General features: G+C 74.2%; 52 protein-coding genes and 2 riboswitches. Of the genes, 23 read left to right on the top strand and 29 right to left on the bottom strand.

Features of this window, described 5'->3' with window-relative positions; all coding sequences use genetic code 11:
• The first annotated feature begins 116 nt into the window (after positions 1-116).
• The 4 genes from ACFWIA_RS17185 (at position 117) to ACFWIA_RS17170 (ending at position 5,487) form a co-directional block, all read left to right on the top strand.
• A complete protein-coding gene (locus ACFWIA_RS17185) occupies positions 117-1,013 on the top strand; it encodes a potassium-transporting ATPase subunit C (RefSeq protein WP_387005419.1) in 897 nt (298 codons plus the stop codon).
• Between the two features lies 1 nt (position 1,014).
• A complete protein-coding gene (gene kdpA, locus ACFWIA_RS17180) occupies positions 1,015-2,664 on the top strand; it encodes a potassium-transporting ATPase subunit KdpA (RefSeq protein WP_387005416.1) in 1,650 nt (549 codons plus the stop codon).
• Positions 2,665-2,779: 115 nt separating this feature from the next.
• Positions 2,780-4,150: a ferric reductase-like transmembrane domain-containing protein gene (locus ACFWIA_RS17175; RefSeq protein ID WP_387005414.1), complete on the top strand. Its 1,371-nt coding sequence runs from the start codon at positions 2,780-2,782 to the stop codon at positions 4,148-4,150.
• A gap of 437 nt (positions 4,151-4,587) precedes the next feature.
• A complete protein-coding gene (locus ACFWIA_RS17170) occupies positions 4,588-5,487 on the top strand; it encodes a glycoside hydrolase family 19 protein (protein ID WP_387005411.1) in 900 nt (299 codons plus the stop codon).
• Positions 5,488-5,589: 102 nt separating this feature from the next.
• On the opposite strand, the gene ACFWIA_RS17165 is transcribed toward ACFWIA_RS17170, so the two are convergent.
• The gene (locus tag ACFWIA_RS17165; RefSeq protein ID WP_387005409.1) at positions 5,590-6,249 is read right to left on the bottom strand and encodes a TetR/AcrR family transcriptional regulator; all 660 of its coding nucleotides are present in this window, start codon (positions 6,247-6,249) and stop codon (positions 5,590-5,592) included.
• Positions 6,250-6,446: 197 nt separating this feature from the next.
• Between ACFWIA_RS17165 and ACFWIA_RS17160 the strand changes: the two genes are divergently transcribed.
• The 3 genes from ACFWIA_RS17160 to ACFWIA_RS17150 all read left to right on the top strand — a co-directional run bounded on the left by ACFWIA_RS17160 (position 6,447) and on the right by ACFWIA_RS17150 (position 9,930).
• Positions 6,447-7,922: an MFS transporter gene (locus tag ACFWIA_RS17160; protein ID WP_387005406.1), complete on the top strand. Its 1,476-nt coding sequence runs from the start codon at positions 6,447-6,449 to the stop codon at positions 7,920-7,922.
• A 231-nt stretch (positions 7,923-8,153) separates the two neighbouring features.
• A complete protein-coding gene (locus tag ACFWIA_RS17155; protein ID WP_387005404.1) occupies positions 8,154-8,912 on the top strand; it encodes a DUF4118 domain-containing protein in 759 nt (252 codons plus the stop codon).
• Positions 8,913-9,042: 130 nt separating this feature from the next.
• Entirely contained in the window at positions 9,043-9,930 is an 888-nt protein-coding gene (locus tag ACFWIA_RS17150) for a GNAT family N-acetyltransferase (protein ID WP_387005401.1), read from the top strand.
• Here the strand turns inward: ACFWIA_RS17150 and ACFWIA_RS17145 are convergent.
• Together ACFWIA_RS17145 and ACFWIA_RS17140 are read right to left on the bottom strand one after the other, a co-directional pair.
• Positions 9,828-10,346 (bottom strand): hypothetical protein, encoded by a 519-nt coding sequence (locus tag ACFWIA_RS17145; protein ID WP_387005398.1) that lies wholly within the window; start codon positions 10,344-10,346, stop codon positions 9,828-9,830. The two genes, ACFWIA_RS17150 and ACFWIA_RS17145, sit on opposite strands and share 103 nt — an antisense overlap.
• Positions 10,347-10,511: 165 nt before the next feature.
• Positions 10,512-11,504: a fibronectin type III domain-containing protein gene (locus ACFWIA_RS17140; RefSeq protein ID WP_387005397.1), complete on the bottom strand. Its 993-nt coding sequence runs from the start codon at positions 11,502-11,504 to the stop codon at positions 10,512-10,514.
• A gap of 218 nt (positions 11,505-11,722) precedes the next feature.
• Here ACFWIA_RS17140 and ACFWIA_RS17135 point away from each other — a divergent pair, with 218 nt between their 5' ends.
• Entirely contained in the window at positions 11,723-12,478 is a 756-nt protein-coding gene (locus tag ACFWIA_RS17135; RefSeq protein WP_387005394.1) for a glycoside hydrolase family 75 protein, read from the top strand.
• A gap of 33 nt (positions 12,479-12,511) precedes the next feature.
• Here ACFWIA_RS17135 and ACFWIA_RS17130 read toward each other — a convergent pair whose 3' ends face one another.
• The 7 genes from ACFWIA_RS17130 to ACFWIA_RS17100 all read right to left on the bottom strand — a co-directional run bounded on the left by ACFWIA_RS17130 (position 12,512) and on the right by ACFWIA_RS17100 (position 18,414).
• Positions 12,512-12,973, bottom strand: coding sequence for a PTS-dependent dihydroxyacetone kinase phosphotransferase subunit DhaM (locus ACFWIA_RS17130; protein ID WP_387005391.1), 462 nt, complete (start codon positions 12,971-12,973; stop codon positions 12,512-12,514).
• Positions 12,966-13,583, bottom strand: coding sequence for a dihydroxyacetone kinase subunit DhaL (gene dhaL / locus ACFWIA_RS17125; protein ID WP_387005388.1), 618 nt, complete (start codon positions 13,581-13,583; stop codon positions 12,966-12,968). The genes ACFWIA_RS17130 and dhaL overlap by 8 nt, the downstream gene beginning before the upstream one ends.
• Before the next feature lie 50 nt (positions 13,584-13,633).
• A complete protein-coding gene (dhaK, locus tag ACFWIA_RS17120) occupies positions 13,634-14,626 on the bottom strand; it encodes a dihydroxyacetone kinase subunit DhaK (RefSeq protein ID WP_385753520.1) in 993 nt (330 codons plus the stop codon).
• 169 nt (positions 14,627-14,795) lie between these two features.
• Positions 14,796-15,692: an alpha/beta fold hydrolase gene (locus ACFWIA_RS17115; protein WP_387005385.1), complete on the bottom strand. Its 897-nt coding sequence runs from the start codon at positions 15,690-15,692 to the stop codon at positions 14,796-14,798.
• Positions 15,693-15,759: 67 nt separating this feature from the next.
• Entirely contained in the window at positions 15,760-17,109 is a 1,350-nt protein-coding gene (locus ACFWIA_RS17110) for an MFS transporter (RefSeq protein WP_387005382.1), read from the bottom strand.
• On the bottom strand, positions 17,106-17,756 hold the full coding sequence (locus ACFWIA_RS17105; RefSeq protein WP_387005380.1) for a helix-turn-helix domain-containing protein: 651 nt from the start codon (positions 17,754-17,756) through the stop codon (positions 17,106-17,108). Before ACFWIA_RS17105 ends, ACFWIA_RS17110 begins: the two co-directional genes overlap by 4 nt.
• Before the next feature lie 88 nt (positions 17,757-17,844).
• Positions 17,845-18,414 carry a TetR/AcrR family transcriptional regulator gene (locus ACFWIA_RS17100; RefSeq protein WP_387005377.1) on the bottom strand — a complete coding sequence of 190 codons (570 nt, stop codon included), beginning with the start codon at positions 18,412-18,414 and terminating at the stop codon, positions 17,845-17,847.
• 90 nt (positions 18,415-18,504) lie between these two features.
• Here ACFWIA_RS17100 and ACFWIA_RS17095 point away from each other — a divergent pair, with 90 nt between their 5' ends.
• On the top strand, positions 18,505-20,385 hold the full coding sequence (locus ACFWIA_RS17095; RefSeq protein WP_387005375.1) for an ABC transporter ATP-binding protein: 1,881 nt from the start codon (positions 18,505-18,507) through the stop codon (positions 20,383-20,385).
• A gap of 74 nt (positions 20,386-20,459) precedes the next feature.
• On the opposite strand, the gene ACFWIA_RS17090 is transcribed toward ACFWIA_RS17095, so the two are convergent.
• The 7 genes from ACFWIA_RS17090 to ACFWIA_RS17060 all read right to left on the bottom strand — a co-directional run bounded on the left by ACFWIA_RS17090 (position 20,460) and on the right by ACFWIA_RS17060 (position 26,299).
• Entirely contained in the window at positions 20,460-21,167 is a 708-nt protein-coding gene (locus ACFWIA_RS17090; protein WP_387005542.1) for a (2Fe-2S)-binding protein, read from the bottom strand.
• Positions 21,168-21,220: 53 nt separating this feature from the next.
• On the bottom strand, positions 21,221-22,069 hold the full coding sequence (locus ACFWIA_RS17085; RefSeq protein WP_387005372.1) for an ABC transporter ATP-binding protein: 849 nt from the start codon (positions 22,067-22,069) through the stop codon (positions 21,221-21,223).
• Positions 22,066-23,067: a FecCD family ABC transporter permease gene (locus ACFWIA_RS17080; RefSeq protein WP_387005540.1), complete on the bottom strand. Its 1,002-nt coding sequence runs from the start codon at positions 23,065-23,067 to the stop codon at positions 22,066-22,068. The genes ACFWIA_RS17085 and ACFWIA_RS17080 overlap by 4 nt, the downstream gene beginning before the upstream one ends.
• A gap of 113 nt (positions 23,068-23,180) precedes the next feature.
• Positions 23,181-24,161: an ABC transporter substrate-binding protein gene (locus tag ACFWIA_RS17075; protein WP_387005369.1), complete on the bottom strand. Its 981-nt coding sequence runs from the start codon at positions 24,159-24,161 to the stop codon at positions 23,181-23,183.
• Positions 24,162-24,220: 59 nt separating this feature from the next.
• Positions 24,221-24,610, bottom strand: a complete 390-nt coding sequence (locus ACFWIA_RS17070) for a (2Fe-2S) ferredoxin domain-containing protein (protein WP_387005366.1) — start codon at positions 24,608-24,610, stop codon at positions 24,221-24,223.
• Between the two features lie 60 nt (positions 24,611-24,670).
• A riboswitch (cobalamin riboswitch) is annotated at positions 24,671-24,798 on the bottom strand.
• A gap of 147 nt (positions 24,799-24,945) precedes the next feature.
• A complete protein-coding gene (locus ACFWIA_RS17065) occupies positions 24,946-25,581 on the bottom strand; it encodes a sigma-70 family RNA polymerase sigma factor (RefSeq protein ID WP_385753506.1) in 636 nt (211 codons plus the stop codon).
• Between the two features lie 61 nt (positions 25,582-25,642).
• Complete coding sequence (locus ACFWIA_RS17060; protein ID WP_387005363.1) at positions 25,643-26,299, bottom strand: hypothetical protein; 657 nt, start codon at positions 26,297-26,299, stop codon at positions 25,643-25,645.
• Between the two features lie 191 nt (positions 26,300-26,490).
• Here ACFWIA_RS17060 and ACFWIA_RS17055 point away from each other — a divergent pair, with 191 nt between their 5' ends.
• A complete protein-coding gene (locus tag ACFWIA_RS17055; RefSeq protein ID WP_387005360.1) occupies positions 26,491-27,519 on the top strand; it encodes a ferric reductase-like transmembrane domain-containing protein in 1,029 nt (342 codons plus the stop codon).
• A 30-nt stretch (positions 27,520-27,549) separates the two neighbouring features.
• Here ACFWIA_RS17055 and ACFWIA_RS17050 read toward each other — a convergent pair whose 3' ends face one another.
• Complete coding sequence (locus tag ACFWIA_RS17050; RefSeq protein WP_387005358.1) at positions 27,550-28,065, bottom strand: DUF4430 domain-containing protein; 516 nt, start codon at positions 28,063-28,065, stop codon at positions 27,550-27,552.
• A 162-nt stretch (positions 28,066-28,227) separates the two neighbouring features.
• Positions 28,228-28,300, bottom strand: a riboswitch (cobalamin riboswitch).
• A gap of 276 nt (positions 28,301-28,576) precedes the next feature.
• Between ACFWIA_RS17050 and ACFWIA_RS17045 the strand changes: the two genes are divergently transcribed.
• The 3 genes from ACFWIA_RS17045 (at position 28,577) to ACFWIA_RS17035 (ending at position 31,712) form a co-directional block, all read left to right on the top strand.
• Positions 28,577-29,374: an alcohol dehydrogenase catalytic domain-containing protein gene (locus ACFWIA_RS17045; RefSeq protein WP_387005355.1), complete on the top strand. Its 798-nt coding sequence runs from the start codon at positions 28,577-28,579 to the stop codon at positions 29,372-29,374.
• 204 nt (positions 29,375-29,578) lie between these two features.
• The gene (locus ACFWIA_RS17040; RefSeq protein ID WP_387005352.1) at positions 29,579-30,964 is read left to right on the top strand and encodes a rhodanese-like domain-containing protein; all 1,386 of its coding nucleotides are present in this window, start codon (positions 29,579-29,581) and stop codon (positions 30,962-30,964) included.
• Entirely contained in the window at positions 30,957-31,712 is a 756-nt protein-coding gene (locus tag ACFWIA_RS17035) for a sulfite exporter TauE/SafE family protein (RefSeq protein ID WP_387005349.1), read from the top strand. The genes ACFWIA_RS17040 and ACFWIA_RS17035 overlap by 8 nt, the downstream gene beginning before the upstream one ends.
• A 44-nt stretch (positions 31,713-31,756) precedes the next feature.
• On the opposite strand, the gene ACFWIA_RS17030 is transcribed toward ACFWIA_RS17035, so the two are convergent.
• Complete coding sequence (locus ACFWIA_RS17030) at positions 31,757-32,038, bottom strand: metal-sensitive transcriptional regulator (RefSeq protein ID WP_385494482.1); 282 nt, start codon at positions 32,036-32,038, stop codon at positions 31,757-31,759.
• A 102-nt stretch (positions 32,039-32,140) separates the two neighbouring features.
• On the opposite strand from ACFWIA_RS17030, the gene ACFWIA_RS17025 reads away from it, so the two are divergent.
• Positions 32,141-32,725, top strand: a complete 585-nt coding sequence (locus ACFWIA_RS17025) for a rhodanese-like domain-containing protein (RefSeq protein WP_387005346.1) — start codon at positions 32,141-32,143, stop codon at positions 32,723-32,725.
• A gap of 475 nt (positions 32,726-33,200) precedes the next feature.
• On the opposite strand, the gene ACFWIA_RS17020 is transcribed toward ACFWIA_RS17025, so the two are convergent.
• From ACFWIA_RS17020 to ACFWIA_RS17010, 3 genes are read right to left on the bottom strand one after another with little or no spacing between them, the layout of a single operon-like run.
• Complete coding sequence (locus ACFWIA_RS17020) at positions 33,201-35,516, bottom strand: FtsX-like permease family protein (RefSeq protein ID WP_387005343.1); 2,316 nt, start codon at positions 35,514-35,516, stop codon at positions 33,201-33,203.
• Positions 35,517-35,520: 4 nt separating this feature from the next.
• Positions 35,521-36,363: an ABC transporter ATP-binding protein gene (locus ACFWIA_RS17015; RefSeq protein ID WP_387005340.1), complete on the bottom strand. Its 843-nt coding sequence runs from the start codon at positions 36,361-36,363 to the stop codon at positions 35,521-35,523.
• Complete coding sequence (locus ACFWIA_RS17010; RefSeq protein WP_387005338.1) at positions 36,360-36,869, bottom strand: PadR family transcriptional regulator; 510 nt, start codon at positions 36,867-36,869, stop codon at positions 36,360-36,362. Before ACFWIA_RS17010 ends, ACFWIA_RS17015 begins: the two co-directional genes overlap by 4 nt.
• 201 nt (positions 36,870-37,070) lie before the next feature.
• Between ACFWIA_RS17010 and ACFWIA_RS17005 the strand changes: the two genes are divergently transcribed.
• On the top strand, positions 37,071-38,360 hold the full coding sequence (locus ACFWIA_RS17005) for an ABC transporter substrate-binding protein (RefSeq protein WP_387005335.1): 1,290 nt from the start codon (positions 37,071-37,073) through the stop codon (positions 38,358-38,360).
• Between the two features lie 266 nt (positions 38,361-38,626).
• The gene (locus ACFWIA_RS17000; RefSeq protein ID WP_387005333.1) at positions 38,627-39,355 is read left to right on the top strand and encodes a hypothetical protein; all 729 of its coding nucleotides are present in this window, start codon (positions 38,627-38,629) and stop codon (positions 39,353-39,355) included.
• Between the two features lie 57 nt (positions 39,356-39,412).
• Here ACFWIA_RS17000 and ACFWIA_RS16995 read toward each other — a convergent pair whose 3' ends face one another.
• The 3 genes from ACFWIA_RS16995 to ACFWIA_RS16985 all read right to left on the bottom strand — a co-directional run bounded on the left by ACFWIA_RS16995 (position 39,413) and on the right by ACFWIA_RS16985 (position 44,162).
• Positions 39,413-40,414, bottom strand: coding sequence for an ABC transporter substrate-binding protein (locus ACFWIA_RS16995; protein ID WP_387005330.1), 1,002 nt, complete (start codon positions 40,412-40,414; stop codon positions 39,413-39,415).
• Between the two features lie 95 nt (positions 40,415-40,509).
• Complete coding sequence (locus ACFWIA_RS16990) at positions 40,510-42,273, bottom strand: ABC transporter ATP-binding protein (protein ID WP_387005327.1); 1,764 nt, start codon at positions 42,271-42,273, stop codon at positions 40,510-40,512.
• Entirely contained in the window at positions 42,270-44,162 is a 1,893-nt protein-coding gene (locus ACFWIA_RS16985; RefSeq protein ID WP_387005325.1) for an ABC transporter ATP-binding protein, read from the bottom strand. Before ACFWIA_RS16985 ends, ACFWIA_RS16990 begins: the two co-directional genes overlap by 4 nt.
• Before the next feature lie 133 nt (positions 44,163-44,295).
• On the opposite strand from ACFWIA_RS16985, the gene ACFWIA_RS16980 reads away from it, so the two are divergent.
• The 3 genes from ACFWIA_RS16980 (at position 44,296) to ACFWIA_RS16970 (ending at position 46,799) form a co-directional block, all read left to right on the top strand.
• Positions 44,296-44,946, top strand: a complete 651-nt coding sequence (locus ACFWIA_RS16980) for a TetR/AcrR family transcriptional regulator (RefSeq protein WP_387005322.1) — start codon at positions 44,296-44,298, stop codon at positions 44,944-44,946.
• A 148-nt stretch (positions 44,947-45,094) separates the two neighbouring features.
• Positions 45,095-45,943 carry a helix-turn-helix transcriptional regulator gene (locus ACFWIA_RS16975; RefSeq protein WP_387005320.1) on the top strand — a complete coding sequence of 283 codons (849 nt, stop codon included), beginning with the start codon at positions 45,095-45,097 and terminating at the stop codon, positions 45,941-45,943.
• A gap of 88 nt (positions 45,944-46,031) precedes the next feature.
• Complete coding sequence (locus ACFWIA_RS16970; RefSeq protein ID WP_387005317.1) at positions 46,032-46,799, top strand: glucose 1-dehydrogenase; 768 nt, start codon at positions 46,032-46,034, stop codon at positions 46,797-46,799.
• A gap of 174 nt (positions 46,800-46,973) precedes the next feature.
• Here the strand turns inward: ACFWIA_RS16970 and ACFWIA_RS16965 are convergent, their stop codons facing one another.
• A complete protein-coding gene (locus ACFWIA_RS16965) occupies positions 46,974-47,360 on the bottom strand; it encodes a VOC family protein (RefSeq protein WP_387005314.1) in 387 nt (128 codons plus the stop codon).
• A 381-nt stretch (positions 47,361-47,741) separates the two neighbouring features.
• On the opposite strand from ACFWIA_RS16965, the gene ACFWIA_RS16960 reads away from it, so the two are divergent.
• Entirely contained in the window at positions 47,742-49,970 is a 2,229-nt protein-coding gene (locus tag ACFWIA_RS16960; protein WP_387005312.1) for a tetratricopeptide repeat protein, read from the top strand.
• Between the two features lie 30 nt (positions 49,971-50,000).
• Here ACFWIA_RS16960 and ACFWIA_RS16955 read toward each other — a convergent pair whose 3' ends face one another.
• The 3 genes from ACFWIA_RS16955 to ACFWIA_RS16945 form a co-directional block, all read right to left on the bottom strand.
• Positions 50,001-51,815 carry a serine hydrolase gene (locus ACFWIA_RS16955; RefSeq protein WP_387005309.1) on the bottom strand — a complete coding sequence of 605 codons (1,815 nt, stop codon included), beginning with the start codon at positions 51,813-51,815 and terminating at the stop codon, positions 50,001-50,003.
• Positions 51,816-52,042: 227 nt separating this feature from the next.
• Positions 52,043-52,219, bottom strand: a complete 177-nt coding sequence (locus ACFWIA_RS16950; protein WP_387005306.1) for a hypothetical protein — start codon at positions 52,217-52,219, stop codon at positions 52,043-52,045.
• Positions 52,220-52,253: 34 nt separating this feature from the next.
• Entirely contained in the window at positions 52,254-53,117 is an 864-nt protein-coding gene (locus tag ACFWIA_RS16945; protein WP_387005303.1) for a methyltransferase domain-containing protein, read from the bottom strand.
• A gap of 28 nt (positions 53,118-53,145) precedes the next feature.
• Here ACFWIA_RS16945 and ACFWIA_RS16940 point away from each other — a divergent pair, with 28 nt between their 5' ends.
• From ACFWIA_RS16940 to ACFWIA_RS16930, 3 genes are all read left to right on the top strand, one after another.
• Positions 53,146-54,639, top strand: coding sequence for a PLP-dependent aminotransferase family protein (locus ACFWIA_RS16940; RefSeq protein ID WP_387005300.1), 1,494 nt, complete (start codon positions 53,146-53,148; stop codon positions 54,637-54,639).
• Between the two features lie 119 nt (positions 54,640-54,758).
• Positions 54,759-55,001, top strand: a complete 243-nt coding sequence (locus ACFWIA_RS16935) for a DUF397 domain-containing protein (RefSeq protein ID WP_387005297.1) — start codon at positions 54,759-54,761, stop codon at positions 54,999-55,001.
• 263 nt (positions 55,002-55,264) lie between these two features.
• The gene (locus tag ACFWIA_RS16930; RefSeq protein WP_387005294.1) at positions 55,265-56,170 is read left to right on the top strand and encodes a universal stress protein; all 906 of its coding nucleotides are present in this window, start codon (positions 55,265-55,267) and stop codon (positions 56,168-56,170) included.
• Positions 56,171-56,291 lie beyond the last annotated feature (121 nt).

Here is a 56,291-nt window from a genome sequence, read left to right as displayed (position 1 = left end):
GCCGACGGCCCGGCCGGAGGGGCCTAGCGTCGGCAGCCGGCCCGCCCACCCGGCCGCCCCCCCGCTCACCCGTTCCGTCGCTCCTGCGCGAGCCGTTGATCCCGAGGCTACCGACCATGAACCGACGCCCCTGGCTGCCCGCCCGGTGGGGTCCCCCGCTCACCGCGATCCGCGTGGTGCTGGCCCTGACCGTGCTCCTCGGACTCGCCTACCCCCTGGGCATGACCGCCGCCGCACAGGTGCCCGGGCTGCGCGACCGCGCCGAGGGCTCGCCGCTCACCGGCCCGGACGGCGAGCGGCTCGGCAGCGAGCTGATCGGCCAGTCCTTCGAGGACGCCGACGGCGAACCGCTGCCCGGCTACTTCCAGCCCCGCCCCTCGCACGCCGGCACCGGCTACGACGCCTCGGCCTCCGCCGCCGGGAACCTGGGCCCCGAGTCCACCGTCGACACCCCGCCCGTCGCCAGCACCCCCGGCGTGCCGAGCCTGCTGACCCTGGTCTGCGCCCGCAGCAGGGCGATCGGGCTGCGGGAGGGCGTCGACGGCGGCCGGCCCTACTGCACCGCGGACGGCGTCGGCGCGGTACTCGGGGTGTACCGAGCGCACGGCACCACCGGTCGGGTCACCCGGGTGGTGAGCCTCAACCAGCCCTGTCCCGCGCGCCCGTTCCGCGCCCGGTACGCCGGCGTCGCCGTCGGGTGCGCCCGGCCCGGCGAGGACCACGCCCGGGCCGTGGTCACACCGGTCCGCGGTGACGCCCCCGCCCGCCCGGCCGTCCCGGGCGACGCGGTCACCGCGAGTGGCAGCGGACTCGACCCGCACATCAGCCCCGCGTACGCCCGGCTCCAGACACCACGGGTGGCCGCCCGGCGGGGCCTGACCGAGGACGCCGTGCGGACCCTGGTGACCGCGCACACCACCGGTCGGGCGCTCGGCGTCCTGGGGGAGCCGGTGGTGAGCGTCGCCCCGCTGAACGCGGCGCTCGACCGGCTCCGGCCCGGCAAGGGGGCCTGAGGTGCACGGCTGGCTCCAGACCACCCTCGTGGTGGCGGTGGTGGTGGGGCTGCACGTGCCCCTCGGCGACCACCTCGCCCGGGTCCTCGACGGCGACCGACACACCCGCGCGGAACGGCTCCTGTACCGGTTCTGCGGCGTGGACCCGCACCGCGAGCAGGACTGGCGGCACTATCTGACCGCCCTGCTCGCGTTCTCCGCGGCGGGCGTCGTCGCCCTGTTCGCCCTCTTCACGCTCCAGGGCCGACTGCCCTGGTCCACCGGACACCCCGGCATGCCGTGGCGGCTCGCCCTGCACACGGCCGTCAGCTTCACCACCAACACCAGCTGGCAGAACTACGTCGCCGAGGACACCACCGGGCACCTGGCCGTGATGGCGGGCCTCGGCACCCAGGCGTTCGCCTCCGCCGCCGTGGGCATCTGCGTCGCCCTGGCGCTGATCCGTGGCCTGGTGCGGCGGGACACCGACCACCTGGGCAACTTCTGGGTCGACCTGATCCGCACCCTGTTCCGGGTGCTGCTGCCGCTCGCCGTCGTCACCGGACTCGTGTTCATCGCGCTCGGCGTCCCGCAGAACCTCGACGCCCCGCAGTCGGTGACCACCGTCACGGGCGGCCCGCAGAGCCTTCCCGGCGGCCCGGTGGGGTCCTGGGAGTCGATCAAACTGATGTCCGGGGACGGCGGGGGCTTCTTCAACGCGAGCAGCGCCCACCCCTTCGAGAACCCCTCGGCGTGGTCACACGCGCTGTCCGTCGTCCTGATGCTGCTGATCCCGACCGCGCTGCTGCGCACCTACGGGCGGCTCGTCGGTTCCACCCGCCAGGGGTGGACCCTCCTGGGCGTCGCCGGCGCCCTGTTCACGCTGCTCGCCGTCGCCGGCTCCGCCGCGCAGGGCACCGCGGGCGGAACGGTGCCGCAGGCGGTCGGCGGCCCGTACGAGGGCACCGAGACCCGGATCGGCGTCGCCGGCTCCACCCTCTTCGCCCTCGCGGCCACCGCCAGCGCGGACGGCGCGTCGGGCGCCTCGTACGACAGCTTCACCGCGTTCGGCGGCGGGGTGCTGCTGAGCGCGATGATGCTCGGTGAGATCGCCCCCGGCGGTACCGGCAGCGGACTGTATGGGCTGCTGGTGGCCGTGCTGGTCGCCGTGTTCATCGGCGGCCTCATGGTCGGCCGCACCCCCGAGTACCTGGGCAAACGGCTCGGGCACCACGAGATCCGGTACGTCGCCCTGTACACGCTCGTCGCCCCCGCCACGATCCTGCTGTCCGCGGCGCTCGCCCTCGCCCTCGGCCACGGCCGCTCCTCCATGGGCGAACCGGGGCCGCACGGACTGACCGAGCTGGTCTACGCCTACACCTCCGGCGTGGTGAGCAACGGCAGCGCGATGGCGGGCTTCAACGGGGCCACCGACTTCCACCACCTGCTGATGAGCGCGGTGATGCTCCTCGGCCGCTACCTCCCGATGGTGTTCCTGCTCGCCCTCGCGGGCCGGTTGGCCCGGGGGCGTTCCACGGCCACCACGGCCGGTACCCTCCGCACGACGGGCGTCACCTTCGTCGCGCTGGCCACCGGGGTGGCCCTGCTGTCGGCCCTGCTCAACCACCTGCCCGTCCTGTCCCTGGGGCCACTGGCCGAAGGGCTGCGGTGAGGGCTCCCGGCGCTGCGATCCGGCCTTTCCCGCCGGGCGTGCCCACCGCGTGAACCGTGCCGGACCCGCTCACGTACCCCTCCTCGCAACGGACTACCGACCGGAGGAGACCCACGTGCCCGAACCCCTGCGCACCTTCCACCCGCCCCCGCTGCACCCCCGCCGTGCGGTGGCCACCGGACCCGCCGTGCGGCCGGCCGTGGTGATCGCCCAGGCGCTGGTCGGGGCGGGGGCCCTGGCCGTGCTCTGCCTGTGGTGGTTCGGCGCCGCGCCCGCGGGGGGCGCGGGGGGCCGGCTCACCGACGCGGGGCGCGCCACCGGGCTGCTCGCCGGCTACGCCGCCGCCGTACTGCTGCTGTTGATGGCCCGGGTGCCGTGGCTGGACCGGACGCTCGGCACCGACCGGCTCGCCCGCTGGCACGCGCGGGGCGGCCGGATCACCGTGTCGCTGATGGTGGCCCACGTCCTGCTGATCCTGAGCGGCAAGTCCGTCACCGAGGAGCGGAACCTCGTGGACGAGACCGCTGCCGTCCTCGGCTACCCGAACATGGTGCAGGCCGCGAGCGCCTTCCTGCTGTTCCTGTGCGTCGCCGCGCTGTCCGCCCGGGCGGCCCGGCGCCGGGTCAGCTACGAGACCTGGCACGTCCTCCACCTCCTCACCTACCTCGCGGTGTACCTCGGCTTCTGGCACCAACTGTCGTCCGGTGCCCACTTCATCGGCGACCGGGCCGCCCGGATCACCTGGTACGCCGGGTACGGGACGGTGGCCGCCCTGTTGGTGTGGTTCCGCGTCCTGGGGCCCGTCCGCAGCGCACGGAGACACCGGTTGCTCGTCTCCGAGGTGCGGCCGGAGGCCCCGGACGTGGTCTCGGTGTACCTGACCGGGCGACGGCTGGACCAACTACGCGCCAGACCTGGCCAGTTCATGCGGTGGCGCTTCCTCGCGCCCGGGCTGTGGCGGACCGCCACCCCCTACTCGTTGTCGGCGCCCCCGGACGGCCGTTCGTTGCGGATCACCGTCAAGGGCGTCGGGGAGCACAGCCGTGCCCTCGCCCGGATCGCGCCGGGCACCCGGGTCTGGGCTGCGGGCCCCTACGGGGGCCTCACCGCGTCCCGGGCGAAGACCGGCAAGTCGCTGCTGCTCGCGGGCGGCGTCGGGATCACCCCGCTGCGGGCGCTGTTCGAGACGCTGCCCGGGGACACGGTCCTCGTCTACTGGGCCCGCAGCGCCACCGATCTGGTGCTGCGCGGGGAGCTCGACCGGATCGCCGCCGAGCGGGGCCTGCGCGTCGTCTACTCGGTCAGCGACCCGGACGGCTACCGGGTGCCGTTGGATGCGCGCAGCCTGCGCCGGTTGGTTCCCGACCTGGCCCGGCGGGACGTCTACGTGTGCGGCCCGCCCCGGCTGACCCGGGCCGCGCTGTCCGCCCTCGCGGAGGCCGGGGTGCCGGGCTCACGGGTGCACCACGAGTCGTTCTCGCTCTGAACGGGGTCGGACCGGTGGCGGCCGGTCCTGACCTGATCGGGTCCCCGACGACGCGGGCGCGGGCAAGCGTGTGCAGTGCGCCCGTTGCACTGCCGCCCCCTGCGTACCGTACTGATGCACCCTCATATCGACGTCTACGGCGGATGGTTGGGGAGGTCAGAGGGTGAACAGGACCCAAGGGGCCGTTTCCGTGCACTGATTGCTTGCGGGAAGGGTCGGGGAAGGACCGAGGAAGGGCTTCCGGGCGGACGGTGCGGCCGGTTCACGCGGGCAGAATGGTCTAAACCCTTGACTGGTACAGACCAAGGCGATTGAGTGGCATCCCGCCCCCCACCGCGGTCCGCCCGTCGCGCACCCGCCGCCCCTACCGGCACGTGCACGGGACGTGCTCCGTCCCGAAGACCCCCGGCGAGGCCGTACGCACGAGGAGTAGACGCATGTCCCAGCGACGCCTCACCGCCGCGCTCGCCTCCCTGGCCATCGCCACCGGCATCACGGTCGCCCTGCCCGCCACCCAGGCCGTGGCCGCGCCCTGTTCGAGTTACCAGGCGTGGACCCCCGGCACCTCCTACGCGGTGGGCGACGTCGTCCGCTACCGCGACGGCAAGGCATACATCGCCGAGCACGCCAACCCCGGCTACGACCCCACCGTCTCCACCTGGTTCTGGGACCCGTACGCGTGCGAGACCGACCCGTCCGGTCCCGAGACCCCCGCCGGCACCTTCGTCGTCACCGAGTCGCAGTTCCACCAGATGTTCCCGGGCCGCAACTCCTTCTACACGTACGCCGGTTTGAAGGAGGCGCTGAGCGCCTACCCCGAGTTCGCGATGACCGGCGGTGAGACGGTCAAGAAGCAGGAGGCCGCGGCCTTCCTCGCCAACATCGGCCACGAGACCGGCGGTCTCGTGCACGTGGTGGAGCAGAACACCGCCAACTACCCGCACTACTGCGACGCGACGCAGCCCTACGGCTGCCCCGCGGGGCGGGCCGCCTACTACGGGCGCGGTCCCATCCAGCTCAGCTGGAACTTCAACTACAAGGCCGCGGGTGACGCGCTCGGCATCGACCTGCTCCGCAATCCCTCGCTGGTGCAGACCGATCCGGCGGTCGCCTGGAAGACCGCCCTGTGGTACTGGAACACCCAGTCCGGCCCCGGCACCATGACGGGCCACCACGCGATGGTGACCGGCGCCGGTTTCGGCCAGACCATCCGCAGCATCAACGGTGCCCTGGAGTGCAACGGCGGCAACCCCGCGCAGGTCCAGAGCCGGATCAACAACTACCAGCGCTTCGCCGCGCTCCTCGGGGTCCCCACGGGAGGCAACCTCTCCTGCTGAGCGCCTTCGCTCAGCGGTCACTGACCAGCGGGCGCCCGGGGTGAATCGCCCCCCGGGCGCTTCTGCTGTTGTCCGGCCCGCCCCGCCCGCCGTGTCGGGGCGTCAGGCGTCGGCGGCCCGCCCGGTCGCGTAGTACGCCAGGAACATGCCCACCCCGGCGTCGAGCAGCTTCTCCGTGGCCTCGTCGTCCAGCGTCGTGCCGTACTGGCCGACGACGAGGTGCGGGAAGACGAAGAGCGCGTAGAGCTGGAGGACGGCCACCTCCACGTCCCCGATGGCGAGACGACCCCGTGCGTGCAGGGTGCGCAGCGCTGCGGCCACCTCGGGATGATGGCCGGTCGGGCCGTGGCGCCGCCAGGCGTCGCCGAGTTCGGGGAAGCGGTGCTGCTCCGCGGCGACGAGGGCGCGCAGGGCGATCACGTCCTCGTTGTCCCTCACCGAGCGCACCCAGGACCTGGCCACCTCGGTCAGCGCTCCGCGGAGGTCCGCTGCTTCGGTGAGCCCGGCGAGCGGAGCGGCGGCGTCCGTCGCGGTCAGCGGTTCGTCGAGGGCCCCGGCCACGACCGCCGTGAACAGGGCTTCCTTGCTGCGGAAGTGGTTGTACACCGTCACCTTGGAGACCCCGGCGGCAGCGGCGATCGCGTCCATGCCGACACCGAAGCCGTCCCGGAGGAACAGGGTGCGCGCCGCCGCGATGATGTCCCGCCGCTTGCGCTCGGCGCGGGGGCCGCTGGGGGCGGGGTGGGGGAGGTCGCCGCTCATGCGGGCAGCCTATCAGCAACTGAACGGTTGAGTTCATGTGAACTGATCTGTACGGTACAGTTCAGTTCGTTCGGTCGAGCCGCCGACCCGGGCCCGGACCTGCCCGATCACCCGGCGCCCCGGGACCCCGTCACGCCCCGGTCGACGCACCCTGCCCCCGCCCGTCGAGGCGCACCCCTGCGCACGGAGGAACCGCCATGCCCTGTTCCCGGCCCCCCGCCGATCCCGATCCCGACGTTGACCCGGCGCACCCGCACGGAGCCCACCCGGACCCGCACGGCAGCGCCCACCACGCGCCCGAGCCGCGCCGCTGGACCGCGCTCGCGGTCATCTGTCTCGCCCAGTTCGTCCTGATCCTCGACGTCACCGTCGTGAACGTCGCGCTGCCCGACCTCGCCGTCGACCTCGACCTCACCCGGTCCGCGCTGACCTGGGCGGTCACCGCCTACACGCTCTGCTTCGGCGGGCTGATGCTGCTCGGCGGGCGCCTCGCCGACGCCTTCGGAGCCCGCCGGATGATGGCCGTCGGGATACTCGTCTTCACCACGGCCTCCCTGCTGACCGGACTCGCCCAGAACGCACCGCAGTTGCTCGGCGGACGCATGGCCCAGGGGGTCGGCGCGGCGCTCCTGTCCCCGGCCGCGCTCTCCCTCGTCACCACGATGTTCCACGGCGCCGAGCGCACCAGGGCCCTCGGGGTGTGGGCGGCCGTCGGAGGCTCCGGCTCCGCGGCCGGCGTGCTCATCGGCGGGGCGCTGGCCGACGGCCCCGGCTGGCGGTGGGCGTTCTACCTCAACGTGCCCGTCGGCATCGCGGTCCTGGCGGTCCTGCCCGCCCTGGTCGCCGCCCGCCCCGCTCGTCCCGCCCGCCTGGACGTACCGGGCGCGCTCCTCGTCACCGCCGGCACCGGCGCCCTGATCTACGGTCTGGTGAGGGCCGGCGACCAGGGGTGGGCCGATGCCGTCACCCTGCTGTGCCTGTTCGGCTCCGTCGCGCTGTACGGGCTCTTCTGGCGCGTCGAACGCGCGAGCCGGGCCCCGCTGATGGACCTGCGGATGTTCACCCGGCGCCCGGTGCTGGCGGGCGCGTTCCTCATGCTGGTCGCCACCGCGCTGCTGCTGTCGTTCTTCTTCCTCGGCAGCGTGTACCTCCAACACGTGCGCGGACACAGCGCGTTCCGCACCGGCCTGCTGTTCCTGCCGGTCGCCGTGGGCACCGCGGCGGGTGCCCATCTGGGGTCCCGGTGGGTCGGACGGATCGGCGCCCAGCCGACCGCGGTCGGGGGTCTGGTGGTCGCGGCCGTGGGATGCCTGCCCCTGGCGGCCCTCGACGGCGGAACCCCGGTGTACACGGTCCTGTTGCCCGGGCTCACCTTCGCCTCGCTGGGGATCGGCGCGGTGTTCGTCACGGCGACGGCGACCGCACTGGCCCTGGTGGAGCCGCAGGAGTCGGGCCTCGCCTCCGGAGTCGTCAACACCTTCCACGAGGTCGGCGGCTCGGTGGGGGTCGCGGTGGTCTCCACCGTGGCCGCCGCCGGCATCGACCGGGCGACCCCCGGCGGCTTCGCCGACGCCTTCACGCTCGGCGCGGTGGTGGCCGCGGTGGGTGCGGTGGTCTCGCTGGCCCTCGTACCGCGCGGCAAACCGCAGCTGAGCGGGGTGCCCGTCCACTGACCGGCCCCGGCCGACGGGCCCGGCCGTCCGCTGGCCCGGTGCCGTCAGGGAGCCGTCAAGGACGGCGGGGGCGGTCGCCGGTCCGCCCGCGGAGTCGGACGCTGGACGTAGCGGGACGTGCCGGCCCCGCCCGGTCCGGGTCCGTGCGGACGAGCACCCGTCCCTCCGCCGGGCCACGACGGCGACGGCCCCGCGCCCCGCCCCGAAACCGACCGCACGAGGGAGGCAGCGATGCGTACCCGGACACCCGTCGCGCGCGACCGGCTGGCCCTGGTCGCCGGCCTGACGCTCCCCCTGCTCACCGCCGTGGCGCTCACCCCGCTGCGGACCCGCACCACCGGCGCGGTGCTGGCCCTCGCCGTCGCCGTGGCCGTCGTCGCGGTGGCGGCGCTCGGCAGCCGACTCGCAGCGGTCCTCGCGGCCCTCTCCGCCACCGTGTGGTTCGACCTCTTCCTGACCCGCCCCTACGGGACCCTGCGCATCGACGCCACCGGTGACCTCGTCGCCGCCCTGCTCCTCCTCGTGATCGGGCTGACCGTGGCGTGGATCGCCACCCGGGCCCGGCAGTTGAAGGCCGTCACGGTCACCGACGGGGCACAGCTCACGGCCCTGCACGGCACCGCGGCCATCGGACGGCGCTCGCCGGACGCGGTCACCGAGACGGCGCGCCGACAACTCGTCGCCGTGCTGGGGTTGCGCGGCTGCCGGTTCGAGTACGGCACCCTGCTCGGTCACCCGCCCCGGCTCGAACAGGACGGCACCGTCACCGTCGACGGCCGCCCCCATGACGTGGACCGCTGCGGCTGGCCCGCCGGGGAGATCGAACTGCGGGCCGCCGCCGGGGGACGGTACGTCGGACGGTTCCTGCTGGACCCGGTGCCCGGGACGACGGCCGCACCGCGCGCCCGGATCGTCGCCGTGACCCTCGCCGACCAGGCCGCCGCGGCCTGGCTGGCGGGGGCGGTGGCGAGCGGCCCGCCGGAGCCCTGACCGGCCGCCGCCGCATTGCGGACGTGTGAACGCTCCACCGCCTCGGGAATACCGGTGGGGCGTTCCTCCTTGGCTCCGGATGACGCGGGTGGCAGTCATCCGCGCGCAGCACCGCAGTGAAAGGGACCCCATGTCACAGGCGCAGTCACAGGCGTACGCGCCCACCGGTGACCGCGGGGCCGGGACCGGGAGGCCCGCGCCCGCCCGCAGCCCGGAGACCGCCCTCACGGGGGTCCCGCACGTCCTCGACAACCCGGCGCACGCCGCGCTCAACGGGACGCACGCGCACCTCGCCGAGCGGCGCGGCCGAGTGGTCCGCTATCCGCTGGACGTCTCCCCGTGGCTGGGGCTCCCGGACGACCCCGGCCCGCAGGACTGGCTGGACCTCGCGGACCTGGTCGGCCCGGACACGGAGGTCCACCTGCCGGGCGTACGGGTGTCGCCGCCCGAGGGGTGGACGGCCACCTCCCAGCACGAGGGCGTGCAACTGGTGGACGACGGGTTGGTGCCCGCCCACGACCCCGAGACGGTCCGGCTCGGTCCCGCCGACGTGCCCGAGATGCTGGAACTGGTCGCCCGCACCCGGCCGGGCCCCTTCCTGCCGCGCACCGTCGAACTCGGCACGTACCTCGGCATCCGGCGGGGCGGGACGCTCATCGCGATGGCGGGGGAACGGCTGCGACCGCCCGGCTGGGCCGAGATCAGCGCGGTGTGCACCGATCCCGCGTACCGGGGTCAGGGCCTCGCCACCCGACTCGTGCGGGCGGTGGCGGCGGGGATCGGGGAGCGGGGCGAGACCTCGTTCATGCACGCCTCGGCCGGGAACACCGGGGCGATCCTGCTGTACCGCAGGCTCGGCTTCGCCCTGCGCAGGACCACGGAGTTCGGCTCCGTACGCACGCCCGCCCGCGGCGTTCAGCGCCGGTGCGGGCGTGCCCGGCGCCGCAGGTACAGCGCCGCGGCGACGACACCGACGGTGACCAGGGCACCACCGCCCATCAGGGTCACGCTCCGGTAGTCGCTGGAACTGCCGCCCAGTCCGCCCCGGACCCCGGCCGGCGCGGTGGTCGCCGACACGGTGGGGGTCGTGTTGACGGTCACCGACTGGGTGCCGGCCGTGGTGCCGTCCGCGCACACCACCGCCACGGTGTACGTGCCGGAGCCGACGTCCGTCCAGCTCGCGGACCGGGTGGCGCCCGTGCCGAGGGTGACCTGCCGTCCCTGCGCGAAGGCCGCCTGGGTGCCCGTCATCAGCGAGGCCGTGCCGCCCTGGCCGCAGGCCGCGGTGCTGACCCGCACCGTCGACCCGCTGGCCACGACGCTGATTCCGGACACTCCGGTGCCTCCGGCGAAGGCGGGCGCCGCGAGCCCCAGCGGGAGCACGGCGGCGGCCACGGTCAGTCCGGCACGGCCGGCTATCAGGGTGGTGCGCATGTGTCTGCCCTCCGGCCGCACGGTTGGCGGAACGTCCCGTGCGCCGCCGAAATGGGGAGTCGTCCGTGCTGCCTGAGCCGAGCCAACGGCCAAAACCCCCGGTCCGCATGCGGGCACGGACCGGGCAGGTGACGCACTCCCACGTCCGGCGGAACGCCGGCCCCGTCAGCCGCCCGTCACCACGGTCCGCTCCTGCGAGTACGCCCCGTACGTTCCGTCCGGCAGCATCGCCTGGATGCGCACCCGGTACGTCACCCCCTTCTTCTGGTCCACGTAGAAGCTGTGCTTCGCGCGCCCGGTCGGTGGCTCGCCGCCCCAGATCAGGGAGGTGGTCTGCTCGCGGTTGAGCTGGATGCGGTACTGCATCACGACCGCGTCGGTCTCGGGCGGGTCCCAGGACAGTTCGAGGTGGTACGCCCCGGCCTTCGCCACGGACGCCGCCCGGAAGTCGGTGGGCGCCGTGTCCCGCCCGTCGTCCGCGCCCTCGGCGGTGGTGAGCCGCACGGTCCGGGACGCCTCCGACGAGTTGTCCGCCGCGTCCCGGGCCTTCACGGTGAAGACGTACGCGGTGCCGGGCCGCAGGCCAGTCACGACGGTACGGGCGTCCCGCGGGCCCGCACTGTGGATCTTCGTGCCCGACTGGTAGATGTCGTAGGAGACCACGCCCTGGTCGTCCGTGGACTTCTTCCAGGTCAGCAGGGCGCTGCGGCTGCCCTGGGCGCGGCCGGCGAGCGCGCCGGGCGCGGTGGGCGCCTTCTTGTCCGCCTTCGTGACCTTGGGGGTGGTCGCGGTGGCGGTGCGGCTCTCGGGGCTGAGGGTTCCCCGGTCGTCCCGGGCGCGGACGGTGAACGCGTACGAGGACGAGGGCTTGAGTCCGGAGATGTCGACCATGTACTGCTCGCCGGGCAGGTCCTTGACCTTCTTGCCGCCCTGGTAGATCTCGTACCCGGTGACCTTGGCGCCCGGTCCGGGTCGGTTCCACATCAGGTGGACGGTGCTGGAGCTACCGGCCTGCGCGGTGACCCCGATGGGCGCGGCGGGCGGGGCGACCGCCTGTTTCTCGCCGGTCAGCCCGCAGCCGGCGGTGAGGAGGAGCGCCGCGGCGGCCAGCGGGAGGGCGCGGGCGGCGGAGGTACGGAGTGGGGGGATGGGACGCACCGTGGTGCCTTCCGGTTGATGGCATTGGTACAGACCTATATGGCACGGATGGTGAGTCCACATCAAGAGGTTGACGGTTGTTCCTCTCGCGGAGGAGGGGGCCGTACGGGTCACGACACGCCGCTCCCGCCCCGACCGGCCGGTCCGTCCGGCCGTGTCGCGGTGGACACCGTCCGGCGAACGGCAACGGTTCTGTGGTGGTTCGTCACGATTCGTCTATGGAGGGTCTGTTCCTCGTGCTCATGCGAACGGTGGTCCCGACCGCCGCCCTCGGTGCCGTCCTGCTGGTCCCCGGAACGCTGTCCGCCGACGCCCTTCCCCCCGCCCCGGGGGCAGCGGGAAGCGAACGGGCCCCCCGTGCGGACCCGGTCACCGCCGCCGAACTGCTCGCGGCGGTGGGCGGCTGCGTCCAGGTGTCACGGGGCACGTACCGCACCGACGCCTCGGCGGCCCGGGAGACGGTCCCGGTGTGCGGGAAGACCGGGGTCGTCCACTGGAAGGCCGATCTGGACATCGACTGCGACGGACGCCGGGGCACCCACTGCAACGAACGGACCGACCCCTACTTCTCACCGATGACGGCCTTCACCCAGTCCGACGGCCGCTACCTCAGCGCCGAGCAACTGCCGTTCGTCGTGGTGCCCGCCCCCAGCAGCCGCTGGCGCTACGCGGACCACGGGGTCAAGGGCGGCAGCGTCGTCGCCGTCGTGTACCGCGAGCAGGTGCTCTACGCGGTCGTCGGTGACAGCGGCCCGGCCGGGGTGATCGGCGAGGCGTCGTACGCGGCGGCCGAGGCCCTGGGCATCCCGCCCGACCCCCGCACCGGTGGTGTCGCGTCCGGCGTGACCTACATCGTCTTCACCGGCACCAGGGTCCAGCCGATCGAGAGCCACCGGGCCGCCGTCATCGAGGGCGAACGGCAGGCCCGGGCGTTCGTGGCCCGCCGGGGCGCCGCCCCGGACCCCCGGGGGTGACGGGGGACCACGCACGCCCCGGCGCACGCCCGTTCACTGCTTGCGGTAGCCGTACGCCTCGGTGGCCGCCGCCGCGACCGCGTCCAGGTCCGCGCCGGTGGACGCGGTGACCACCGCCCCCACCGCACCCTCCAGGAACGGCGCGTCCACCAGCCGGGTGCCGTCCGGGAGTTCGTCCCCCTCCAGGAGCAGCGCCTTCACGGTGAGGACCGCGCTGCCGAGGTCGGTGAGCACCGCCACGCCGGCGCCCCGATCGACCCGGGCCGCCGCCGCGGAGATCAGCTCCGCGCTGGTCCCGAAACCCCCGTCCGCGGTGCCGCCCGCCGCGGCCACCGGGGCGGGCGCACCGCCGCCCGCCAGGCCCACCGCCAGCGCCGCCACGGCTTCGGCGACCGCCGCGCTGTGCGACACCAGCACGATCCCGACCACCGGTTCACCGCGTCGGGCGTCCGCCGATGAGCCCCAGCCGTTCCCCCCGCCCACCGTGTCACTCACCCGCGCCGCCCCCCTGGGCGATGCCGAGCGCGGCGATCAGCAGCGCGGACGAGGTCGCGCCCGGGTCCTGGTGGCCGATGCTGCGTTCGCCGAGGTAGCTCGCCCGCCCCTTGCGCGCCAGCATCGGGATCGTGGCCTGCGCCCCGGTGTCGGCGGCGGCCCGCGCCGCGGCGAACGTACCGCCCTGCGTCAGCGCTTCGACCGCCGGCACCAACGCGTCCAGCATCGTCTTGTCCCCGGGTGCCGCCCCGCCGAGCGTCGCCACCGCGTCGACCCCGGTGCGCAGCGCGTGCGCGAAGTCGGCGTCGGACACCTCGGGGGCGCCGCCCAACGCCTTGCCGGTGCGACGCAGCAGGGTTCCGTACAGCGGGCCCGAAGCTCCGCCCACGGTCGAGATCAGCCGACTGCCGGCGAGGACCAGCACGGCGCCGGGGGTTTCGGGTGCCTCCGCCGCCAGGGCGTCCTGCACCGCGAGGAACCCCCGTTGCAGGTTGCTGCCGTGGTCGGCGTCTCCGATCGGGGAGTCGAGGGCGGTGAGCCGGTCCGCCTCACGGTCCACGGCCGTGGCGGTGGCCCGCATCCAGCGGAGGAAGAACTCGGTGTCCAACACGGGAACTCCTGGTGGGGGATGGTGGGGGAGCGGCTGAGGGGGCGGCGCGGTCATCTGCCCCAACGCAGCGCGGGCGTACTCACCGGCGCGTCCCACAGCCGCAGCAACTCCCCGTCCACCTGGCAGAGGGTGACGGAGGCCCCCGCCATGTCCAGCGAGGTGACGTAGTTGCCGACCAGGGTCCGGGCGACGGTGATCCGCCGCTCCCCGAGGACGCGCTGCACTTCGGCGCTGAACCCGTAGAGCTCCAACAGGGGGGTCGCGCCCATGCCGTTGACCAGCACCAGGACGGGGTTCCTCGGGGTGAGGTCGTCGAGGACCGTGTGCACCGCGAAGTCCGCGATCTCCCGGGAGGTCATCATCGGCCGGCGCTCCCGCCCGGGCTCCCCGTGGATGCCGATGCCCAGTTCCAGTTCCCCGGACGGCAGGTCGAAGGTGGGACTGCCCTTCGCCGGGGTGGTCACCGAACTGAGGGCCACCCCGAAGCTGCGGGAGTTCTCGTTCACCTGCCGGGCCAGGGCCTCGACCCGTTCGAGCGGCAGGCCCTCCTCGGCCGCCGCGCCCGCGATCTTCTCCACGAAGAGGGTGGCGCCCGTCCCGCGCCGCCCGGCGGTGTACAGGCTGTCGGTGACCGCCACGTCGTCGTTGACGAGGACCTTGGCGACCCGGATGCCCTCGTCCTCGGCCAACTCGGCGGCCATGTCGAAGTTGAGCACGTCGCCGGTGTAGTTCTTGACGACGAAGAGCACTCCGGCGCCGCTGTCCACGGCCGCCGCCGCCCGCAGCATCTGGTCGGGCACGGGCGAGGTGAACACCTCGCCGGGGCAGGCCGCCGACAGCATGCCCGGACCCACGAAACCGCCGTGCAGCGGTTCGTGTCCGGAGCCCCCGCCCGAGACGATTCCGACCTGGCCGGCGACCGGTGCGTCACGGCGCACGATCACCCGGTTCGCCACGTCGACGGTCAGATCCGGGTGGGCCGCGGCGATGCCCCGCAGGGCGTCGGCCACCACGGTCTCGGCCACGTTGATCAGCATGCGCAAGGGGTTCCTCCCGGGAGGCGGTCCGGCGGACGTACGAGCGGCTTACCCGATGAGATGGGTCGTCTCCAGTATCGAAGACGACGGGGTGATCGTGCAGCACCGCCCCGCCGGCGGAGGCGCCGAACCCGCCCGGTCGGGGTCGCGGCGCCGGTGCCGGCTCCGGCCTCCGTCACCCGAGCAGACGCCGTATCTCCTCAGCGATGACCTGCGGCTCGCCCACGGGGACCATGTGGCCGGAGCGCAGGGCGTAGACGTGACGCCCCCGGCTGGACTCCGCGGCGCGGTGCGCATGGGCCGCGTCGAGGGCCGCCCGCAACTCGGGCGTCATCCCGGGGGTCTCCAGCGCCGCCGAGACCACCGTCACCGGCACGTCCCCCAACTGCGGGGGCCGCTCCCGCAGGGACCGCAGACCGTCCGTCACCGCCGCGAGTTCGGCGCCACGGGTGCGCATGGCCCGCGGGGTGAAGCCCTCCCGGCGCATGTCCGCCCCGGCATCGGGCGGGAGCGCGTCGGTGAGCGGACGGAAGGCGGGGCCGAGCTGACCCGTACGGGCGAGCTCGGCGCTCTTGCGCTGGGCCGTGCGCTCCAGCGCGCGCGACGCCGGGTCGAACAGCGGCTCGCACGCCTCGTCCGTGGCGTCGATCAGGACGACCCCCGCGATCCGCCCGACGGCCGCCGCGGCGGCCACCCGGACCACCGGACCGCCCCAGCTGTGCCCCGCCAGGACGAAGGGCCCCGGCCCCAGGTGGTCCAGCAGGTCGCCCAGGTCGCGGGCCAGCCGTTCGAGGGTGCGCGGTGCCCGGCCGCGCGGGCTGCGGCCGAGGCCGCTGCGGTCGTACACCACGGTGTCGGCGGCGTCCGCGAGCTCCTCCTGGACGAGCGCCCAGTACGAGCGGCTCGCGGCGAGTCCCCCTTCGAACACCACCGTCGCCGCGGCGCCCGGCGGCGTGGCGGTCCGCCGCTGGTAGTAGAGGGTGCGGCCGTCACGGGTGCGGGCCCGGCCCACGCCCCCCTGGGTGTGCCCCGCCGTGTGCTCCGCTCCGGTCGCCGTCCGGTCCTGCCGCATCCGTTCGTCCTCCACGCATCAGTGCCCCGGGACCGCATGACCCCGCGTCAGGTTTGGTGAGGCAACCCTAACTTGCCGTCGGGGTGGTCTCCGGCACCGGAGCGGAGGAGGTCGGCGCGGAGTCCCGTTCCGGTGCCCGACACCACAGCAGGGCCGCCGCGAGCAGCAGGGCCGTGGCGAGCAGCCAGGGCAACGGGCCCACCCCGAGGGAAGCGACGAGCAGGCCGGTGACCGCGCCGGTCAGCTGGAGGGCCAGGGACTGGACGGACAGGGCGGTGGCCCGGCCCGACGAGGTCACCGCGCGGTGCAGCAGTGCGTTCTCGTTGGGGCCCGCCGCCCCGAGCCCCAGGTACAACAGCCCGTAGCCGAGGGTGCCGAGTGCCCAGACGAGTGGACCTGAGGCCGCGGCGGTCACACCGAGCAACAACAGGCCGACCGCTGCGGTGACCAGGGACACCAGGACCGCGTGCTGCCCGCTGCCGGCGCGTCGGGCGACCAGCGGGGCCAGGTGACTGCCGAGGGCCGAGCACGCGAAGCCGGCACAGGAGAGCGCGCCGAACACCAGCGTGCCCGACTCCGGGGCGCCCGTCAGCGCCGCCACCCGCCCCGGGGTGAGCAGTTCCGTGGTGGCAAGCGCGCCACCGATCGCCGCCGTGCTCCACAGCACCCGTCGGACCAGGGCGCTGCGCCCGCCGAGCCGTAGTCCTTCGACCACGGTCGTGGGCACGCCCCGCAACACGCCGGGCAGGGTCACCGGGGCGCGCGGGGGTTCCCGTAGCGCGGTCAGTACGTATCCGGTGAAGCACAGGACGACGACGGTGCCCAGCAGCAGGGGCGCGGACAGCGGCAGCACCAGGTCCGAGGTGGCCGAGGCGATCCGGTTGCCCGGGCCGAGGTCCAGCAGCCAGGGCAGTGCGCCCCCGATCAGGGTGCCGAGGGCGAGGGCCGCGGAGGTCGCTGCGCCACCGCGCGCCAGACCGGTGCGCAGCTCGGCGTCGGGACCTCGGGACGCGTGGACGGCGTCGACGTACCAGGCCTCGGCGGGGCCGCTGGACAGGGCGCGTCCCGCACCCATCAGCGCCATGCCCAGGGTGAGTGCCCAGGCCGTGGTGGACAGCGCCTGGAGGGTGAAGGCCACGGCGTTCAGCAGTCCGGCGGCGGCGAGCACGGCCCGGCGGCCGATGACGTCCGAGAGCCCGCCGGTGGGCAGTTCGAGCACGGCGGCGGTGAGGGAGTGCGCGAGGAAGAAGCCCGCGACGGCGGTGAGGGCCATGCCGCGTTCGGTGAAGAGGAGGACGAGCGGTGCGATCGTCAGCCCCATGGGCAGCCAGAAGAGCGCGCAGGTCGTGACGTAGCGGCGGCGGGCCGACCGGGGGTCGGTACGCGGCCCGGCGGCCGTGCTGCCGGGGGCGCTCACCGGTGCTCCTCGGCGTCCGGTTCCGTGGCGCCTTCCGTCGCCCCCGTCGTGGGCGGGGCGGGCGGCTCGGGGGCCAGCGGGAGTCCGGCGGTGAGGAGGACGACCTGTTGGGCGCGCGGGTCCTCGGCGTCCCGGGCGGTCAGCTCGGCGAGCCGTTCCTCGAAGGCCCGCCACAGCTCGGTCACGGACTCGGGGGTCAGCCGGGGGAGCAGGTCGGTGATCCCGGAGGGTTCGCGCCACTCCTCCCCGAGCCGGCCCGCCTCCATGTCCGCCTCGTGCCGGGTCAGCGAGGTGGCGAGGTGCTCCAGCTGGCGCTGGCGCAGTGCGCTGACGGCGGCGCGGCCCCCGGGTGAGGCGCCCATGGCGGAGTTGCTCCAGGAGGTGACCGCATGGACCGCGCGCCACCGGCGTTCCCGTCCGTCCCGGTGCTCGGCCTCGGTGACGAAGGCGTACTTCGCCAGCACCCTCAGGTGGTAGCTGGTGGACGCCGAGGACTCCCCGGTGCGCACGGCCAGCTCGCTCGCGGTGGCGGGCCCGTACTGGCGCAGCAGGCCGAGCAGGCGCGTCCGCAAGGGGTGGGTCAGCGCCTTGAGGGCGGCGGCGTCCGTCTCGGGATCCAGGACGCGGTGGTGCTCTCGACTGGTCACTCATCGAGCGTAGGACACTTCCGACAGTTTCCCAAAGTATTTTTGCAGAATTTCTTTGGCAGAATTTCGGCGCCCGGCCCGGGTGGGCCTACTCGGCGCGGACCGCCTTGGTGAGCGTGGTCAGGCAGGCGGTCAGGGAGTCGTGCTTGGTGGCGCCGTGGTCGCGGACGTAGGTCCAGGCCGTGTACAGGGTCGCCCACAGCAACTGCTCGATCCAGGCGTCGGTGAGCCGGTCGTCCAGGGCCTTCTCCGCCCGGCCGCGCGCGAGCAGTGCACGCAGGGCCACGTCCGTCGCCGACTCCGGCTCCCCGTCCTGCTCGTCCTCCCAGCCCGGGCTCACCAGCATCACGATGTCCCCGAGGGCGAACAGTTCGTGGACGAAGCGACGCAGGGCGTCCAGCGGAGGGCCCTCGCCGGTCCGCGCCTGCCGGGTGGCCTCGTCGATCTGCTCGGACGCGTAGGCGGAGAGCGCGGCGAGGAGGGCGGCGCGGTCCGCGAAGTAGCGCTGGAGCGTGCTGCGGGCCACTCCGGCGGCTTCGGCCACCTGGCTCAACGGTGCGGAGCGGTCCTCGCTGAGGACGGTGACGGCGGCATCGAGGATCGCCCGGCGAGTTCGTGACCGGGTGCGGGACTCCTCCGGAGGCATCTGTTTCAGCACGGGGTCAGTGTATCGGTGTAGGTAATCAGTTGCCGGATATCGCTATGCCGTGCTCTTATCTGGGGCATGGATGACCGATTTAATGAACCGGTGACCTCCCCGGCCACCTCCCCGACCACGGAAGGACCCGCACCCGCCCGGGCAGTCCCGAAGGGCGCGGGCTTCGCCCGGCTACGGATCCTGGGGAGCTTCGCCCGCCCGCACCGCCGCCGTCTCGCCCTCGGGCTGCTCCTCGCTCTGCTGGGCTCGGCGATGGAACTCGCCACCCCGATGACCACCAAACTGGTGCTCGACTCGCTGGGCGGCGACATCCGACTCGCCTGGCCGATCACCGTGCTGCTCGGCCTCCTCGTCCTGGGCGCGGTCGTGGGGTTGTGGCAGACGATCCTGCTCGGCACCGTCGCCGAACGGATCGTGCTGGACGCCCGCGAGTCCGTCGTCCGCCGCTACTTCCGCGCCGCCCTGCTCCCGCTCAGCGCGCGCCCCACCGGGGAACTCACCACCCGCGTCACCTCCGACACCGTGCTGCTGCGCGAGGCCGCCTCCTCCAGCATCGTCGGCCTGATCAACGGCGCGGTGCTCATGGTGGGCACCCTCGTGCTGATGGGCGTGCTCGACCTGGTGCTGCTCTCGGTCACGGTCGGTGCCGTCGTCCTGATCGCCGTCGTCTTCCTGCTGCTGATGCCGAAGATCGCCACCGAGCAGGAGAAGGCGCAGGCGGCCCTCGGCAGCATGGGCGGGGCGCTCGAAGGCGCGTTGCGCGCCCTGCGGACCGTCAAGGCGGCCCGCGCCGAGGACCGCGTCGCCGAACGCATCCTCGGCCACGCCCGGACGGCCGCCGCACACGGCGTCAACTCCGTGCGGCGCGAGGCGGTCGCCTGGTCCGTCGCCTACGGCGGCATCCAACTCGCGCTGATCGGCATCCTCGGCTTCGGCGCCTGGCGGGTCTCCAACGGGAGCCTGGAGGTCTCCAGCCTGATCGCCTTCCTCCTCTACACCTTCGGACTCATGGGACCGGTCACCGAACTCTCCGGCCACGTGACCGCGCTCCAGTCGGGCATCGCCGCCGCCGCGCGCATCCGCGAGGTCGAGGACGTCCCCCTCGAACGCCGTGCGGACCGGGTGCCCGACACGCGCCGCCCGGACGCCACCGCCGGCGCGGCGGTCCCCGTACGCCCGGAGGGAGACGGCGAGCGCCCGCTGATCGAACTCCGCGGGATCACCGCCCGCTACGCGCCCGGCGCGCAACCCGCCGTGCGCGAGGTGGACCTCGACATCCCGGCCCGCGGCCACACCGCGATCGTCGGCCCCTCCGGCGCCGGCAAGACGACCCTGCTCTCGTTGCTGCTGCGCTTCGTCCACCCCGAACACGGCCGACTCCGGCTCGACGGCACCGACTACGCGGACCTGCCGGTGGCCGACATCCGCCGCCGCTTCGCCTACGTGGAGCAGGACACCCCGCTCGTTCCCGGTTCGGTGCGCGACAACATGCTGCTCGCCCACCCGGACGCCACGGAGGACGAGTTGTACCGCGCCCTGGACGAGGTGCGGCTCGGTGACCACGTCCGCGCGCTGCCCGAAGGGCTCGACACCGAGCTGAGTCCGACCTCGCTCTCCGGCGGCCAGCGCCAACGCGTCGCCCTCGCCCGGGCCCTGCTGCACGCGCCGGACGTCCTGCTCCTGGACGAGGCCACCGCCCAGATCGACGCCCTGACGGAGGCCGCCATCACCGAACACGTCCGTGCCCACGCGGACCGCGCGGCCGTGCTGTCCATAGCCCACCGGCTGTCCACGGTGGTCGGCGCCGACCGGATCGTCGTGATGGAGGAGGGCGGGGTCCGCGCGGTCGGCACCCATCGGGAACTCCTGCGCAGCGACCGCCTCTACCGGGACCTCGTCGAGGCGCTGCACATGTCCGGGCCCGCAACCGCCGAGCCGTCCGTGGAGTACGCGGGCCGCGCCGGGCAGTGACCCCGGCGGGCCGCCCGCGGGCCGAACGGCGACCGGGAGCGGTCAGACCGAGGGGGAGGGCGGGCGCCTCGGGGTCAGGGCTGTTCCGCCAGACCGCAGTCCCCGCACTTCGCCCCTGTCGGGGCCCGGTAGTACAGACAACAACTGCGTCGCCGGAACGTCAGGTCCGGGCCGGTGACCGAGCCCGTACCGGCGAGGCGGCCCGTGCCCAGCAGCCGGTCCACCAGGGGCTCCACCCGCCCGCGGGCATCCGGCCGGGCGGCCAGGACGGCCCGCCCCGCCTCGACCAGCGCGGAGGCGGTGTTCCCGTCCAGGAGCCGGGGGGACACCTTGACGGGGAGCCCGGCGCGCAACGCGTCCAGCCGCCGGGTCACCACCGTGTCGTACAGCTCGTCCACGAGTCGGGGGACCCGGGCCGCGTACCGCCCGCTGGCCCGCGGCAGCCGCAGCGCCGGTCCTTCGTCGGCGCGTTGCAGACGGCACAGGTCGGGGACGACGCCGTGCAGGACCGTGCACGCGAGGAGCGGTGACCACAGCCGGGCCGCCTGGCCGAGCTGGGTGATCGACGCGGCGACCCGCGGCTCCTCGCTGCGGTGGCGGGCCGTGGTCGCCGCGATCAGATCGGGCACGCCGCGCGCGTACGCCTCCCCGAGGGAGTGCCAGCCGGTGTCGGGCCCGCCCACCCGCACCGAGAAGAAGCCGCCGAGTTCCGCCACGTCGCGCAGGGCCGCGGCGACCTCGGCCGGCGGGGCGGTCGCGTCGCTCGGGTCGACGGGGTCCACGGCGTCCGGGTGGGCGTCCGCGCGGTGGTGCCCGACCGGGTGCCGGGGGTCCGTCACGGGCACAACGCCCGCGTCGGACCGTCGTCCCCGGTCACCAGGGTGATGTGCGGGACCCCGGTGACCGGATGCGCGTCGACCTCGGCCTCCACCCGGTACACCTCGGACAGCAACTCACGGGTGAGGACCTCCGCCGGCGGGCCGAGCGCCACGACCCGACCGGCCGCGAGCACGCAGAGCCGGTCGCAGAAGGCGGCGGCGAGGTTCAGGTCGTGCAGGGCGACGACCGTGGTGACGCCGAGTTGCCGCACCAGCCGCAGCACGTCCAGCTGGTGGCGCAGGTCCAGGTGGTTGGTCGGCTCGTCCAGCACCATCGTGCCGGCCTGCTGGGCGAGGGCGCGGGCGATCAGGACGCGCTGCTTCTCCCCACCGGACAGCCGGTTGAAGGGGGCCGCCGCGAGCCCGTCCACGTCGAGGCGGGCCAGTGCCGAGGCGATCACGGCCCGGTCGTCGGCGTCATCGCCGGCGAAGGCCCGTTTGTGCGGGGTGCGCCCCATCGCCACCACGTCGTACACGGTGAGTTCGAAGTCCCCCGCGCTCTCCTGGAGCACGGCGGCCAGCTGCCTCGCCAGTCGCTTGCCGGGCAGTCGCCACACGTCCTCGCCGTCCAGCAGCACCCGCCCCGAGGTGGGCCGCAGCGTGCGGTACACCGTGCGCAACAGGGTGGACTTCCCCGCGCCGTTGGGCCCCGCGAGTCCGACCACCTCACCCGGCGCCACCTGGAGGGACACCCCGGTGACCAGGGCCCGGCCGCCCACGGCGACCGTCACCTCCTCGATGTCCAGTGCGCCGGGCGCGGCCGTGCCGGGCAGCTGCGCCCCGTCCTTCGTCAGCGGCGCCGTCATGACGTCCTCCGTCGCATCAGCCACAGGAAGAAGGGGCCGCCGACCAGCGCGGTGAGGATGCCGACCGGGACCTCCTCGGGGCTCATCAGGGTCCGTGCCGCGAGGTCCGCGGCGATGAGGAACGCCGCGCCCAGCAGCGCGGCGGCGGGCAGCGCCCGACGGTGGTCGGCGCCCACCAGCAGCCGCACGACGTGCGGCATGATGAGGCCGACGAAGCCGATCTGTCCGCTGACCGCGACGATGGTGCCGATCATCAGGGCGACGACGGTGAACATGGCCGCGCGGAAGCGGTGCACGTCGAGCCCGAGCGCGGTCGCCGCCTCCTCGCCGGCCAGCAGCAGGTTCAACGGGCGGCTCACCCCGAGCAGCACCGCCGTGCCGGCGAGCACCACCACGGCCGGTATCCACAGCATCGACCAGGTGGTCCCGGCGAGCCCGCCGAGCATCCAGCGCAGCGCCGACTGCGTCTTGTGCGGATCGTTGGAGGTGACGATCAGGAAGCTGGCGAGCGCCGACAGCACCTCGGCCGTGGCGACGCCCGCGAGCACCAGGCGGATGGTGGTCATCCGACCGCCCGACCGGGCGAGGAAGTACACGGCGATCAGCGCGGCGAGCGCCCCGCAGAACGCCGCCAGCGGCAGGGTCACCAGGCCGAACGCCGTCAGGTTGAACACCAGGACGCTCACCGCGCCGACCGAGGCGCCCGAGGAGACCCCGAGCAGCATCGGATCGGCCAGCGGGTTGCGGACCAGGGCCTGGAGCGCGGTTCCGGCGACGGCGAGTCCGGCGCCGACCACCGCGCACAGCAGGACGCGCGGCAGCCGCACGTCCATGACGATCGTCTCCCGCACCGGGGTCCAGGTCATCTCGGCGAGTCCCGGGTGCACCCGGTGCAGCAGGATGCTCCACACCTGGCCCGCGGGGACGTTGACCGAGCCGACGGCGATGCCCGCCGTCCCCGCCACCGCCACCAGGGCGGCCAGCAGGACGAGGACCAGCGCGTACGGCGGTTTGGCCCGACCCGTCCGGACCTCCCGGGGGTCGGGCGACGGGGCCGGGTCCCGTGGGGTGGTGTGCAGCGCACCGGCCCCGGCCGCCCGGGGCGCGCCGGTCACTGGAAGCGGTCCGGGTGCAGCTGACGGGCGAGGTCCGACACCCCGGCCGGCACCCGGACGCCGAGCACCGTCGAGGACAGCGGCAGCACCGCGAACCGCTTGTTCTTGATCGCCGGGACGTCCTTCAACGCGGGGTGCGCGAGCAGGAACTTCTTCTTGTCGGCGACGGTCTTGTCCCCGTAGTCGTAGATGACGATGGCCTCCGGTGCCCGCTCGGCGACCTGCTCGAACGAGACGTCGCCGAACTGCTTGTCCAGGTCGTCGAACTGGTTCCGGCCGCCCGCCTCCTTGATCATCTCGTTGCCGATGCCGGCACCACCCGCGGTGAACGCCGTCTTGTCGCCGCTGTCGTAGACGAACACCTCGACCGGGTCGACGCCCTTCAGTTGGCCCTCGACACCGCTCAGCTTCGTGCGGACCTTCTTGACCTCGCGTTCGGCGCGGTCCTTCACCCCGAAGATCTTTCCGATCGAGCGGAGTTCCGTCTCGATCTGATCCATCGTCACCGGTCCCTCGGGGCACTCCTCCACATTCAGGTAGGAGTTGACGCCCGCCTTGGTCAGCGCGGCGCGGCTGCGGCCCTCCTGCTCGTCGAAGGTGCTCGCGAACCCCGCGTAGGCGAAGTCGGGTTCGGCGGCGAGCAGCGCCTCGAAGGACGGGTACTCGTCCGCGAGGACCTTGATGCCCCGGTAGGCGTCCGCGTACTCGGGCAGGATCTTGTCGTCCAAGTAGGCGGTGCCCACCATGGACTTCTCCAGCCCGAGCGCCAACAGCACCTCGGTGGCGTGCTGGTTCAGGGAGACCGCCCGCTGCGGGGGACGCTGGTACGTCGTCTTCACCCCGCAGTTGGTGACGGTGACCGGGAAGCCCTCGGGCGCGGAGGCCGCGCCGTCGGTCTTCTCGTCGGTGCCACCGCCACCGCAGCCCGCTATCAGGAAGGCGGCTGCGGCGAACAGGGCGACGGAGCGTCTGGCCATGGTGTGGTCGGTCCTCTCACCACGGACGGCACGGCGCCGCCCGCGGTCGGTTCGTTGGTTCAGCCCGTCGTGTCGGACTGCGCGGTACGGACCCGCCGCGGCGGGGTGAAGACGTAGAGGTCGAGGACGTCCGGCGGTGCGGCGACGCCCGGGCCGCCGGCGCGGACCCAGGAGACGATGTCCTCGGTGGCGGCGGAGTCATTGACGAGGCCGAGCCAGACGGGGCGAGCCCCGGCCGCGCGGCCGGCGGCCGACGGGCGGACGACGATCACATTGGCTTGATCGCAGACGTCCAGGCATGCGGCGATCGTCACCGAGGTCGCCTCGCGCAGCCGCGCCACCTGCGCGGAGTGATCGACTCCGATCACCTTCGCGCTGCCGCAGCAGCAGTCCCGGCACACCACGACCCGGCACGGCACCGGATCGTCGGCCAGCGGCCCTTCGGGCATCCCGACTCACGCTCCCCTCTGGGGAGATCCGCCCCAGTTCTGTCGAGGAGGCGACCGCGTGAGTCTCCTGGCTCTCGGGTCACCGCTCGCCCCGCCCTTCCCACCCGCATAGGGGCAGTGGGCCGTTCGGGGTTCGCTCGCCGATCACAGTGGCGGGACCGCACCGGATTCGCACCGGTTTCCTCGTTCCGCCGTCGCCTTTCCGCGTCATCATGACAGACCCGGTGCCCGGAACCCATGCCTGGGGCACGGTTGCTGCGCAGGTCACACGGCCGGAACGGGGAACGGGCCGGTCCCGGTGCGCGCGGCGGGTACCGCCCGCACCGGGAGGACGGTCAGGCCGCCACGAGGGCGGGGGCCCCGCTCGGCTGCTCCAGCCAGCTGGCGGCCAGGTCCCGACGGGCACGTGCCACCCGGGAGCGGATGGTGCCCACCGGGCAGTCGAGGGCCTCCGCCGCCTCCGCGTAGGACAGGCCGAGGAGCCGGGTCAGGGCGAACGCCTGGCGCCGTCCGGGTTCCAGCGAGTCGAGCGCGTCCATGAAGGCCACCGACTCCTCGAAGCCGGGGAGGTGCCGGGGCTGCGCGCGCTCCGCGGCGGTCAGCCAGTCGGCGCTGTCGGCGATCCTGGGCCGTGCGGAGGCCCGGCGCAGCCGGTCCACGACGACCCGGCGGGCGATCGCCAGCAACCAGGTGCGTGCACAGGACCGTCCGGCGAATCCGCTGAGGCTGGTCAGCGCGCGCAGAAAGGTTTCCTGGGCCAGATCCTCCGAACCCGGTACATCGGTGGTCAGATGGGCGACGAACCGCCGTACGTCGTCATAGGTGGCGTGGACGAAGAGTTCGGCGGCGCGTTGGTCGCCGAGGCCGGCGGCCAGTGCCCAGGTGGTGATCTCCGCGTCGCGGTGTGCGTGCCGGGCGGCGGCAGCGCCGCTGCGGGTGGATCGTGCGCCTTCTCCAGGTGAATAAGGCATGACAAATCGCCCTTCGCGTCCGGGACTTAACCCGTCAAAGGTGAAATAAGTGGACAAAACCTCAGGACGCGAAAGGAGGGGGCCCTCGTCGGGGAGCCGCGCGCAACAGGGCGAGCGGAGACGGCAGGCGGTCGGACGCGCGACGCTCGACCGGGGCGGGAGTCGCTGCCGGCAGGACCTGTGCCCCGCACAGGGCGGCCACGGCGAACCGCAGCAGACCCCCGAGGAACAGCGCGAGCGCCCGGCCGAGTTGGGCGAGCGAGCGCTCCCCCCGCCAGAGCCACCAGCCGCACACCGCACCCGCGAGCACGTGCGCGCTGGCCATGCCCGAGGTGACCGAGGAGAGGTCGAATAGGCCGCGCAGGGAACGGAAGAGGGCGAGCGCGGCGCTCCCGGCCAGGCCGGTGCCGTCCACGGTGACGGGGCGCGGATGGGCCGTGTGGACCCCGTGCGCCGTGCCGCCCGGTCCGTGGGTCAGGCCGAACAGCGCGTGCAGCATGATCTGGGCCCCGGCGCTCGCCCCGATCACCGCACCCGCGGACCGTTCCCGGCGGGTCAGTCGCCAGGCGAGCAGTGACACCGGGGGAATCGCGACCAGGTAGCCCTGGAACGAGGGCGAGACCCCCGACGCCAGGGCGTGGCCGAGCCCGGACACCACGACGCACACGGCGACGAGGATCGTCGTGTGCGTGAGGCGGAGTGCGGTTCCGGCTCCCATGAGAGTCATGGTGCCAGTGGGATACGGGTCCCGGGTAAGGGCTTTGACCGGACAGTTGGCGCGATCGCCCCCGTTTGTGGACACCGTGTGTCGTGACCCATGTCACTACGTCCTCCGGGGAACTTTCCGCCCTCCGCGTCCGACTACGTGTGCGACCGGCCCCACCCGGTCCTGCACGACCTCATTGACACGTGACAGAAGCGGAGCCGCCCGCCGTGAACCCCACAAACGACCGTGCTGTGCCCGGTTCCGAGTCCTCGCCCGCCGTAGGCACGCCCCCCGGACCTCCGGGCGTGTCGACGGCGCCGCCGCGCCCCCGGGTGACCCTCCGCGGTGACCTGCGGGCGGGTGTCCTCGACGGCTCCCTCGCCCTCCTCGTCACCGGCGCCGTCTTCGTGCTGCTCTACGTCCGGATCGAGGCCGAAACCTCGTCCACGCTCACCGTGATGCCGTTCATGGCCGACGCGGGTGCCTTCTGGATGTACTTCCTCAGTCAGGCGTTCGGCTGGTCCGCGCTGCTGTGGGCCTGGGGCACGGTGGTCCTCGGGCTGCTGCTGTCCGGTCCCCGCCCGAGCTGGCTGCCCCTGTCCGGCCCCCGCCTCGAACGGCTCCACCGCACCACGAGCATCAACACCATCGCGCTGATCACCGCTCACGCACTGCTGTTCGCCGCGGAGTTGATCCGGCACGACACCGATTCCTGGTACGCCAGCACCGCCACGGCCTTCGTCGAGGCGTTCGTCCCCGGCGGTTACGCATCGGGAACCGGCCGGATCGCGATCCCCGTCGGTCAGGCCGCGCTCTACCTCGCGATCCCCCTCGGCCTGCTCTTCTACTTCCGTCACCGCATCGGCGCCAGGACCTGGCGGGTCATGCACCGCTTCGTCCTCGTGGTGTACGTCCTCAGCGTCTGGCACACCCTGCTGTACGGCACGAACGTGTGGTACGACGGCTGGTTCCGCACCACGGTGTGGCTGCTCCAACTCCCCGTCGCCGCCCTGTTCCTGGCGCGACTGATGCGTCCGGCCCGGCGTTCCCAGCGGCTCGCGGCCCCCGGTGCCCGGTCGGGGGCCAAGGCCGTCTGGACGCTGCGGCTGGGCGGGCGGCTGGCCGTGGTCGCCGTCCTGGGCGTGCTCGTGGCCGTACTGGTCACGGGCCGGGACGGCGGACGCACCGAGCCGCCCGCCGACACCACGTCCAGCCACACCGAACACGGCTGATTCCGGGGCCGCTCCGGGGGCGGCGGAGGGTTACAGGGCGGTCCAGGTGAACGCCACCCGGTCCCCGGCGTGGATTCTGAACTGGCAGCCGCCGACGGGGGTCGACGTTCCGTTCACGGAGATGTTCCAGTAGGCGGTCGCGCCCGCGTCGACGTTCTTGATGGACTGCACGAAGTAGTCCTCGAACGACGGGTACCAGGTGCCGTCCCAGGCGAACCCGCGCTTGCGGGCCGCGTCGTCGAGGGCGGCCGTCGGCGTGGGCACCGCACTGGGGTGGGCGCCGCCGTTCGTGCCGTCGCAGCGCTGGGTGCCGCCGGTGGCCGGGGTGACGTCGTGGCCCTTCGTGCGGATCTTGCCCCGGAACAGCACCCCGTCGGGCCCGCGCACGGTCAGCGTGACCTTCACCGGGGTGTTGGTTCCGGCGGCCGTTAGGGTGCTCCCCGCGGCGGGCGCGGCGCCGGGGGCGGCCAGCGCGGGGGCGCCGGTGAGGACGAGACCGAGCAGGGCCGCGGCGACGGCGGTGCGACGGAACAGGTGGTGACGCATGGGGCCTCCTGGCGGATACGGGCCCACGGGGTGAAGGGCCCCGCCCGTCCCCTGCGTTCGGCCGCCCGTCCGTGTCCTCACGGACGGGGCACCCGGTGCGCGGGACGCCAGGGCTCCACCTCCGCAGACCATGACAGAGGGAAGCGGTGTGCGGGGAACCCCGGGCGCTCCGACTCGCGGCACCGCAGTGCCGCACACGGTTGCAGGTCAGCGCCGGATTCCCACCGGCTTCCCCCGGACGTCCCCCATGTCGTTGTGGTGTCCGGCGGCCCGCGCCGAACAGGGGCATCGTACGGCGGCCGGGCCCCCCGGGTCCGGTGATCGGGAGGTTCCGTCGCGGCGCGCGGTCACCGCCGCGATCGTGCGCCGCGACGGGTGGGGCGCAGGGGGTCAGAGGTGCTCGGCGGTGCACGAGGGGCGTCGGAGCTTCTCGGTCTGGCGTGCTGCCGTGCGACGTCGCACGGATGGCCCCGTACCGGCACTCCGCGCACGATGGAAGCGGGAGGCCGTCATGAAAGCTGCCGTGGTCCGCGCGTTCCGTGAGCCCCTGGTCATCGAGGACCGGCCCGACCCCGCCCCGGGCCCGGGGCAGGTGTTGATCGCCGTCGAGGCATCGGGCCTGTGCCACACCGACATCCACGCGGCGCACGGCGGGTACGCCGAGAAGATGCTCGCCTGGGCCGACTTCGCGCGCCCGGTGCCGGACGGCGTCGACCCCCGCGACGCGGCACCCCTGACCTGCGCGGGAGTGACCACGTACAAGGCGCTCAAGGTCGGCGGGGTGCGGCCCGCCCAGCTGGTCGCGATCTCGGGGGTGGGCGGGCTCGGCCACCTCGCGGTGCAGTACGCCAAGATCGCCGGGGCCACCGTCGCGGCGATCGACGTCACCGACGAGAAGCTCGCCCTCGCCCGTTCCCTCGGCGCGGACATCCTCGTCAACGCCGCCACCGAGGACCCGGCGGAGGTGCTGCGCGCCCACGGGGGTGCGCACATCGGGCTCGCCCTCGCCGTGAACGAGGCCGCGTTCGGTGCGCTGAACGCGGGACTGCGGCGGGGCGGACGCCTGGTGATGGTCGCCATGCCCGCGGGCGGAACGATCAAGGTGCCGATCTTCGAGACGGTACTGGGCGGCACCGCCGTGCTCGGGTCGATCGTCGGAACCCGGCAGGACCTGGACGAGGTCTTCCGGCTGCACGCGGCGGGGCGCACCCGGGTCATCCGCGAGACGAGGCCCCTGGAGTCGGTGAACGACTCCATCGCCCAGGTGCTGGCGGGGGACGTACGGGCGAGGATCGTCTTCACCTTCTGACCGGCCGGGCGAGGAACGGGCCCGCACCCCGCCGGTGCCCTGTTTCGCGTCCCCACCCCTCCCATCAGCGGTCCTTCCGGCCGTCCTGGCTCCCCGCGCGCTGTCCCGAGCCGGCCGCTCCGGGGTCGTTTTATACCCCCCAGGGTATTTGTTAGGGTGCAGGTATGGATACCCCGGGGGGTACAGCGAGAGGAGTGTGCAGCCGTGTTCTTCGTCGACACCCTGGAGTTCGAGGGCCTGGGCAACCGCAGCTATCTGGCGGGCGGCCCGGACGCGGCGGTGGCCGTCGACCCGCCGCGTGACATCGACCGGGTCATCGCCGCGGCGGCGCGCCGGGGCGTACGGATCGCCCACGTCGTGGAGACGCACCTGCACAACGACTACGTGACCGGAGGCCTGGAGTTGGCCCGGGTCAGCGGGGCGCACTACCTGGTGCCGGCCGCCGCGTCGGTCTCCTTCGCCCGCACGCCCGTCAGCGACGGCGACACCGTCCGGGTGGACGAGGGCCTGACGCTCCGGGCCGTCGCCACCCCCGGCCACACCCCCCACCACACCTCGTACGTACTGGTCGAGCAGGGGCGAGACGTCGCGGCGTTCACCGGCGGCTCGCTCCTCATCGGCGGGGTCGGCCGTCCCGACCTGGTGGAACCCCGCCTCACGGTGGAGCTGGCACGGGCGCAGCACGCCTCCGCCCACCGACTCGCGGACACCCTCGCCGATGACGTTCCGGTGCTGCCCACCCACGGCTTCGGAAGCTTCTGCTCCTCGGGCCCCGGCGGCGGCTCGGCCTCCACCATCGGCACCGAACGCCTCGTCAACGCCGCACTGACCCAGGACGCCGACACCTTCGTCGCCGAACTCCTGGCCGGTCTGGAGGACGTCCCCGCTTACTACGCGCACATGGGCCCGGCGAACGCCGCAGGCCCCGCCCCCGTGGACCTGACCCCGCCGCGCCCCGCCGACGCGGACGAGATAGCCGCCCGGCTCGCCGCGGGGGAGTGGGTGGTCGACCTGCGCGGCCGGGTCGCCTTCGCCCGCGGTCACGTCGCCGGCACGCTGAACTTCGAGGGCGACGGCCAACTCGCCACCTACCTGGCCTGGTTGATCCCGTGGGGCAAGCCCGTCACCCTGCTCGCCGAGACGCCGGAGCAGATCGCCGCCGCCCAGCGGGAACTGGTCAGGGTCGGTGTGGACCGGCCCGCCGCCGCGGCGACCGGCGACCCCCGGACCTGGGTGCGCGAGGGCGACTCCCTGACCGCCTTCCGGCGCGCCACGTTCGCCGAACTGGCCGCGGCGCGCGCCGAAGACGCCGCGGGGGCCGACCCGGTGGTCCTCGATGTCCGACGGGACTCCGAGCGCGCGGCGGGTGCCGTCACCGGATCGGTCCACATCCCCCTCCACGAGCTGCGCGGCCGGCTGGCCGAGGTGCCGCCGGGCGTGGTGTGGGTGCACTGCGCGGGCGGGATGCGAGCCGCGATCGCGGCATCCCTGCTCGACGCCGCGGGGCGCACGGTCGTCGCTGTCGACGACGGGTTCGACGCGGCGGTGCGGGCCTCGCTCACCGGGACGGACGCGTCCCGCGGTGAGTGAACTGATCCTCGCCCTGCTCGCCGGAGGCACCGTCGGGATCACCCTCGGAGCCCTCGGCGCGGGCGGTGGCATCATCGCCGTTCCCGCGCTGGTCTACCTGCTCGGCTTCACCCCCGCCGAGGCGACCACCGCCAGCCTGCTCATCGTCTCCGTCACCTCGCTGACCGCCCTGTACGCGCATGCGCGGACCGGTGCCGTCCAGTGGCGCGGCGGGCTTCTCCTCGCCGCGGCCGGAGTGCTTCCGGCGGCGATCGCGGGCGTGCTCGCGGCGCGGGTGCCCGCCGCCCTGCTGACGGCCGCCTTCGGACTGGTCGCCGGGCTCGCCGGGCTGCGGATGCTGCGCCCGGCACCGCCCGCCACCGCTCCAGCCACCGCCACCGCCGTGCAGCCGGTAAAGGCGGTCTCCGCGGGCGCCGGGCTGGGTGCGCTGACCGGGCTGCTCGGAGTCGGCGGGGGATTCCTCGCGGTGCCGGCACTGACGGGGGTGCTGGCCTTCCGGATCCGTGCCGCCGTCGCGACGAGCCTGCTGGTCGTCTCCGTGAACGCGCTGGTCGCGCTCGCCGCCCGCGGGGGCACGGCGACGGGGGTCGACTGGGCGGTCGTGGGACCCTTCGCGGCAGCGGCCGTGCTCGGTGCGTGGGACGGGAAGCGGCTCGGGGCGAAGCTGCCGGACGCGGTGCTGCACCGGGTGTTCGCGGGCGTGCTGCTCGCGGTCGCCGTGCTGATGCTCGTGGACGCGGCCCGATGACCCCCGCCGGGCGGCCTCCCGGCCGCCGTCGCCGGGCGCCGGAGCTAAGCCAGGGACAGGAACAGCTTCTCCAGCCGGGCCCGCATCCGCTCCCGGTCCTCCGGGGCGGACATGTTCTCGTCGGTCAGGCAGTGTTCGAGGCCCGTGGCGATGATCGCGAACCCGGCCCGGTCCAGGGCCCGGGACGCGGCGGCGAGCTGGGTGACCACATCGGCGCAGTCCCGGCCCTCCTCGATCATCTTGATCACTCCCGTGATCTGGCCCTGAGCCCGGCGCAGCCGGTTGACCACGGTCTTCAATTCCTCGGCCGCCAAAGCCAGTTCCACGACAGACTCCGTTCGATATACCCCTATGGGTATTCTACCGGAGGGGCGCGGCACACCGGAATCACCACCACCCCAGTACCACCGATGGAAGGACACGACACCGTGACGACATCCCCCGCACTCACCCCCGAGCAGGCCGCCCAGCGGCTCGGTGCGCTCACCGTGATCGACGTGCGCACCCCCGGCGAGTACGCGTCGGGCCACCTCCCGTACGCCCTCAACATCCCCCTCGACGACCTGCGCGCCGCCCTGCCCGACCTCCGGGACGCCGCGGACCGGGGCGACCTGCTCGTGGTCTGCGCCTCGGGGAACCGCTCCGTGCAGGCGTGCACCACGCTCGCCGAGGAGGGCGTGGCCGCCGCGACGCTCACCGGTGGCACCACCGAGTGGGCCCGTCTCGGGTACGACCTCGACCGGCCGGAGGACGGCCGCGCGGTCTGGGCGATGGAACGCCAGGTCCGACTCGCCGCCGGCACGCTGGTCCTCGCCGGACTGCTGGCCGGGCGCCGCTGGTCCGGGGCGCGCTGGGCCTCCGCGGGGATCGCCGGCGGGCTGGTGTTCTCGGCCGTCACCAACACCTGCGGGATGGCCAAGGTCCTGTCCCGGCTGCCGCACAACCGCTCCCGCGCCTGTGACCTGGACTCCGCCCGCGCGACGCTGCGCACCCGCACCGCGCCCGCGGAGTAGTCCCGGACCCCGGGCGGGGGGCGCCCGGACCTCGGGGTACGCGGTCCGCCCGGACCCCGGCACCTCGTAGAGCCCGTCGCCCGGACGGGACCGTCCCACAGCCGGGCCGGTTCCACGGCGGTGACGTTCCGGGTGCCCAGGGTCGGCAGGACCTTGCCCACGTAGTCGAGGAACCGGCCGTGCGGCCCGACGACGAGGATCTCCTCGGGGCGGAAGCGCCCGTTGTCCGAGCCAGGTCACCCGGTGCGGGCCCACCGCGGACATACCGGTGCCGGGCCCGCCCTGGATCGCGTCGGCGCAGCGCCTCCTCGCCGGGGGCGCTGGGTCGGGCCCGGCGCCAGGCGACGGCGGCCGGACTCGTCCAGCGGACCACCACCGGGTCCTGGGTGTCGACGTGCAGCACGACGAGCGCTTCCCCCTCCAACCGGTACGCACCGGCAGTCAGGAGGCGGCGGCCCCGTGGGGACGGGCGGGATCACCCCGGCGCCGCCGTGGGGTCGGGTGCCCGGCGGCGTTGCGCACGCACCGCGGGCACCAGGGCCAGCGCGACCGCCGCCAGCACCGGGCCGGCCGCCGCGAGCGCCAGCGAGGGCACCTCGGGCAGCGCGGCGATGCCGGCGCCCACCCCGCTGCCGTGGCCCTCCGCGTCGATCAGCGGCCGGGCGACCAGCAGCCCCAGGGCGGTGCCGACGGTCGTCGCCGCGACCGCGGTCACCGCGCAGTGCGTGACGATCACCCCCACCAGTTGACGTGGCGTCAGGCCCAGTGCGCGCAGTGCGGGCAGCTCACGGCCGTGGTGCCGGGCGGCGGCGCTCGCCGACCCCGCCAGCTCCACCACCGCGACCAGCCCGAGGACACCGATCAGCCCGCCCAGCACCCCGGTGACCCACTCGGCCGGTGCCGGGGCGGACGGCGCCCGTCGGACGTCGGCGCCGGGCAGGGCCGCCCGCAGGGAGCGGGCCACCGCGTCCGGGTCGGCGCCGGGGTGCAGCAGCACCGCGTACGACTGCGGGGCGCCCGCGGTGCCGCCCGCCCGCAGGGTGTCCAGGGTGGTGGTGATGACCTGTCCGTTGTGCTCCGGCTCGATGGAACGGCCCACGACGTGCAGGATGTGCGGGGTCCCGCCGACGGTGAGCCGCACCCAGTCACCGACCCCGGTGCCCGTCGCGTCGAGCAGGCCCTGTCCGGCCACGGCCTCGTGGGCCGCGCGCGGGGCCCGGCCCTCCACCGTCACGAACGGGTAGGCGTGGGCCGCGGTACCGAGCCCGCGCAGGGTCACCGAACGGGTCTGGCCGGGGATCAGGGCCGTGACCTCCGCCGCCGGGTACACGGCCCGCACCCGGGAGTCGTCCGCGATCCGGGCCACCTGCCCGGGCACCGGGCCCGCCGCGCCCGGCCGGACGGTCAACGGGGGCGTCGGGTTCATCTGCCCACCGCTGCCGCTGCGCAGCGCCTCCAGCGTCGAGAGCGCGGCCAGCGCCACGGTGATCAGCATGAGCGGCACCGCGAGCCGCACCACCGACCCGGTGAACCGCGCGCCGCGGTGCGTCGCCCCGCGCCAGCCGAGCACCAGGTGCGGCGGCACGCCCCAGCGCAGTGCGCGGCGGGCCGACCGCGACATGCGGCGTGCCCGCGGCCGGGCCGCGCGGGCCATCGGGCTCGGCGGGACCCGGGCCGCCCGCCACGCGGAGAACGCGGTCGCCGCCGCGATCACCCCCACCGTGACCGCGCCGATCGCCCCCGCCCCCGGCACGGAACCCGGGAGGCCCACCCCGTACGAGACCGCCTCGCCGAGCGGTCCCGGCACCCGTGAGCCCACCGCACGCACCAGGAGGCCCCCGAGCACCACCCCCACCAGGGCCAGCGCCGCGTGCTGGGCGACGAACATCACCGCGACCTGACGCGGCGTCATGCCGATGACCTTCAACACCGCGATGTCCCGGACCTGCCCCCTGATCCGGCCACTGACCCCGCCGGTCACCGCGAGCGCCGCCGCCACCAGCGAACCGACGCCGAACCCCCGGAGCAGCCGCCCCGACAGCCGGTGTTCCGCCGCCGCCGCGGCCCGCGCCTCCCGCCAGGTGGAGACGCGCACCACGTGTTCCGGGCCCGCCACGGCCACCGCCTGCTGCACCACGAAGTCGGTGTCCGTGGCGTCGCCGAGCCGCAGGCCCACCGTCCGCCCGGGTGCGCCCCCCGCGGCGTAGCGGGCCGCCGTGCCCGCCGCCGTCCACGCCGTGCCCGGGCGCTGCGCCCGGGCCTCGCCGGTGTACCCCGCCTCCGACGAGGTCATGACCCCGACGACCCGCAGCACGCCCGGCGGCGCGCCCGCGGCCCGTATCCGGAGGTCGTCACCGGGGCGCGCCCACAACGCCTCGGCGGTGGCCCGGTCGAGCACCGCCTCACCTGGCGCACCGGACAACCACCGTCCGACGAGGAACCGTCGTTCCCGTCCGGTCGGTCCGTCGGGTCGCACCGACCGCAGTTCGAGAGCGGCCCGCGCCGTGGCGCTCCGTGCCGTCACCGGGATGGTGCCGTAGGGGCCGGACATGCTCTCCACCCCGGGGAGGTCCGACAGCGGACGGGTGTCGGCACCGGGACCGAGCCGCAACCAGACGTGGTTGCCCCGGGTCTGGGTGAACACCTGCTGCCAGGGGCTCGCCGCGAACTGGAGGAGCGCCGCCGACAGCAGCAGTGCCGCCATCACCCCCGCCGTCGCCAGCGTCAGCGTCGCCGCCCGGCCCCGGTGGGTGCGCAGATCGGCCCACGCCCAGCGTCCCAGGGCCCGCACCGGCTCACTCCGCCAGTTCGACGAGTCCGGCGGCGCGGGCGCCGGGCCCGGGGTCGTCGCCGAGTCGGATCTCGTCGACGATCCGACCGTCGCTGAGGGTGAGCACCCGCTCGGCGGCGCTCGCCACCCGTGCGTCATGGGTGACCAGGACGATCGTCTGACCCGCCGCGTGGAACTCGGTGAGCAGCCGCACCACCTCACGGGTGCCCCGGCTGTCGAGACTGCCGGTGGGCTCGTCCGCGAGCAGCAGGTCGGGCCGGTTGACCAGGGCGCGGGCGAGGGCGACGCGTTGCTGCTCACCGCCCGACAGATCGCCCGGCAGGGCGTCCTCCCGGCCGGTGAGGCCCAACTCGCCCAGCAACTCCCGCACGGCCGCGCGACCCGTACGGGAACCGCGTCCGGCGAGCAGGGCGGGCATCTCCACGTTGTCCGCCACGGTGAGCGTGGAGACCAGGTTGAAGAACTGGAAGACGATCCCCAGACGTCGGCGGCGCAACACCGCCCAGCGGGCCTCGCTCAGGGCGTCGACCCGCCGCCCGGCGAGCCGGATCGTGCCGCCGTCAGGACGTTCGAGACCGGCGAGCAGCCGCAGGAGCGTCGACTTGCCGGCGCCCGAGGTCCCGGTGATCGCGACGAACTCCCCGGGCGCCACGTCGAGATCGACCCCGCGGACCGCGTGCACCGCACCCGCCTCGCCGGCATGGGACTTGGACAGGCCCCGCACGCTCAGCAGCGGCGGTGCCCCGGCCCCGGACGCCCCGTCCGCGTCATCGGACCCGGCCGCTGCGACGCCGCTCCCGGTCGACCTCCCGTCATCAGGGCCTGCGCCGGGGACCGTGACGCTCATTCGAGTTCCTCCTGACAGCGTTCCAGCCAGTCGAGGTCGGCCTGGAGGTGCAGCGACGCCCCCTCGATCAGGAGCCGGGCGATGCGCTGCTCCGGGCCCTGCTCCGCGCGCTCCAGCCGGGACAGGGCGCGCATCAGGGTGAGGTAGTGCCGTCGCTGCCGGTGGATCAACGCGATCTGGTCGGCGGTACCGGTCAGATGGGCGAGGGCCAGCTTCATGAAGAAGTCGTCGCGCACGCGCGGGGCTTCGGAAGGGTTCTCGTACCAGAGGTCCACCGCTTCCCGGCCGGCCACGGTGATCTCGTAGATCTTCTTGTCCGGCCGGTCCGGCTGGCTCACGTGCTTCCCCTCGATGAGCCCCGCCTGTTCCAACCTGCCGAGCGTCACGTAGATCTGCCCGATGTTCGGCTGAGGGTACGCCGCGCCGAGGAGTTTCTCCAGGGCCTGTTTGAGCTCGTAACCGTGGGCGGGACCACCGGCGAGCAGCGCCAGCAGATGTAGACGCACGGTGCCAGGTCCCTCCTAGGCGAGTGGGGCGGACGCACTGCCGGGGCCGCCGGGTCGCTCCGGCACCCGCGCGCCCGGACCGTGGCCGACCGGTGGGTGGCGCGTCGATTCCGCAGGTATACATGATGCCTGGTGCGGCACCGGTGGGAACGTACCGGTTGCGGGGGGTTCCCGCGGTCGGACCGGGGGAGGGCGGAAACGATGCGCGGTGGTGCCGTCGGCGGGCGCGCGGCCCGGATCTGCGGCGTCCTGCTGGTGACCCTGCTGGTGCTGACCGCGGCCACGGCCTCCGGAGCGCCCCGGGGCGGCCCCGCCGAGGCGTCCGGTGGACGCGGCCCGTTGACCCTGGTCACCGGCCGGGACCTCACCGGCTACCTCCACGAGGTCCTCGCCGACTGGAACCGCGCCCGCCCCGCCGAGCGGGTCGCACTCGTCGAACTCCCGGAGGCCGCCGACGAGGTGCACGCCCAGCTGCGGGACAGCCTGCGCTCGGGCAGCGCCCGCTACGACGTCCTCAACATCGACGTGGCGTGGACGGCGGAGTTCGCGGGCAACGGCTGGATCGCCCCCGTGGACCGCGCCCGGGTTCCCGACTCCGCGCTGCTGCCCTCGGTCCTCGACACCGTCACCTACCGGGGCCGCCGCTACGCCGTCCCGTACGTCACCAACGCGGCCCTGCTGTACTACCGCAAGGACGTCCTCGACCGGGAGGGCCTGGAACCGCCCCGCACCTGGGACGAACTGGCCCGGCAGGCGTCGACCCTGTCCCGGAAGTACCGCATGCACGGGTACGCCGGTCAACTCCTCGCCTACGAGGGCCTGACCGTCAACGTCACCGAGGCGATCCAGTCGGCGGGCGGCTCGCTCACCGGTCCTGACGGCGAGGTCACCGTGGACACTCCGGCCGCGCTCGCCGGCCTGCGGTTCCTCACCGAAGGGCTGCGGGCGGGCTGGATACCCGAAGCGGCGCTCGGCTACAAGGAGGAGAGCTCGCGACAGGCGTTCCAGGCGGGTGAGTTGCTGTTCCTGCGCAACTGGCCCTATGTGCACACCCTGTCGTCCGCACCCGGCTCGCCGGTCGCGGGCAAGGTCGGCGTGGTGCCCCTGCCGGGACCCCACGGCATCGGCCAGGGAGTGCTCGGCGGCTCGAACCTCGCGGTCAACGCCCGTTCCCCGCACCCGCGTTCCGCCGCCGACCTGCTCACCTACCTGCTGAGCGAGGACGTCCAGCGGCGGGTGCTCACCGAGGGCGCCCTGCCGCCGGTGCGGGCTTCGCTGTACACCGACCCCGCCCTGGTGCGGCGCTACCCCTACCTGCCCGTGCTCGCCCGCAGCGTCGCCTCCTCCCGGGTACGGATGAAGAGCGTCCGCTACGAACAGGTCAGCCTGGCGATCGCCGCCGTCACCCACGGGGCGCTGACCGGACGGGTCGCTCCCGAGGACGCCCTGCGGCGACTCGACCGCGAGGTACGGGACATCCTGCTGAAGTAGATGCATGTTAGGTAAAGATCGGGGTTGGAAGACGCCACGTCCAGACCCCGACACCCGACGCCCACCTGCGAACCCTTGCCCAACGATCCCCATCCTGCCGAAGGTTCGCCGTTCGCGCGGCTGGTCCGGGGCCCGGGGCCGGCGCATGACACGGCAACCGTCGGGTACCTAACACGTAGGTAGGGAGCTTTGCGGTGGTCACGGGTGCCCCGTGCACCCCGGACGCCCCCGGTCCCGCGCGCGGAGCCCGAACGGAGGACGCCTTGTTGACCATCGACCCACCCCGCGTCACCGCCCCGCCCCGTCCGAGACCGCTGCCCCGGCCCCCACGGGCCAGCGCGGGCCCCCGCGTGGTGATCATCTCGCCGGACGTCGGCGCCAGCGTCGAATGGGCCAGACGGCTGCACCGCGCCGGGCCGCCCCGGTTCATCGTCCGCCGCTGGGGCGACCAACGCGGCTACGAGTACCTGCACCGGGCCCCCGGCGTCCTCGCCCTGCTGGACACCCCGCGACACGAGTCAGGCGACGAACTCGTGCAACGCGTAAGGTCGTTGCGTCTCCTGGCACCCGTCGCGGTGGCCACGGCCCACCGTGTCGACAGTGCGGCGCTGCTCGCCGCCGGAGCGGTCAACGTGCTGCGCCGGGACAGCGCCGAGACCGCGATCGCCGCGCGCATCGAAGCGGACCTGCGCTGGTTGCGACGCGACCTGGGACCGGACCCGGCCCGGCGCGAACCGTTGCGGCCCTACCGGAGCCAATCGCTGCTCATGGAGATCCTGTTGGAGGTGCGTTCCCCGTTGTGCTGCCACGACATGCGCTGGCTGCTGGGGGACACCGCCCGCCCCATGAGCCTGCGGGCCCTGCGCGCACGGGTGGAGCGGCTCGCGCCCCACCTGGCCCGGCACGGGCTGGAGTGTCGCCGCCAGGTGCGGTGGGGTGCCGACACGCTCACCGTGCGACCGGTCGGGCGCCGGGCGGCCCCGTTGTCGGCGTGAGGTGCGCCGCGGGGCCGGCCGGCGCCCCGGTCGGCGCAGGTGCACGGGGAGCAGCCGTCAGGAGGCGGCTGCCGCCAGCGCCGGGCCGAGCCGGTCCAACAGCTCTTCGGTGACCGCCGGGTTGGGACCGAGCAGCATCATCGCCTCGTTGAGGTCCAGGAAGTGCAGATCGCGGTCCTTCACCAAGGCGAGGTCCGCCACCAGGGGACGCTTCGTGAACTCGGCCCGCTCGTCGTCCCCGTAGACGCCGAAGAACGCCACGTCCGCCGTGTCCAACAGATCGAGCCGTTCGGGTGCGATCGGCGCCCCGCCGCCGGCGGCGACCTTCAGCGCCGCGAGTTCCTTCGGCAGCGCCATCCCCAGCTCACCGAAGAAGGTGGCCGTGGGGCCGCCCCGGGCGACCACCGCGTAGACCGTGCCGCTGTACTGCTGGCCGAAGGCGTACCGCTTCCCCTTGAGCCCCGGGTGCTTCCGGGCGAACGTGGTCAGAGCCTCCCGTGACGAGTCGATCAGCTTCTCCGCCTTCTCCTTCTCGCCGAGCGCCGCGCCGATGAGCCTGGTCAGGTCGTCGCCCGAGTCGTGCAGCAGCTGCTTCTTGTACGAGACCACGGGAGCGATCGCGGACAGCTTCGCGTACGCGGTGCCGAAGGCCGGCTGCGCGGTGGTCATCAGGATGAGGTCGGGATCGAGCGCGGCGATCTTCTCCAGATTCGGGTTCAGCGAATCCAGCGTGATGACGTCCTTCGGGTAGGCGGGGGACACGCCCGGCCAGTTCCCGTCCGGAGCGGCGGTGTTGCGGGCGACGCCGACCACGGGGGCGTCCAGTGCCGCGGCTATCTGGGCGTCCGCGAAACCGAGCGCGATCACCCGCTGGGGCTTGCTGGGGACGGTCGCCTTGCCCTGGGCGTGCGTCACCGTCACCGGGAACCCCCCGTCGGACGCCGGGGCGCCGGTCGCGTCGGCGCGGCCGGACCCGTCGCCCTCACCGCAGCCGGTGATGACGACCGCGGCCACGGCGGCGAGCGCAACGGCGCGGACCCTACGGAGACGTCTGAGCATGGTGGACCTCAATTCGTGCGTGTGCGTGTGGAGTTGATGGAGGGGGAAGAGGGGAGGCAGGAGGAGGGCGGGCGCCGCCGTGTCGACGGCACCGGTCAGGGCGCGGCGCCGTCCGACGGAACGGAGTCCAACCGCCACCCCTCCGCTTCCGTGCGCGTCCGCCACATCCGGGCGTACCGACCGTCGAGCGCCAGCAGTTCCTCATGGGTGCCGCGTTCGACGACCCCGCCGATCGGGTCGTCGCCGAGGACCACGATCTGATCGGCGTTCGCGGTGGTGTGCAGCTCGTGGGCGACCACCAACAGGGTGGCCCGCCCGGTGAGGGAGGCGATCCAGCGCGCCACGATCCGCTCGCTCACCGGATCCAGGGCGGCCGTCGCCTCGTCCAACAGCACCACCCTGCCCTCCCGCAGCGCGGCCCGGGCCAGCGCGACCCGCTGCCGCTCCCCGCCCGACAGGGCCCCGCCCCGGTCACCGACCGGGGTGTCCCAACCGCGGGGCAGCCGGGCCACCATCGCGTCGACCCCGGCCGAGCCCGCGGCCCGCGCCAACTCCGCGGGACTGACGTCCGGCCGCCCGGCCAGCACGTTCTCACGGACGGTGCCCTCGGTGAGGACCACGTCCTGAAGCACCACGGACAGCGCCCCGTACAGGGTGTCGGGAGCCAACTCCCTCACGTCGACACCCCCGATGAGGACCTGACCCGCGTCCGGATCGGCGAACCGGGCCGCCAGCCGCAGCACCGTCGTCTTGCCCGCGCCCGAGGGGCCGACCAGGGCGGTCGTCGTTCCCGCCGGCACCCTCAGGTCGAAGCCGTCGAGCACCGGGGTCCCCGCGGGGCCGAAGCCCACCGCACGGAACTCCACGTCGAGCGGCCCGTCCGGCAGCGGCGACGGCACGGACGGCAGGGGGAGCGGCGCGACGCGGTACAGGTCCTCGATCCGCGTCAGGTGTCCGCGTCCGGCCCGCATGTCCCGAGCCACGTCCCCGAGCGTGGCGATCGGCTCCGCGAACCGCACCGCCAGCACCAACAGCGCGACCAGTAGGGCGACCTGCGACGGCTCGCGCAGCAGCACCCACGCCACCGCGGCGACCACCGCGCCGACCGCGAGTTGCACCGCCACCCCGAAGCCGACCCGCGCGGTGATCTCCCGGCGCACATCGGCCCGCCGTGCCGCGCCCGCCGCGTCCAGGGCGTCGGTGAGCAGCGCCCGACCCAGTCGTTCGGTACCCGAAGCGCGCAGCGTGGCCTGCGCCTCGGCGAACTCCACCACCCGCGCGGACGCTTCGGCGTCGGCCGCGTGGGTGCGCGCCTCCACCTCGTCCACCACGGAGGTCGTCCGGTGGTGCACCCAGTACAGCAGGGGAGCGCTGAGCAGCATGACCAGTGCGGGCCGCCAGTCCACCAGGGCGGCGGCGCCCAACACCACCGCGGGGGTGAGCACCCCGCCGACCAGGGAGATGAACTGGTACGGCACCCCCCGCCCGGTCGCCACCGCGCCCTGCGCGGCGATCCGGGGCAGCGATGCGGCCCGGTCGGGCGTGAACCAGGCCAGCGGCAGTGACGCGGTGTGGGAGGCGATCCGTCGCTGGAGCGCGTGGATCGTGCCGATCGCCGTGGCGGCGCCCTGCACGACCTGTCGTCGGCGGGTGAACATGGTGGCGAGCGTGGCCGCGACCAGAGCGGCCAGCCAGTACCCCGCCGTGGAGAGGTCATCGCGCAACAGCGCCGCGAGCACCGGCAGCGCGAGTCCGTAGGACACTCCTTCCAGCACCGCCAACGCGGTGACCCGCAGCAGTTGACGGCGGTTGGCGCGGACCGTGTCCTCGTCCAGGACGGCGAACAGGGCGCGGATCACCGGGGAACCTCTCCGTGCACGGGTACGGGGGACGTCACGACGGCGGTCCGCGGGCCGGGGTCCGCCCCCGCCCGGGCCGTCCCGGCTGCGGCGGGCGTGTCGGGTGTGTCATCGAGGGGGGCTTCGCCCTCCAGGGCCCGCCACAGTTGCCGGTACACCCCGTCCCGGGCGAGGAGGTCCGGGTGCCGTCCCCGCTCGACGATCCGCCCCCGGTCGAGGACGACGACGTGGTCCGCGCGGGTGACGGTGGCCAGTCGGTGGGCGACGACGAGGACGGTGCGGCCCGCCGCCAAGCGGGACAGCGCGCGCTGGATGTGGGCCTCCGCCTCCGGGTCCACCTGGGCGGTGGGTTCGTCCAACACCAGCACCGGAGGGTCGGCGAGCAGGGCCCGGGCGATCGCCACCCGCTGGCGCTCGCCGCCGGACAACAGCGCGTCCTCGCCGGCGATCGCGTCGTAGCCCTTCGGCAGGGCCTGGATGCGCTCATGCACCCCGGCCGCGCGGGCCGCCGCCACGACCCTGTCGTGCGGGGCGTCCGGGACGGCGAGCCGGATGTTGTCGCGCAGGGACGTCCGCAGCAGCACCGAGTCCTGAAGGACGAACCCGATCCTTCGGTACAGCGTCTCGGGCGCCATCTCGCGCAGGTCGACCCCGCCGAGCCGGACCTGGCCGGTGTCCGGGTCGTGGAAGCGGGCGATGAGTGCGGCCAGGGTGGACTTGCCCGCTCCGGACGGGCCGACCAGCGCGGTGACCGTCCCCGGTTCCAGGACCAGGTCGATGCCGTGCAGGACCGGTGAGCCCGGCTCGTGCCCGTAGCCCACGTCGGCCAACTCCACCCGGTGCCCCTCCGGTTCGCGCGGCGCGTCGGTGCGGGGCAGCGTGGGGAGGTCGAGGACCGCGCGCAGACGTCCGGCCGCGGCGTAGCCGACGCGCAGCGAGGTGCCCGTCTCGGCGATGCGTTGCACCCCCGAAACGGTGACCGCCAGCAGCAGGAACGGCAGCAGGTCCACGGGGCGCGACCAGCCCGCGGCGACGAACCAGGTCCCGGTGCCGAGCACCAGGGTGAGCGTCACGACCGGGGAGATCAGGGCGCCCGCGCGGCTGCCGCGCGACTCCTGTTCGGCGACGGCGATCCGCAGTCCGTCCCGCAACTGGTCGGCAGCCCGGTGCGCCGCCGCCTCGGGCCGGGTGCCCGGTCCGCCCAGCACCCGCAGGGTGGGCAGGTCGCGGACGAGCGCACCGACCGTCGAGGTGACCGCGAGCAGCCCGAGCGGCACCAGCCGCATCCGTTCCTCGGCACCCGACAACGCCCGTACGTACAGTCCGAACGAGGTGGCGACCGGTACCGCCACCACCAGCGCGAGGCGCCAGTCGGCGGCCAGCAACCAGCCGAAGGCCGCCACCGGCGCGATGATCGACGCGGCGACGTCCAGCTTCCCGTGCGCGACGGCGGGGTGCAGGTCGCCCACGTCGTTGTGGAGCGCGTCGAGACTGCGGCCCGCGGCGCCCGAGGTGAACCAGCCGAGCGGGACCCGTGACAGGTGGTCCGCGATCCGCCGCCGTACGGTGTCCGCGACCTGGAGGTCGGCCCGGTGGCTGAGTCCGTACGCGGCGAGCCGCGCGGCGCACGCGAACACCGCGCCCGCCACGACGACCGCCACCCAGGTCCAGACCCGGGCGGCGGTGGCCCGGTCGTCGAGGGCCGCGTCGCCGATCGCCCAGATGCCCAGGAACGGGACGAGCCCGAGGACGGTCGCCGCGCACTGGAGGACCAGCGCGGCGCGCAGCCGTCCGGCCACCGGCGCGGTCAGCTCGGCGAAGGCGGCGGCCCCCTCGCCGCTGCGCACCGCCCGCGCCCTGCGCAGTGCATCGCTCAGCCCGTGCAGCACGAAGCCCCCTCCGGTAAGTTAGGTGCACCTTACTTAATGGCGAACGTGATTCGCAATTGTGTGCGGCACACCGCAGGCGCTCCGGGGCGCGGGCACGCTCCGCACGGCCGGCGACGGGGGATACCCTCGCGGGATGCCGTCCCAGACCTCCCCGCGTCCCGGCCGGCGGCCGGGCCCCAAGCCGCGGCTCACCCGGCAGAAGATCGTCGAGGCCGCCGTCGACCTGGGGATCGAGCAGATCTCCGTCCAGACGGTCGCGTCCGCCCTCGGGGTCGCGCCCGCGAGTCTCTACCGCTACGTCGAGAGCCTGGACGACCTGGTCGGCGCGGCCCTGGAAGCCGTCTTCCGGTCGGCGCCGCTGCCCGACCCCGCACTGGGCTGGCGCGGCTACTTGGAGGCGGAGGCCGAAACCCGCCTCGATCTGCTGGTGCGGTACGCCGGACTGCTCCAGAAGCACCACGCGGGCCTCCTCGCCGGGATCGCCGCCCGCCGCTTCGACCGGTCGGTGCGGGACCTGGTGACCCTGGGCTTCGACCCCGACGAGGCGGTGCTCGCCGTCGACGCGGTGGCCGACCTGATCCACGACGGGGCGACCCAGATCGCCCGTATCCACGACCCCGGCGATCCGGAGCGGCTCTCCCCCGAACTGGTCGCCTCGCTGTCCCGCTACTCGCCCGAGGTGTCCGCCGCGGTCGCCCGGATCGCCGCCGACCCGCACCGCCACCTCCGACGCAAACTCGCCCTCGTGCTCGACGGCCTGACGGCACGACACCCACAACCCTGACCCCGCACCCCGCCCCCGCCGTCCGGCGCACCCCCCGCCGTCCGGCGGTCGGCCCCGGTGCGCGGCACCCTCCGGCCGGCGCGCCCGCCGTACCCGGCCCGGCGACGACCCCTGCGCCCGGCCCCACCACCGTTGCTACCGTGGGGGCATGGTCAGCGACATCCGGTCCCCGCACGGCCGCCGCGCGCAACTGCGGGACTTCCTGCGCACCCGGCGAGCCCGACTCACCCCCGCGGACGTGGGACTCCCGACGGCGGCCCGGCGCCGCACGCCGGGCCTACGCCGGGAAGAGGTCGCGGTGCTGGCCGGGGTGGGCGTGTCCTGGTACACCTGGCTCGAACAGGGACGCGACATCAACGTGTCCGGCGAGATCCTGGACGCCATCGGCCGGGCGCTACGCCTCGACGGGCCGGAGCGGGCGCACCTGTACCTGCTCGCCGGTCTCAATCCGCCGCGGACGACCCCGGCCCGCGCCGAGGTCACCCCCGAATTGCGGCGGCTGATCGACGCGTGGGAGCCCCGTCCGGCGATCCTGCGGGACCAGCACTGGAACCTCGTCGCGGTCAACGGCGCGGCGCGGCTGGTGTTCGGTTACGAGGACTCGGACCACAACTGCCTCTTCACCTTCTTCACCAACGACCGCTACCGGTCCATGCACCTCCAGTGGGAACAGATCGCCCCGAGCGTGGTCGCCGCGTTCCGCGCCGATGCGGCCCGCCACCCCGCGGACCCCGTGTTCGGCCGGATCGTCGACGAGCTCCATGCGATGAGCCCCGAGTTCGCGCGGCTGTGGGCCCAGCACGACGTCGCCGAGGTGACCCAGGCGGTGAAGGCCGTGCGGCACCCCGAGGCGGGGGAGTTGGTCTTCGACACCACGGTCCTGTCCCTGGCCGAGTGGCCCGACCACCGCATGGAGTTGCAGAACCCGCGCCCCGGCAGCGGCACGGCGGCCCGGCTGGAGGCACTGATCGCGGCCCGGCCCGCCACGGCGGTCTGAGCGACCCGCGCGGGGCGGAGGGTGGTGGTGCGGGTACCAGGTTGAGCCGGCACTGTCAGCCGTCCCGCCCGGGCCGCAGAGTGGAGCCATGACCAACACCACCGCTCGTTTCGAGAACAAGACCGCACTCGTCACCGGAGGCGCCTCCGGGATGGGATTCGCCGCTGCCCGCCGGCTGCTGGCAGAAGGCGCCCAGGTCGTGATCACCGGCCGTGACCAGGGCCGGCTCGACGCCGCCGTCAAGGAACTGGACGCCGGTGACCGGGTCCTGGCCGTGCGCGGCGACGTGTCCAACACCGCCGACGCACAGGCCCTCGCGACTCGGGTACGGGAGCGCTACGGACGGATCGACGCGCTCTTCGCGAATGCCGGCGTCGCCTCCTTCGAGTCCGCAGCCGAGGTGACCGAGGCCGAGTTCGACCGGGTCGTCGACATCAACTTCAAGGGGGTGTTCTTCACCGTCCAGCGGCTCCTGCCGGTCCTCGCCGACGGGGCGGCCATCGTGATCAACTCCTCCTGGACCGCACACCGGGGCCTGCCGAACGGCTCGCTGTACTCGGCCACCAAGGCGGCCGTCCAGAGTCTGGCCCGGACGTTCGCGGCCGAGTTGGGCCCCCGCGGCATCCGGGTGAACACGGTCAGCCCCGGCTACATAGACACCCCCATGTACCGCAAGGAGGTCGCCGAGGAGACGGAGGCCGCCGTGGTCGCCCAGATCGTCGCGGGCCGCGTCGGCACCGCCGACGACGTCGCCGATGCGGTCGCCTTCCTCGTGTCGGACCAGTCCTCGTACATCAACGGGCAGGACCTGATCATCGACGGCGGGCTCGTCGCCGCCGTCCCCGCGGCCCTCTGAACCGGGTGCCGGCCGCCCCGGGTCCGTGCGGACACCGTCCCGCCACCCGCCCGGCATCCGCCCCGGGCGGGTGCGCGGGGTGGATGCCAGCACCGAACGCAGGGGTCGCCCCGGCGGACCCGGACCCGGACCGGACCCCCGGGATCTCGGGGACACCGGAGCCGACCCGTGGCCTCACTGATGCTCGGGGACGACCCAGGCGACCAGCTGGAGGACGACCCCGTTCGGGTCGGTGACCTGGAAGAGGCGCTCGCCCCACGGCTCTTCGCGCAGCGCCATGGTGATGGGGGCGCCCTCGCTCCGCAACCGCTCGAACTCGGCATCCAGATCGGTCACCGTGAAGGCGAGGATCACGCCCGCGGCACGCTGCTCCCGTACGCCTTCGGGCAGGACCTCGGTGCCGCGCTGAAGGAAGATCACGTGGGCCGCGTCCTCGCGGACCAGCGAGGCGAAGCCGTCGGCGGTCGCGGCTTCCTGGAAGCCGAAGTGCTCGACCAGGAACGCGGCGGAGGCGGAAACGTCGTCAACGGTCAGGGAGACGGCGGTGGAAGTGATGTTCATGGCCTGCCCTAAGGTCGGGAACGATCTCTCTACGTCGTACATTGTACTGCGTAGAGAGAAGAGGGTGGCGCGACCGGGCAAGGGGAGCGGCGGAGGGCCTGACGTTCGACGCCGTGACGCCTCGCCGTGGAGCCCCGGCCGCACCCGGAGCGGAACGCGCGCGACACGGGTACCGCAACCGCCCGCCCCGCCCTCGCCCGCCCCCACCGCATGCGCCGTCACCACCCCCGCGCCCCGCGTCCGTTCCGGTGCGCCACGCCCCCCCCGCAGGCAGGAACCGTCCAGGTAGCCGGCCCGCCCCGTACCCTCTCGTCACCGGGGTGGCCATACTGGACGGGGCCGATGGGCGCTGACGGGTGACGACGGGGGCAACGACGGGAGATGACCGACACCAGGTTGATCCAGGGCCGCTACCGACTGATCGAGGTGATCGGACGGGGCGGCATGGGCGAGGTGTGGCGGGCCAAGGACGAGTCCCTGGGCCGCGGGGTGGCGGTGAAGTGCCTGAAACCGCTCAGCCCGCACCATGACCAGTCGCACGCCCGGGTGCTCAGGGAACGGTTCCGGCGCGAGGCCCGGGTCGCGGCGGGGCTCCAGCACCGGGGCGTCACCGTCGTCCACGACTTCGGCGAGTCCGACGGTTCGCTGTTCCTCGTCATGGAACTGCTGGAGGGCCGCAACCTCAGCCAGCTCCTGGAGGACAACACCCGGCTCCCGCTGCCCGTCGCCGAGGTCGTCGACATCGCCGAGCAGGTGGCCTCGGCGCTCGCGTACACGCACGAACAGGGCATCGTGCACCGGGACCTGAAGCCCGCGAACATCATGCGGACGGCCGACGGCACCGTGAAGATCTGCGACTTCGGCATCGCCAGGTTCGGCGACGCGGGATTCACCTCCCGACTCACCGGCACCGGCATCGCCATGGGCACGCCCCACTACATGTCACCGGAGCAGATCGGCGGCTCCGAGGTCGACCAGCGCAGTGACCTGTACTCCTTCGGCTGCGTCCTCTACGAGATCGCCACCGGCGCCCCGCCGTTCGACCTCGACGACGCCTGGGCCGTGCTCATCGGACACCGCGACACCGCGCCCGAGCCGCCGCGGCACCACCGCGCGGAGCTGCCCCCCTACTTCGAGACGATCGTCCTCGACCTCCTGGCCAAGGAACCCCACGAGCGGCCCCGGGACGCCCGCGAACTCGCCCGCAGACTCACCGCCGGACGGCACCCCGGCCTCCCGTTGCCCCTCTCCGGCGTCCCGGCGCGCGACGGAGAGGGCGGCCACCGCACCCCGCGCCCGCCCCGGCTGCCCTCCTGGACCACGGGCATGACCACCGGACGCAAGGCCGCCGGCGCCGCCCCCCGGCCGCACCCGCCCACCCCGGCCGCCGGGCTGACCGACGAATGGATCCCCCGGCTGCCCACCAGCCGCATCCGGGCCGTGGCGGTGCACGAACGGCCCGCGCCCGCCCCGGAGACCGTGGCCGTCCTGGTGTCCCGGCACAACGCGGGACTGAGCCTCGGCCGACTCGGCCGTTGGTCCGAGGCCGGTGAGGTGCACCGCGCCGTCGCCGCCGAGCGCGAACACGCCCTCGGCCCTGACCACCCGGACACCCTCGCCAGCCGCTACGAGGTGGCGTTCACCCTCAGCCGCACCGGTCGCGCCAGCGACGCCCTGCGCGAGTACGACCGGGTCACCGACGGACGGGAGCGGGTCCTCGGCCCGGACCACCCCGACACCCTCGCCGCCCGACAGGAGACGGCCTACGTCCTCGGGCAACTGGGTCGGCACTTCGAGGCCCACCAGATGTACACCGCCGTACTCGCCGTCCGGGAACGCGCGATGGGCGCCGATCACCCCGACACCCTGCGCTGTCGGCACAACCTCGCCTTCAACCTCAGCCGGCTCGGGCGGTTGGAGGACGCGTACCGGTTGGCCTGCGAGGTCGCCGCCGCCCGTACCCGGGTCCTCGGCGCCGACCACCCGGACACCCTCGTCACCCGCTACGAGGTCGCCTACGCGCTCGGTCAACTCGGCCGCTGGAACGAGGCGTTGGACACCTACCGCGCGGTGGCCCGGGCCCGCGCCGCCGCGCTGGGCGCCGATCACCCGGACACCCTCGCCGCCCGCTACGAGGTGGGCATCAGCCTCGGTCGGCTCGGCCACGGCGAACCGGCGCTGGAGCTGTACCGGGAACTCGTCGCGGACCGCACCCGCATCCATGGCGCCGCGCACCCGGAGACCCTGCGCGCCCGCCACGGCCTCGGAGTCAACCTGGGCCGCCTCGGTCGCTGGGACCAGGCCCTCGCCGAGGCCCGTGACGTGTCCGCGATCCGGGACCGCGTGCTCGGGGGCCACCATCCGGACACCCTGGTCAGCCGGCGCGAGGTGGCCGTGGGCCTGGGCTGGCTGGGGCGTTGGGGCGACGCCCTCGCCGAGTACCGGGCGGTGGCCGCGGCCCGGGAACAGGTCCTCGGCGCCGATCACCCGGACGCCCTCGCCAGCCGCAACGACGAGGCGCACTGCCTGGAGCAACTCGGCCGGGGCGCCGAAGCCGTGGAGCTCTACCGACGGGTCGCCGCACTGCGCCACGGCACCACCGGCGGCTGATCCGGCGGTGCCGCGGTACGGCGGGACCCCTCAGTCCGCGGACCGCGTCCAGCCCGCGGCGGTGACGGCCGCCGCGTCCCGGGCCCGGCGCTCGTCGAAGACGCGCCGCCCGTCGTCCACCCGCAGACCCGTCACGTACACCCCGCGCCCCACGTACGCGCGGTCGGTGTCGTAGCGCCAGCGCAGGCGCACCGGAGCGCCCCGCCAGGCGGTCAGGTCCGCGGTCACGGCGTGCCAGAGGCGCCCGGACCACCCACTGACCGTCCCGTCGGCACCGTGGACCGGTCCGCCCTCCTGCTCGGTGTGGAAGGGCACCGGCCGCCACGTCCCCCCGTCGTCGTCGGACGCCTCCAACCGCAGTACGTCCGTCCGGGGCTCGGTGTCCCACCACAGGGCGCACCGCAGCCGCGCCCCCTCGCCGGTGAGCCTCAGCGCGGGCAGCGTGAGCGTCGCCGTGCCCGCGCTCGCCATGCCGCCGAACCAGGCGGTGCCCCCGTGCGGCGGTCGCACCGGCACCGCACGGGCGAGGTGGTTGGCGGCGGCGACCCGGGGCGCCGACCCGGACCGCCAACTGCGCACGGGATGGACGGAGTTGCCCAGGAGGACGAGGAACGAGTCGGTGCTCGGGTCGAGGACGAGGCACGTCCCGGTGAATCCGGTGTGACCCGCCGTGCGCGGGGTGGCCATCGCGCCCATGTACCAGTGCTGGTAGAGGTCGAAGCCCAGACCGTGTTCGTCACCCGGGAAGGCGGTGTTGAAGTCGGTGAACATCAGCTCCACGGAGGCCGCCCGCAGGATGCGGGTCCGTCCGTACGCGCCGCCGTTCAACAGGGTGCGCCCCAGCACCGCGAGGTCCCACGCGGACGAGAACACCCCCGCGTGTCCCGCGACCCCGCCGAACGCATGGGCGTTCTCGTCGTGCACCTCGCCCCAGACCAGCCCGCGTTCCACCCCCGACCAGGGCGCCCGCGCGTCCTCGGTGGCGGCGATGCGCGGCTTCCAGGAGGGCGGCGGGTTGAAGCGGGTGTCGCGCAACCCCAGCGGGCCGGTCACCTCCTCGTCCAGCAGCACGTCCAGGGCGCGCCCGGTCAGGCGTTCCAGGACGAGTTGCAGGGCGATCAGGTTGAGGTCCGAGTACAGGTACCGGGAGCCCGGCGGGTACTGCGGTGCCTCCCGCCACAGCCGGGCCAGCCGGGCCTGCGGCGTGGGCTCGGCGTAGAACGGCACCCAGGAGCGCAACCCCGAGGTGTGGGTGAGGAGTTGACGGACGGTGATGTCCTGTTTCCCGGCCGCCGCGAACTCCGGCAGGTACGAGGCGACGGTCGCCTCCAGCGCCAGCGCACCCCGCTCCACCTGTTGGACGGCGAGCAGCGAGGTGAACAGCTTGGAGACGGACGCCAGGTCGAACACGGTGTCCGCCGCCATCGGGACCTGTTGCTCGGGCGGGAACTCCACCCCCGTGTCGGTGGTCTCGTCGTACGCCGCGTAGCGCACCGCCATCCCGATCGGCCGGTGCAGGGCGACGGTGTCCCCGCGCCCGGCCAGCAGCACGGCCCCCGCGTACCAGGGGTGCGCGGGGGAGGGGCGCAGGAACCGTTCCGCGTCGGTGACGAGCCGGTCGAGGTGTCCGGCGAGCAGACCGGCCCGACGCGCGCTGCCCCGGCGCAGGGTCGGTGCGTTCCGCGAGCCGCCCGGCGCCGGAGCGGCCCGGACCGTCCCCGCGGCGAGCGGCGCCCACACCAGTGCCCCGCCCAGGGCCAGGGCGCCCGCCCCGAGGCCGCGTCTGGTCACGGCGCCCCCTCCCGTCGGTGAACCCGTGGCGCGGTCCGCCGGGGCAGCGGTCATGTCGTTCCTCCTGGGGGTCGTCCGGGAACTCGGCACACGGGCCGAGACTGTTGCCGCGTCCCGGACGTGTCAACCCCGCCCCGAGGCGCGCGGCCCGGACGACGGACCGTGCCCGCGGACGGTGCTCGACCTTCGCACGTGCCCCGTCCGGGGACCGTGCCGCACGGTCCCGGCACGCCGCGGGGTACGGCACACGGACGACGGGGCCGGCCGGGGCGACGGGGCCGTCAGTCCGTGCGGCCGGCGACGGCGCGGAGTTCGGACCGGGCCCGTGCCGCGTCCCGGTCCCGTCCGTCGGCCCCGCCGGCCTGCGCGGGGCCCCTCCGTGCTCGGCGCCGATGGTTGCGCTCCAACGCCCAGACGATCAGGGCGGTCCACAGGACGAGCGCGCCGAGTCCGATCACGGCAGTGCCCCTTCCCGGTCCGGTGCGGCGGGCTTCACGCCGGCCACGGGGACTCCGTCGGGGAAACGGGGTTCACGGCCAGGGCCTTGAAGAACGTGTAGTGGAACGTCCCGGCGTCGGCGGCCCGGTGCAGATCGGCGATCCCCCGGTCCCATGCGGTCCTGGTGATGAGAGTGGCGGCCAGCGCCTGGTGCCGGACGGACTCGACCATGGCGATGAAGGTGTTGCGGGTGAAGCCGTCCACCCACGCGGGCCGGGTCGGGTCCGTGTAGACGGTGTGCGGGCGGGCCACCACGTCCTCGAACCCGGCCCCGGCCAGCAACGGCTGGAGCTGCCGACCGAGCAGGGCGTTGCCCCCCGCTGCCGCCTGGAAACGGACCTGGAGGTCGATCACCGCCCGGGCGTACGCGCTGTCGGGGTGGAAGAACACCGATCCGTGGTCCCCCTCGATCACGGTCAGGGTGCCCCCGGGCCGCAGCACGCGCCGCAGCGCGGTCAACGCCCCCTGGGGGTCGGGCAGGTGCTCCAGCACGAAGCACACGAAGACGTGGTCGAACTCCGCGTCGGCGAAGGGCAGGTCGCACACGTCGGCCTGGTGCCACTCCACCTGCGCCCCGGGGGCGACGGCCGCGAGGTGGGCGCGGGCCCGGGCGAGCGTCTGCGCGGACCGGTCGACCGCGACGATCCGGGCCCCGGGGCTGGAACGGAGCAGATGGACCGTCTGGGCGCCCACCCCGCAGCCGACCTCCAGCACCCGGCTGCCCGCGGGGTACGCCGTGCCGGTGTGCAGCAGTTGGGCCAGGGTGTCCGCCTGGTCGCCCAGCCGGCGGCTCTCGCGCTGCGAGTACCCGTGCACGTAGTCGGTCACCGGGACCGGAGGTGTCGTCGCTGTGTCCATGTGCCCACCCTGCTGCCACTATGGCCCGATGGACAGATCCAATGAGGGCGCTCTCCTTCGGTCCAAAAGGGCCGGCTCCGACTTCCTCCACCTGGTGATCGAGGAGGCGCCCCGGGGCGGGAAGGCCGACTGGCTGGCCCGTCGGATCAGACTCGCGCTGGCGGACGGCCGCCTCCCGGTGGGCAGCCGACTGCCGGCCACCCGGGTCCTCGCCGGCGAACTGGGGGTATCGCGCGGCGTGGTCACCGAGGCGTACCAACGCCTGGTCGAGGACGGACACCTCGCCGGCCGCGGGCGAGGCGGAACCGTCGTGGTCGCCGCCCCCGCGGCGACCCCCACGGAGGCCGGGCCGCCCGCACCCGCCGGGGCGCCGTCACCGCGTGCGGTGTTCGCCGCCGCGCCCGGTGCGGACGTCTTCGACACGGTGCGCTCGGCCGGCGCCCGGATCGACCTCTCCCCGGGGGTCCCCGACCTCGCCGCGTTCCCGCGGGCCGCGTGGCTGCGTGCCGAACGCCGCGTGTTCGGCCGGCTCGCGGCGTCCGACCTCGGGTACGGGGACCCGCGCGGCACGCCCGCACTGCGGCTGGCCGTCGCCCACTGGATCGCCCGCAACCGCGGCATCCGGATGGACCCCGCCGACGTCCTCATCGTCGCCGGCACCGCCCAGACGCTCACCCTGCTCGGGCGGGTCCTGCACGACGACGGCCTGCGCGCGGTGGCCGTGGAGGACCCCGGCTCGCTGGGCGCCCGGCAACACCTGCACGCCTGCGGGTTGGCGACCCCGCCCGTCGCCGTCGACTCGGAGGGCGTGCGCGTCGACGAACTCCGCGCCACGGGCGAGGCGGCCGTGCTGCTGACCCCCGCACACCAGTTCCCCACCGGGGTGGTCCTGCGCGGCGGCCGACGCGCCGAGCTGATGCGCTGGGCCCGCGAAGCCGACGGACTGGTCATCGAGGACGACTACGACGCGGAGCACCGCTACGACCGGACCCCGGTCCCCGCACTGCGGTCCGTACTCACCGAGAACGTCTGCTACGCCGGCAGCGTGTCCAAACTCCTCGCCCCCGCCCTGCGCATCGGATGGGTCATCGCCCCGCCGAAGTACCGCGACGCCCTCGTGGACGCCAAACGGTTCGCCGACCTCGGCAACGCCGCCCTCCCGCAACTCGTCCTGGCCGACTTCATGGAATCGGGGGCCATGGAACGCCAACTGCGCCAGCTGCGCGGGCACCACCGCCGACGCCGGGACGCCATGATCGCGGCCATCGGCAGTCATCTGCCGAGCGCGACCGTCCGGGGCGCCGCGGCCGGCCTGCACCTGACCGTCACCTTCGACGCCGACTTCGCCGACACCGAGCTGGCCGCCGCGGCCCTCGCCCGTCAGGTCAAGGTGCACCCCCTGTCCTGGCACCGCCAACGCGCCCACCGCCCGGGACTGGTCCTCGGCTATGCCGCGAGCACCCCCACCGACATCGGCGAAGGGATCGCTACCCTCGGCGAAGTCCTCCGGCGACTGCCCTGACCGGGGGTCGTCGCCCGGCTGCCCCACCCACGGACAACAGTGCGTTCCGTGGCCTGTTCCGGGCCCCGGGGCCCTCGCTAGGCTGGCCGCGGCACTGACGCACCGGGAGGAGCACGGACGTGGCCGAGAGCACCACCCAGCAGCATCCACTCGCGGGCTGGGAGAAACCGGAACTGGATCTGAGCAACGCCGACTGGAGGTCGAGCAGCCGCGGCCGGGGCGATGTGCAGATCGCCTTCGTGGAGGGGTTCATCGCGATGCGTAACAGTCGCCGCCCCGAGAGCCCGTCACTGATCTTCACCCCGGCCGAATGGGGCGCCTTCGTGCTGAACGCCCGGGAAGGCGAGTTCGACCTCACCTGAGCCGGCGTCCCGTCGGTGCCCGCCCCGCCGCCGCCCCGCTGAGGACCCGTCACCTCCTCTGCCGGACCCGGGACGGTCCGACCGGCGCGCCCGACCGGATCGAGCTGCGGGGACGGTTCCGGTGATTCTTCGGGACACGTGACCTTCGACCCTGTCTCGGGGTACCCCGGTGCGACAGGGTGGCAGCAGAAACAGGTCACGAAGGTCGTGCGGCGCGGACCGCGCGACCGCGTGCCGACGCAGTCGCCGGAGACGAGGATTCCATGAGCACCCTGCCCGTCATCGCCGCAGTGGACGGATCGGACAGCAGCCTGCGCGCCCTGGACTGGGCGTTGGCGGAGGCGGAGCGGCGCGACACCGGTCTGCGCATCGTGCACGTACGCCAGTACGCGCCGTCGAACCAGCCCGAAGTCCTGGTCTCCGGGGCGCCGGAGCCCACGGTCGACCCCGTCCTCACCCAGGTGCGGAACCGACTGGCCGACCGGGCGGCACTGCCCGAGATCGAGTACGTCGACTACGAGGGCGCGCCCGGTTCGGTGATCCCGGGCCTCGGCGAGTCGGCCCAGCTGATCGTGCTCGGCTCGCGGGGCCGGGGCGGATTCGCGAGCCTGCTGCTCGGCTCGAACGGCATGGCCGCGGCCCGTGACGCCGCCTGCCCGGTGGTGATCGTGCCGCAGGAGGGCCGCGAGGTCCACAACCCCGCCGAGGTCGAACCCGGCCCGCGCGTGGTGGTCGGCGCCTCGGCCGAGGCGCCCGACGCCCGCACCCTGGCCTTCGCCTTCGCCACCGCCGACCGGATGGGCGCCCGGGTCGACGTGGTGTCCGCCTTCCCCTGGCCCGAGTACGTGTGGACGGCCGCCGGTGGTTTCGTTCCGTCGGAGTCGGACCAGCAGGCCGCGCAGGACGAGACGGTCGCCCTGGTCCGGGACATCGTCGCCCCCTACCGCAAGGAACACCCGGACGTGCGGGTCGCCGTCATCGCGGCGCCCGGCGACGCGGCCGGACACATCGTCGGCGCCTCCAAGGACGCCGAGTTGATCGTCGTGGGCCGGCACCGCCGTCGCCTGCTCAAGCCCGCACGGCTGCTCGGTTCGGTCACCCAGGCGGTCCTGCTCCACGCGGCGAGCCCCGTGGCGGTCGTCCCGCCGGAAGAGGGCGAGGACGCCTGACCGGCGGGGGGGGGGGGGGGGGGGCCCCCCCCCCCCCCCCCCCCCCCCCCCCGGCCCCCCCCCCCCCCCCCCCCCCCCCGGGGGGGGGGGCCCCCCCCCCCCCCCCCCCCCCCCCCCCCCG

This window comes from Streptomyces sp. NPDC127068, from assembly GCF_042724695.1.
Lineage (GTDB): Bacteria > Actinomycetota > Actinomycetes > Streptomycetales > Streptomycetaceae > Streptomyces.
The sequence above is the reverse complement of the archived record's forward strand: the minus strand, read 5'-3'. Positions and strand labels throughout refer to the sequence as shown.

Excerpts from the sequence above, each read along its gene's own strand:
- ACFWIA_RS16955 (WP_387005309.1), bottom strand. The coding sequence starts at position 51,815 with ATGACCGCTGCCCCGGCGGACCGCGCCACGGGTTCACCGACGGGAGGG.
- ACFWIA_RS16970 (WP_387005317.1), top strand. The coding sequence starts at position 46,032 with ATGACCAACACCACCGCTCGTTTCGAGAACAAGACCGCACTCGTCACC.
- ACFWIA_RS17165 (WP_387005409.1), bottom strand. The coding sequence starts at position 6,249 with ATGAGCGGCGACCTCCCCCACCCCGCCCCCAGCGGCCCCCGCGCCGAG.
- ACFWIA_RS17185 (WP_387005419.1), top strand. The coding sequence starts at position 117 with ATGAACCGACGCCCCTGGCTGCCCGCCCGGTGGGGTCCCCCGCTCACC.
- ACFWIA_RS17015 (WP_387005340.1), bottom strand. The coding sequence starts at position 36,363 with ATGAGCGTCACGGTCCCCGGCGCAGGCCCTGATGACGGGAGGTCGACC.
- ACFWIA_RS16975 (WP_387005320.1), top strand. The coding sequence starts at position 45,095 with ATGGTCAGCGACATCCGGTCCCCGCACGGCCGCCGCGCGCAACTGCGG.
- ACFWIA_RS17160 (WP_387005406.1), top strand. The coding sequence starts at position 6,447 with ATGCCCTGTTCCCGGCCCCCCGCCGATCCCGATCCCGACGTTGACCCG.
- ACFWIA_RS17045 (WP_387005355.1), top strand. The coding sequence starts at position 28,577 with ATGAAAGCTGCCGTGGTCCGCGCGTTCCGTGAGCCCCTGGTCATCGAG.
- ACFWIA_RS17170 (WP_387005411.1), top strand. The coding sequence starts at position 4,588 with ATGTCCCAGCGACGCCTCACCGCCGCGCTCGCCTCCCTGGCCATCGCC.
- ACFWIA_RS17070 (WP_387005366.1), bottom strand. The coding sequence starts at position 24,610 with ATGCCCGAAGGGCCGCTGGCCGACGATCCGGTGCCGTGCCGGGTCGTG.
- ACFWIA_RS17150 (WP_387005401.1), top strand. The coding sequence starts at position 9,043 with ATGTCACAGGCGCAGTCACAGGCGTACGCGCCCACCGGTGACCGCGGG.
- ACFWIA_RS17065 (WP_385753506.1), bottom strand. The coding sequence starts at position 25,581 with ATGCCTTATTCACCTGGAGAAGGCGCACGATCCACCCGCAGCGGCGCT.
- ACFWIA_RS16995 (WP_387005330.1), bottom strand. The coding sequence starts at position 40,414 with ATGCTCAGACGTCTCCGTAGGGTCCGCGCCGTTGCGCTCGCCGCCGTG.
- ACFWIA_RS17005 (WP_387005335.1), top strand. The coding sequence starts at position 37,071 with ATGCGCGGTGGTGCCGTCGGCGGGCGCGCGGCCCGGATCTGCGGCGTC.
- ACFWIA_RS17145 (WP_387005398.1), bottom strand. The coding sequence starts at position 10,346 with ATGCGCACCACCCTGATAGCCGGCCGTGCCGGACTGACCGTGGCCGCC.
- ACFWIA_RS17050 (WP_387005358.1), bottom strand. The coding sequence starts at position 28,065 with ATGCGTCACCACCTGTTCCGTCGCACCGCCGTCGCCGCGGCCCTGCTC.
- ACFWIA_RS16965 (WP_387005314.1), bottom strand. The coding sequence starts at position 47,360 with ATGAACATCACTTCCACCGCCGTCTCCCTGACCGTTGACGACGTTTCC.
- ACFWIA_RS16940 (WP_387005300.1), top strand. The coding sequence starts at position 53,146 with ATGGACAGATCCAATGAGGGCGCTCTCCTTCGGTCCAAAAGGGCCGGC.
- ACFWIA_RS16930 (WP_387005294.1), top strand. The coding sequence starts at position 55,265 with ATGAGCACCCTGCCCGTCATCGCCGCAGTGGACGGATCGGACAGCAGC.
- ACFWIA_RS17115 (WP_387005385.1), bottom strand. The coding sequence starts at position 15,692 with ATGCGGCAGGACCGGACGGCGACCGGAGCGGAGCACACGGCGGGGCAC.
- ACFWIA_RS16960 (WP_387005312.1), top strand. The coding sequence starts at position 47,742 with ATGACCGACACCAGGTTGATCCAGGGCCGCTACCGACTGATCGAGGTG.
- ACFWIA_RS17085 (WP_387005372.1), bottom strand. The coding sequence starts at position 22,069 with ATGACGGCGCCGCTGACGAAGGACGGGGCGCAGCTGCCCGGCACGGCC.
- ACFWIA_RS16945 (WP_387005303.1), bottom strand. The coding sequence starts at position 53,117 with ATGGACACAGCGACGACACCTCCGGTCCCGGTGACCGACTACGTGCAC.
- ACFWIA_RS17075 (WP_387005369.1), bottom strand. The coding sequence starts at position 24,161 with ATGGCCAGACGCTCCGTCGCCCTGTTCGCCGCAGCCGCCTTCCTGATA.
- ACFWIA_RS17060 (WP_387005363.1), bottom strand. The coding sequence starts at position 26,299 with ATGGGAGCCGGAACCGCACTCCGCCTCACGCACACGACGATCCTCGTC.
- ACFWIA_RS17135 (WP_387005394.1), top strand. The coding sequence starts at position 11,723 with ATGGAGGGTCTGTTCCTCGTGCTCATGCGAACGGTGGTCCCGACCGCC.
- ACFWIA_RS17155 (WP_387005404.1), top strand. The coding sequence starts at position 8,154 with ATGCGTACCCGGACACCCGTCGCGCGCGACCGGCTGGCCCTGGTCGCC.
- ACFWIA_RS16980 (WP_387005322.1), top strand. The coding sequence starts at position 44,296 with ATGCCGTCCCAGACCTCCCCGCGTCCCGGCCGGCGGCCGGGCCCCAAG.